53 protein-coding genes and 1 riboswitch (1 of these 54 cut by a window edge) are annotated in these 57,010 nt (G+C 50.2%); of the genes, 36 read left to right on the top strand and 17 right to left on the bottom strand.

Annotated elements, in window-relative coordinates; translation table 11 throughout:
- The 14 genes from ACEN2G_RS07465 to ACEN2G_RS07400 form a co-directional block, all read left to right on the top strand.
- Positions 1-246 carry the 3' portion of a DUF2956 domain-containing protein gene (locus ACEN2G_RS07465; protein ID WP_442020852.1) on the top strand. The gene continues 102 nt to the left of window position 1, outside the view, so only the last 246 of its 348 coding nucleotides appear in the window; its start codon lies off the left edge, out of view; the stop codon is at positions 244-246.
- Between the two features lie 15 nt (positions 247-261).
- Positions 262-1,230, top strand: coding sequence for an amidoligase family protein (locus ACEN2G_RS07460; protein ID WP_442020851.1), 969 nt, complete (start codon positions 262-264; stop codon positions 1,228-1,230).
- A complete protein-coding gene (locus ACEN2G_RS07455) occupies positions 1,218-1,907 on the top strand; it encodes a gamma-glutamyl-gamma-aminobutyrate hydrolase family protein (RefSeq protein ID WP_442020850.1) in 690 nt (229 codons plus the stop codon). The genes ACEN2G_RS07460 and ACEN2G_RS07455 overlap by 13 nt, the downstream gene beginning before the upstream one ends.
- Positions 1,907-2,338 carry a YqaA family protein gene (locus tag ACEN2G_RS07450; RefSeq protein WP_442020849.1) on the top strand — a complete coding sequence of 144 codons (432 nt, stop codon included), beginning with the start codon at positions 1,907-1,909 and terminating at the stop codon, positions 2,336-2,338. Before ACEN2G_RS07455 ends, ACEN2G_RS07450 begins: the two co-directional genes overlap by 1 nt.
- Positions 2,339-2,724: 386 nt before the next feature.
- Complete coding sequence (gene acs / locus ACEN2G_RS07445) at positions 2,725-4,674, top strand: acetate--CoA ligase (RefSeq protein ID WP_442020848.1); 1,950 nt, start codon at positions 2,725-2,727, stop codon at positions 4,672-4,674.
- A gap of 596 nt (positions 4,675-5,270) precedes the next feature.
- Complete coding sequence (gene aroQ / locus ACEN2G_RS07440; protein WP_442020847.1) at positions 5,271-5,720, top strand: type II 3-dehydroquinate dehydratase; 450 nt, start codon at positions 5,271-5,273, stop codon at positions 5,718-5,720.
- A 36-nt stretch (positions 5,721-5,756) separates the two neighbouring features.
- Positions 5,757-6,218, top strand: coding sequence for an acetyl-CoA carboxylase biotin carboxyl carrier protein (gene accB, locus ACEN2G_RS07435; RefSeq protein WP_442020846.1), 462 nt, complete (start codon positions 5,757-5,759; stop codon positions 6,216-6,218).
- Between the two features lie 10 nt (positions 6,219-6,228).
- A complete protein-coding gene (gene accC, locus ACEN2G_RS07430; protein WP_442020845.1) occupies positions 6,229-7,569 on the top strand; it encodes an acetyl-CoA carboxylase biotin carboxylase subunit in 1,341 nt (446 codons plus the stop codon).
- A 423-nt stretch (positions 7,570-7,992) separates the two neighbouring features.
- Positions 7,993-8,373: a YhdT family protein gene (locus tag ACEN2G_RS07425; protein WP_442020844.1), complete on the top strand. Its 381-nt coding sequence runs from the start codon at positions 7,993-7,995 to the stop codon at positions 8,371-8,373.
- Between the two features lie 9 nt (positions 8,374-8,382).
- Entirely contained in the window at positions 8,383-9,894 is a 1,512-nt protein-coding gene (panF, locus tag ACEN2G_RS07420; RefSeq protein WP_442020843.1) for a sodium/pantothenate symporter, read from the top strand.
- 153 nt (positions 9,895-10,047) lie between these two features.
- The gene (prmA, locus tag ACEN2G_RS07415) at positions 10,048-10,923 is read left to right on the top strand and encodes a 50S ribosomal protein L11 methyltransferase (protein ID WP_442020842.1); all 876 of its coding nucleotides are present in this window, start codon (positions 10,048-10,050) and stop codon (positions 10,921-10,923) included.
- 307 nt (positions 10,924-11,230) lie between these two features.
- On the top strand, positions 11,231-12,196 hold the full coding sequence (gene dusB / locus ACEN2G_RS07410) for a tRNA dihydrouridine synthase DusB (RefSeq protein WP_442020841.1): 966 nt from the start codon (positions 11,231-11,233) through the stop codon (positions 12,194-12,196).
- Between the two features lie 25 nt (positions 12,197-12,221).
- Entirely contained in the window at positions 12,222-12,521 is a 300-nt protein-coding gene (fis, locus tag ACEN2G_RS07405) for a DNA-binding transcriptional regulator Fis (protein WP_442020840.1), read from the top strand.
- Between the two features lie 276 nt (positions 12,522-12,797).
- Positions 12,798-12,983 carry a helix-turn-helix transcriptional regulator gene (locus tag ACEN2G_RS07400; RefSeq protein WP_442020839.1) on the top strand — a complete coding sequence of 62 codons (186 nt, stop codon included), beginning with the start codon at positions 12,798-12,800 and terminating at the stop codon, positions 12,981-12,983.
- A gap of 774 nt (positions 12,984-13,757) precedes the next feature.
- Here ACEN2G_RS07400 and ACEN2G_RS07395 read toward each other — a convergent pair.
- Positions 13,758-14,852, bottom strand: coding sequence for a sensor domain-containing diguanylate cyclase (locus ACEN2G_RS07395; protein WP_442020838.1), 1,095 nt, complete (start codon positions 14,850-14,852; stop codon positions 13,758-13,760).
- Between the two features lie 812 nt (positions 14,853-15,664).
- Positions 15,665-16,561 carry a LysR family transcriptional regulator gene (locus ACEN2G_RS07390; protein ID WP_442020837.1) on the bottom strand — a complete coding sequence of 299 codons (897 nt, stop codon included), beginning with the start codon at positions 16,559-16,561 and terminating at the stop codon, positions 15,665-15,667.
- A 132-nt stretch (positions 16,562-16,693) separates the two neighbouring features.
- Here ACEN2G_RS07390 and ACEN2G_RS07385 point away from each other — a divergent pair, with 132 nt between their 5' ends.
- The 5 genes from ACEN2G_RS07385 (at position 16,694) to ACEN2G_RS07365 (ending at position 20,418) form a co-directional block, all read left to right on the top strand.
- Positions 16,694-17,140 (top strand): DoxX family protein, encoded by a 447-nt coding sequence (locus tag ACEN2G_RS07385; protein WP_442020836.1) that lies wholly within the window; start codon positions 16,694-16,696, stop codon positions 17,138-17,140.
- Positions 17,141-17,177: 37 nt separating this feature from the next.
- The gene (locus tag ACEN2G_RS07380; RefSeq protein ID WP_442020835.1) at positions 17,178-17,786 is read left to right on the top strand and encodes an FMN-dependent NADH-azoreductase; all 609 of its coding nucleotides are present in this window, start codon (positions 17,178-17,180) and stop codon (positions 17,784-17,786) included.
- Positions 17,786-18,754, top strand: coding sequence for a glutathione S-transferase family protein (locus ACEN2G_RS07375; RefSeq protein ID WP_442020834.1), 969 nt, complete (start codon positions 17,786-17,788; stop codon positions 18,752-18,754). Before ACEN2G_RS07380 ends, ACEN2G_RS07375 begins: the two co-directional genes overlap by 1 nt.
- Positions 18,751-19,611: a pirin family protein gene (locus tag ACEN2G_RS07370; RefSeq protein WP_442020833.1), complete on the top strand. Its 861-nt coding sequence runs from the start codon at positions 18,751-18,753 to the stop codon at positions 19,609-19,611. The genes ACEN2G_RS07375 and ACEN2G_RS07370 overlap by 4 nt, the downstream gene beginning before the upstream one ends.
- 72 nt (positions 19,612-19,683) lie before the next feature.
- Positions 19,684-19,822, top strand: a riboswitch (yybP-ykoY riboswitch).
- 38 nt (positions 19,823-19,860) lie between these two features.
- Entirely contained in the window at positions 19,861-20,418 is a 558-nt protein-coding gene (locus ACEN2G_RS07365) for a manganese efflux pump MntP (RefSeq protein WP_442020832.1), read from the top strand.
- Between the two features lie 581 nt (positions 20,419-20,999).
- Here the strand turns inward: ACEN2G_RS07365 and ACEN2G_RS07360 are convergent.
- Positions 21,000-21,677 (bottom strand): heavy metal response regulator transcription factor, encoded by a 678-nt coding sequence (locus ACEN2G_RS07360; protein ID WP_442020831.1) that lies wholly within the window; start codon positions 21,675-21,677, stop codon positions 21,000-21,002.
- A 219-nt stretch (positions 21,678-21,896) separates the two neighbouring features.
- Between ACEN2G_RS07360 and ACEN2G_RS07355 the strand changes: the two genes are divergently transcribed.
- From ACEN2G_RS07355 to ACEN2G_RS07340, 4 genes are all read left to right on the top strand, one after another.
- The gene (locus tag ACEN2G_RS07355; RefSeq protein ID WP_442020830.1) at positions 21,897-23,795 is read left to right on the top strand and encodes a copper resistance system multicopper oxidase; all 1,899 of its coding nucleotides are present in this window, start codon (positions 21,897-21,899) and stop codon (positions 23,793-23,795) included.
- A 26-nt stretch (positions 23,796-23,821) separates the two neighbouring features.
- Positions 23,822-24,829, top strand: coding sequence for a copper resistance protein B (locus ACEN2G_RS07350; protein ID WP_442020829.1), 1,008 nt, complete (start codon positions 23,822-23,824; stop codon positions 24,827-24,829).
- A gap of 53 nt (positions 24,830-24,882) precedes the next feature.
- Positions 24,883-25,368 (top strand): cupredoxin domain-containing protein, encoded by a 486-nt coding sequence (locus tag ACEN2G_RS07345; protein WP_442020828.1) that lies wholly within the window; start codon positions 24,883-24,885, stop codon positions 25,366-25,368.
- Between the two features lie 132 nt (positions 25,369-25,500).
- Positions 25,501-25,905, top strand: a complete 405-nt coding sequence (locus ACEN2G_RS07340) for a c-type cytochrome (RefSeq protein ID WP_442020827.1) — start codon at positions 25,501-25,503, stop codon at positions 25,903-25,905.
- Positions 25,906-25,921: 16 nt separating this feature from the next.
- Here ACEN2G_RS07340 and ACEN2G_RS07335 read toward each other — a convergent pair whose 3' ends face one another.
- Complete coding sequence (locus ACEN2G_RS07335; protein ID WP_442020826.1) at positions 25,922-27,340, bottom strand: heavy metal sensor histidine kinase; 1,419 nt, start codon at positions 27,338-27,340, stop codon at positions 25,922-25,924.
- A 449-nt stretch (positions 27,341-27,789) separates the two neighbouring features.
- Here ACEN2G_RS07335 and ACEN2G_RS07330 point away from each other — a divergent pair, with 449 nt between their 5' ends.
- The 4 genes from ACEN2G_RS07330 to ACEN2G_RS07315 all read left to right on the top strand — a co-directional run bounded on the left by ACEN2G_RS07330 (position 27,790) and on the right by ACEN2G_RS07315 (position 32,404).
- Positions 27,790-28,674 carry a LysR family transcriptional regulator gene (locus ACEN2G_RS07330; protein ID WP_442020825.1) on the top strand — a complete coding sequence of 295 codons (885 nt, stop codon included), beginning with the start codon at positions 27,790-27,792 and terminating at the stop codon, positions 28,672-28,674.
- 353 nt (positions 28,675-29,027) lie between these two features.
- Positions 29,028-30,005 carry a DUF1852 domain-containing protein gene (locus ACEN2G_RS07325; RefSeq protein WP_442020824.1) on the top strand — a complete coding sequence of 326 codons (978 nt, stop codon included), beginning with the start codon at positions 29,028-29,030 and terminating at the stop codon, positions 30,003-30,005.
- A gap of 41 nt (positions 30,006-30,046) precedes the next feature.
- Positions 30,047-31,075: a methionine synthase gene (locus ACEN2G_RS07320; protein WP_442020823.1), complete on the top strand. Its 1,029-nt coding sequence runs from the start codon at positions 30,047-30,049 to the stop codon at positions 31,073-31,075.
- A 666-nt stretch (positions 31,076-31,741) separates the two neighbouring features.
- Complete coding sequence (locus ACEN2G_RS07315) at positions 31,742-32,404, top strand: ankyrin repeat domain-containing protein (RefSeq protein WP_442020822.1); 663 nt, start codon at positions 31,742-31,744, stop codon at positions 32,402-32,404.
- A gap of 228 nt (positions 32,405-32,632) precedes the next feature.
- Here the strand turns inward: ACEN2G_RS07315 and ACEN2G_RS07310 are convergent, their stop codons facing one another.
- Entirely contained in the window at positions 32,633-33,595 is a 963-nt protein-coding gene (locus tag ACEN2G_RS07310) for a sensor domain-containing diguanylate cyclase (RefSeq protein WP_442020821.1), read from the bottom strand.
- On the bottom strand, positions 33,585-34,412 hold the full coding sequence (locus ACEN2G_RS07305; RefSeq protein WP_442020820.1) for an alpha/beta fold hydrolase: 828 nt from the start codon (positions 34,410-34,412) through the stop codon (positions 33,585-33,587). Before ACEN2G_RS07305 ends, ACEN2G_RS07310 begins: the two co-directional genes overlap by 11 nt.
- Positions 34,413-34,934: 522 nt before the next feature.
- On the opposite strand from ACEN2G_RS07305, the gene ACEN2G_RS07300 reads away from it, so the two are divergent.
- Both ACEN2G_RS07300 and ACEN2G_RS07295 read left to right on the top strand, forming a co-directional pair.
- Positions 34,935-35,429, top strand: a complete 495-nt coding sequence (locus ACEN2G_RS07300) for a DUF6933 domain-containing protein (RefSeq protein WP_442020819.1) — start codon at positions 34,935-34,937, stop codon at positions 35,427-35,429.
- Positions 35,430-35,505: 76 nt separating this feature from the next.
- Positions 35,506-36,225: a hypothetical protein gene (locus ACEN2G_RS07295; protein ID WP_442020818.1), complete on the top strand. Its 720-nt coding sequence runs from the start codon at positions 35,506-35,508 to the stop codon at positions 36,223-36,225.
- Positions 36,226-36,317: 92 nt separating this feature from the next.
- On the opposite strand, the gene ACEN2G_RS07290 is transcribed toward ACEN2G_RS07295, so the two are convergent.
- Positions 36,318-36,383: a DUF4113 domain-containing protein gene (locus tag ACEN2G_RS07290; RefSeq protein WP_442020904.1), complete on the bottom strand. Its 66-nt coding sequence runs from the start codon at positions 36,381-36,383 to the stop codon at positions 36,318-36,320.
- Positions 36,384-36,417: 34 nt separating this feature from the next.
- On the opposite strand from ACEN2G_RS07290, the gene ACEN2G_RS07285 reads away from it, so the two are divergent.
- Positions 36,418-36,567, top strand: coding sequence for a DUF2256 domain-containing protein (locus ACEN2G_RS07285; RefSeq protein WP_442020817.1), 150 nt, complete (start codon positions 36,418-36,420; stop codon positions 36,565-36,567).
- Between the two features lie 190 nt (positions 36,568-36,757).
- On the opposite strand, the gene ACEN2G_RS07280 is transcribed toward ACEN2G_RS07285, so the two are convergent.
- The 3 genes from ACEN2G_RS07280 to ACEN2G_RS07270 all read right to left on the bottom strand — a co-directional run bounded on the left by ACEN2G_RS07280 (position 36,758) and on the right by ACEN2G_RS07270 (position 39,258).
- Positions 36,758-37,348, bottom strand: coding sequence for a histidine phosphatase family protein (locus tag ACEN2G_RS07280; RefSeq protein ID WP_442020816.1), 591 nt, complete (start codon positions 37,346-37,348; stop codon positions 36,758-36,760).
- Between the two features lie 98 nt (positions 37,349-37,446).
- Positions 37,447-38,622, bottom strand: coding sequence for a formate-dependent phosphoribosylglycinamide formyltransferase (purT, locus tag ACEN2G_RS07275; RefSeq protein WP_442020903.1), 1,176 nt, complete (start codon positions 38,620-38,622; stop codon positions 37,447-37,449).
- A gap of 84 nt (positions 38,623-38,706) precedes the next feature.
- Positions 38,707-39,258: a glycine betaine ABC transporter substrate-binding protein gene (locus tag ACEN2G_RS07270; protein WP_442020815.1), complete on the bottom strand. Its 552-nt coding sequence runs from the start codon at positions 39,256-39,258 to the stop codon at positions 38,707-38,709.
- Between the two features lie 373 nt (positions 39,259-39,631).
- On the opposite strand from ACEN2G_RS07270, the gene ACEN2G_RS07265 reads away from it, so the two are divergent.
- Positions 39,632-40,429, top strand: coding sequence for a hypothetical protein (locus ACEN2G_RS07265; protein WP_442020814.1), 798 nt, complete (start codon positions 39,632-39,634; stop codon positions 40,427-40,429).
- 126 nt (positions 40,430-40,555) lie between these two features.
- On the opposite strand, the gene ACEN2G_RS07260 is transcribed toward ACEN2G_RS07265, so the two are convergent.
- The 4 genes from ACEN2G_RS07260 to yfbV form a co-directional block, all read right to left on the bottom strand.
- The gene (locus ACEN2G_RS07260; protein WP_442020813.1) at positions 40,556-42,667 is read right to left on the bottom strand and encodes a BCCT family transporter; all 2,112 of its coding nucleotides are present in this window, start codon (positions 42,665-42,667) and stop codon (positions 40,556-40,558) included.
- 612 nt (positions 42,668-43,279) lie between these two features.
- On the bottom strand, positions 43,280-44,740 hold the full coding sequence (locus ACEN2G_RS07255) for an NAD-dependent succinate-semialdehyde dehydrogenase (RefSeq protein WP_442020812.1): 1,461 nt from the start codon (positions 44,738-44,740) through the stop codon (positions 43,280-43,282).
- A gap of 190 nt (positions 44,741-44,930) precedes the next feature.
- Positions 44,931-45,704: a M15 family metallopeptidase gene (locus ACEN2G_RS07250; RefSeq protein ID WP_442020811.1), complete on the bottom strand. Its 774-nt coding sequence runs from the start codon at positions 45,702-45,704 to the stop codon at positions 44,931-44,933.
- Positions 45,705-45,789: 85 nt separating this feature from the next.
- Positions 45,790-46,230 carry a terminus macrodomain insulation protein YfbV gene (gene yfbV / locus ACEN2G_RS07245; RefSeq protein WP_442020810.1) on the bottom strand — a complete coding sequence of 147 codons (441 nt, stop codon included), beginning with the start codon at positions 46,228-46,230 and terminating at the stop codon, positions 45,790-45,792.
- Positions 46,231-46,458: 228 nt separating this feature from the next.
- Here yfbV and ACEN2G_RS07240 point away from each other — a divergent pair, with 228 nt between their 5' ends.
- The 4 genes from ACEN2G_RS07240 to ACEN2G_RS07225 all read left to right on the top strand — a co-directional run bounded on the left by ACEN2G_RS07240 (position 46,459) and on the right by ACEN2G_RS07225 (position 52,107).
- On the top strand, positions 46,459-47,661 hold the full coding sequence (locus ACEN2G_RS07240; RefSeq protein WP_442020809.1) for an acetate kinase: 1,203 nt from the start codon (positions 46,459-46,461) through the stop codon (positions 47,659-47,661).
- A 40-nt stretch (positions 47,662-47,701) separates the two neighbouring features.
- Complete coding sequence (gene pta, locus ACEN2G_RS07235; protein WP_442020808.1) at positions 47,702-49,876, top strand: phosphate acetyltransferase; 2,175 nt, start codon at positions 47,702-47,704, stop codon at positions 49,874-49,876.
- 405 nt (positions 49,877-50,281) lie between these two features.
- Positions 50,282-50,782, top strand: coding sequence for a thiol peroxidase (gene tpx / locus ACEN2G_RS07230; protein WP_442020807.1), 501 nt, complete (start codon positions 50,282-50,284; stop codon positions 50,780-50,782).
- Between the two features lie 428 nt (positions 50,783-51,210).
- Positions 51,211-52,107 (top strand): TIGR01777 family oxidoreductase, encoded by an 897-nt coding sequence (locus tag ACEN2G_RS07225; RefSeq protein ID WP_442020806.1) that lies wholly within the window; start codon positions 51,211-51,213, stop codon positions 52,105-52,107.
- Positions 52,108-52,158: 51 nt separating this feature from the next.
- Here ACEN2G_RS07225 and ACEN2G_RS07220 read toward each other — a convergent pair whose 3' ends face one another.
- Together ACEN2G_RS07220 and ACEN2G_RS07215 are read right to left on the bottom strand one after the other, a co-directional pair.
- Positions 52,159-54,606, bottom strand: coding sequence for an ABC transporter permease (locus tag ACEN2G_RS07220; protein WP_442020805.1), 2,448 nt, complete (start codon positions 54,604-54,606; stop codon positions 52,159-52,161).
- Positions 54,599-55,297 (bottom strand): ABC transporter ATP-binding protein, encoded by a 699-nt coding sequence (locus ACEN2G_RS07215; protein ID WP_442020804.1) that lies wholly within the window; start codon positions 55,295-55,297, stop codon positions 54,599-54,601. The genes ACEN2G_RS07220 and ACEN2G_RS07215 overlap by 8 nt, the downstream gene beginning before the upstream one ends.
- Between ACEN2G_RS07215 and ACEN2G_RS07210 the strand changes: the two genes are divergently transcribed.
- Positions 55,296-55,910 carry an arylesterase gene (locus ACEN2G_RS07210; RefSeq protein ID WP_442020803.1) on the top strand — a complete coding sequence of 205 codons (615 nt, stop codon included), beginning with the start codon at positions 55,296-55,298 and terminating at the stop codon, positions 55,908-55,910. The genes ACEN2G_RS07215 and ACEN2G_RS07210 overlap by 2 nt on opposite strands.
- Before the next feature lie 75 nt (positions 55,911-55,985).
- Here the strand turns inward: ACEN2G_RS07210 and ACEN2G_RS07205 are convergent, their stop codons facing one another.
- Positions 55,986-56,657, bottom strand: coding sequence for a DNA-3-methyladenine glycosylase I (locus ACEN2G_RS07205; RefSeq protein WP_442020802.1), 672 nt, complete (start codon positions 56,655-56,657; stop codon positions 55,986-55,988).
- Positions 56,658-57,010 lie beyond the last annotated feature (353 nt).

Here is a 57,010-nt window from a genome sequence, read left to right as displayed (position 1 = left end):
CAAACCCGCTTAATTGCCCAAGGCGTGCAAAAAGGCATAGACGAATATAAGAAGCAGCAAAAAGCTAAAGCGCGCGCCGCCGACAAGGCAAAAAAACAGCGCAGCCGCGAACAGCTCCAGCCCCAGGCTGACGAGCAGAACACTCAGGCACAGCCCCCAGCGGCGGGCAAGTCTTGGCTGCCCTGGGCGCTATTGGCATTAAGCTGGATTGGCTTTATGGTTTACTGGTGGCAACAACCCAGATAATCAACAGGAGTGTGCATGGCCCTTAGCTTACCCGAACACTGTCTTACTGCCGCGGGCGTTGAGCGACGTCTTGGCGTTGAACTTGAGCTAAACGGCCTGCCTCTGCCCTACTTGGCCGAGCTGGTAGCCGATCAACTTGACGGTACCTTGCACCGACGGTCTGAATACGAAATAGATATAAATACGTCACTGGGCACCTTTCGCGCCGAGCTGGACTTCGATTATCTGAAGCGACTGGCGCGAGAACAACTCAAGCAACCGCCCGGCGAGCTTGAGCAGGCAGCCACCGAACTGTTGGGCACTCTGGCCTTTCAGCTGGTGCCACTCGAATTGGTCACCCCTCCCTTGCCGCTGTCGCAACTGGTTTCTTTAATGCCCTTGTTTGAACGCCTGAGGCTGGCCGGCGCCAAAGGTACCCGCCATGCCCTGCACTATGCCTTTGGTCTGCACCTGAACCCCGAGCTGCCCAACACCGACAGCCATACTCTGTTGCGCTATTTCAAGGCCTATTTATGCCTACACGACTGGCTGGAAGAGCACGAAGACATAGTGGCAGCCCGTAAGATCTCTCCCTATATTCGCGCCTTTAGCAAAGAGTACAGCCGCCGAGTGATCGACGCTCATTACTGGCCCTCATTGCCCGCTTTTAGTGCCGACTATCTATTAGCCAACCCCAGCCGTAATCGCTCGCTCGACTTATTACCCATGCTGGCCTGGCATGACGAAGCTCTGGTACAAAAAGCCGTGCAGGACGACAAGGTCAACAAGCGGCCCACGCTGCACTATCGGCTGCCCAATTCGGATATCGATAACCCCCACTGGTCACTCGATCATGCCTGGCGTGGTTGGCTGCAGGTTGAAGCCCTGGCCAATGATGAACACCTACTGGCCCAAGTATGCCAACACTATGCCGAGCATCTCGACAATATCACGCCAGACTTTTTAAACCCCTGGAAGCATAAGGTCACGCAATGGCTCCGCTAATTGGCGTAACCGGCCCCGACAGCAAACTCCCCTGGGCTTGGTGGGCCACTCGACTGGCCATTCATCTGGCCGGTGGCCGCGCCTTGCACCTCACACCCAACACCTTTCGGCCTCATAAAAGAGACAAGCTGCAGGGGCTGATTATTGGTGGCGGAGACGACATAGATGCGGCTTTATATGGCGAAGACACCGGCCGCGCGCCTGCCGACCCCAAGCGAGATGCATTTGAAATAGAGCTTATTGAGCATGCTCTGCAAACACAGCTGCCGCTGTTGGGTATTTGCCGCGGCGCCCAGCTTATTAATGTAGTGCTGGGGGGCTCTTTGCATGCCGATATTCGCCCTCAGCGGCAACATACCTCCAATCGCCGCACCCTATTGCCCCGCAAAACCGCGGTGGGCACAGGCGCAGGCCGACTGCATCACATTATGGATAAGAAGAACTGGCGCATTAACAGCCTGCATCATCAGGCAGTTAAGCGACTGGGTGCTGGGCTTGACGTGACAGCACGAGATTTAGACGGTTTCGTGCAAGCCATAGAATATCAGGGTGATCACGCCATTCTGGGCGTGCAATGGCACCCAGAATACCTGCCCTACCTGTCGCACCAACGGGCTATTTTTCGTCATTTAATTGAGTTGGCCAAAACCACGCCTCCCGAGCGACTGTATCCGTGATGCTGGATTTCTTCATTGTGTTTGCCAGCAGCGTGCTGGCGGCCACCATAGCGCCTTTTTATTCGGAATTAGTGCTGGCCGCCGTGCTTACCCGCCAGCCAGACGCCGCCTTGTGGCTGTGGGCGCTGGCGAGCGTCGGCAACACTCTGGGCTCCATCGTCAACTGGTGGTTGGGTAAATACCTGCTGCATTATCGTCATAAGCGCTGGTTTCCCATCAAGGATAAACAGCTTGCCCGCGCGCAGGCCGGCTTTCAGCGCTTTGGCGTCTGGTCTTTATTATTGGCCTGGGCACCCGTGGGCGGCGATGCGCTGACCTTTATTGCCGGCATGATGAAGGTGCGCTTGTTGCCGTTTACGCTGTTGGTGTTTATCGGTAAGGCAACTCGCTACGCCGTCGTCATCTGGTTTACGGATGCATTGTTGCTGTAGCAGCATCAGCCGACAGAGTGAGCGATAACTGGACAGAGCAATAGACAAAACGATAAACAGAGCAATAAAAAACGGCGTCGGTGCCCACTTCCCCACCCTAACTGAATAAAAGCCAGACCAAAGCAGTCGAATATGCTAAAAATAAGCCACGCTTAGTCATTATCTCAGCACTGGCTAGCCAAAAGTCTAATTGAGTGATGCGCCAATCTGCGTCACCTTGTTCATATTGGTTACAAATAGGCTACATAATAGTTAATAGCGCCTATTAACCCAAATTTACTGTCCCGTGCTTTGCCCCCTATTTATTGAGCCGTGTTGATGAATTGGTATTGTTCAATTTAAGTCTTACCTTAGGGGTTACGGGTTTTACACCAAGGAGCGGAATAATGAGTGAAGTTAAGGTTCATCCGATTAAGGCAGACATTGCCGAGCACGCCCACATAGACAATGCGGGTTACCTGCGCATGTATAAAGAGTCTATTGAAAATCCTGATAAATTTTGGGGCGAGCAAGGTAAAAACCTCGATTGGATCAAGCCCTACACCAAGGTGAAACATACCTCCTATGATCCCGGCCACGTCAGCATTAAGTGGTTTGAAGACGGCACTCTTAACTTATCCGCCAACTGTATTGACCGCCATCTTGCCACCAAGGCCGATCAAGTGGCCATTATCTGGGAAGGCGACAGCCCTGATGACGATAAAAAAGTCACTTATCGTGAACTGCACGAGCAAGTGTGTCGTTTTGCCAACGTCTTAAAAGCCCAAGGTGTGAAAAAAGGCGACGTAGTCAGCTTATATATGCCGATGGTGGTCGAAGCCGCCGTGGCCATGCTGGCCTGTGCCCGCATTGGTGCCGTGCACTCTGTGGTATTTGGTGGTTTCTCACCGGATGCGGTGGCGAGCCGCATTATCGACTCCAACGCAAAATTGGTGATCACCGCCGATGAAGGACTGCGCGGCGGTCGTACCGTGCCATTAAAAGCTAACGTAGATGCGGCACTCACTAAACCCGGCGTCAGTAAAGACTGCAAGGTGATCGTCTATCAGCGCACCGGCGGCAATGTTGCCTGGGATAGCGATCGCAATATCTGGTGGCATGAAGCCGCAGCTCAAGTGGATGCAGTATGCGAGCCAGAAGAAATGAGCGCCGAAGACCCGCTGTTTATTCTCTATACCTCGGGCTCCACTGGCACGCCAAAAGGCGTATTGCACACCACAGGCGGCTACTTGGTGTATGCGGCCATGACCTTTAAGTACATCTTCGATTATCACGACGGCGATGTGCACTGGTGCACCGCAGACGTAGGCTGGGTCACCGGTCACTCTTATATTCTGTATGGCCCGCTGGCTAATGGTGCGACTACCTTAATGTTTGAAGGTATTCCTAACTACCCGAAAACCAGCCGCATGAGCGAAATTGTTGATAAGCATCAAGTCAATATTCTGTATACGGCACCCACCGCCATTCGCGCTTTTATGGCCAAAGGCAATGAAGCAGTAGAAGGCACTAGCCGTAAGAGCTTGCGCATTTTAGGCTCGGTCGGTGAGCCCATTAACCCAGAAGCCTGGGAATGGTATTACCGCGTGATTGGCGATAATCGCTGCCCGATTGTCGATACTTGGTGGCAAACCGAAACCGGCGGCATCTTAATTGCGCCGCTACCCGGTGCCACGGCATTAAAAGCCGGCTCCGCCACCCGTCCCTTCTTTGGTGTGCAGCCCGCCATAGTAGATGGCGAAGGTAATATTCTAGACGGCGCGGTAGAAGGAAACTTAGTTATTCTCGATTCTTGGCCCGGCCAAATGCGCACCATTTATGGGGATCACGACCGCTTCGAGCAAACCTACTTCTCTACTTTCCCCGGCACTTACTTTTGTGGTGACGGCGCTAAGCGTGACGAAGACGGTTACTACTGGATCACCGGTCGCGTAGACGATGTACTCAACGTATCAGGGCATCGCATGGGTACCGCCGAGATAGAATCCGCATTAGTGGCGCACCCTAAGATTGCCGAAGCGGCGATTGTGGGTGTGCCGCACGAGATCAAAGGTCAAGGCATTTATGCCTATATCACCTTGAACGAGGGTGAAGTGCCGAGCGCTGAGCTGCATAAAGAAGTGAAGGACTGGGTGCGCAAAGAAATTGGCCCCATCGCCACACCGGATATTATTCACTGGGCAGAAGGCTTACCGAAAACCCGCTCCGGTAAAATCATGCGTCGAATCTTGCGTAAAATTGCCACCGGCGAAACGGATACCTTGGGCGATACCTCGACACTTGCGGATCCGTCCGTAGTAGATCGTCTGATTGCCGAGCGTGGTCAAGTTTCTTAAAAGCTTGGGCTTAAATGAGTTAGCAAGCGCCAGAATTTGACTAAGCGTTCTGACCACGTGTTCTGATTAAAGAGTTCTGATTAAAGAGTTCTGATTAAAGAGTTCTGAGCCAACGCCGCCCTAGTCTAGGGTGGCGTTTTTTTATGGCTAACATTGCAATGAGCTATGCAGCGCGCTTTGTTGTTTAAAATCCAAAGCTCAGCGTGACCGCCTACGCCCTCTTTACCAAAGACGACCGGCTACAAGAGAAACATACTTGTTTAGCTCGGCGTCGCATGTGCCGTAAATCCCCTAAAATATCGACTAGATCACGGAATTTTCGCCGATATGAGGTTTACTGTCCGGCACACATTAGACAAACATGGGGTTAATACCGAACAAGCAGCCATCAGGTGCACTAAAAAACCAGCTAAGCTGGTGAAATTTGAGTTTATTTAGTGATTAGACCAGTAATTTGCTGCCAATTTCCACGAAATCACTATAATTGGCCGGTCTGAGCCAAACCGAACGATTTTATTTGCCAGCAATAGGCAAAAACGGATAGGCTCCTTACTTAACGCTGTGAACACCGCAAGATTGCCGAGGATTGCTACACGATGGCCGAACATTTCCGAATTCTGTTGCTTAACGGACCTAACCTCAATTTGTTAGGTCAGCGCGAACCCGGTATTTACGGTCAAAATAGCTTAACCGACATAGTGGCCGGCTTAACGCAGCAAGCCGCAGCGCAGAATATCGCGCTCAGTCATCTGCAATCCAATGCGGAACATCAACTGATTGATGCCATCCACCAAGCTTACGGCCAGCAGGATTTTATTATTATTAATCCTGCTGCTTTTACGCACACCAGTGTGGCCATTCGTGATGCCTTGTTAGGGGTGAATATCCCTTTCATTGAAGTGCATTTATCGAATGTGCATGCGCGTGAGCCGTTTCGCCACCACTCCTATTTGGCCGATAAGGCAGTAGGCGTGATTTGCGGCTTGGGCAGTGATGGCTACGAATTTGCCCTGGAAGCGGCGACCCGCTTTTTACGTCGCCGTTAATTTCCAACTCAGTAATAACATAACAAGAGAATGCTCATGGATATTCGTAAAATTAAAAAACTGATCGAACTGGTTGAAGAGTCTGGCATTGCCGAATTGGAAATCTCCGAAGGTGAAGAATCTGTTCGTATCAGCCGTTACGGTAATCCCGGCCAGAACGTGCAGCCACAATATCAGCAATACCAAGCGGCTCCAGCTCCAGCAGCCCCTATTGCAGCGGCCTTGTCTGCTGTTGCTGACGAGCCTGCAGCGCCTGTAGTAAGCGGCCATGTGATGCGCTCGCCAATGGTAGGCACCTTCTACCGCGCGTCTAGCCCAGGTGCAAAAAACTTCTCCGAAGTGGGCCAAACCGTGAACGTGGGCGACACCTTGTGTATCGTTGAAGCCATGAAGATGATGAACCAAATCGAAGCTGACAAAGCCGGTGTCATTAAAGCCATCTTAATTGACAATGGCGAGCCGGTTGAATTTGACGAGCCGCTGTTCATTATCGAATAAAGGAAGTCTCATGCTGGATAAAGTAGTCATCGCCAACCGCGGTGAAATTGCCTTACGGATCCTGCGCGCTTGTAAAGAGCTGGGGATCAAAACGGTTGCCGTGCATTCCACCGCCGACCGTGAACTTAAGCACGTACTGTTAGCAGACGAGTCCATCTGTATTGGTGGCAATCAGTCTAGCCAGTCGTATTTGAACATTCCGTCTATTATTGCCGCCGCCGAAGTCACTGATGCGGTCGCAATTCACCCCGGTTACGGCTTCTTGGCAGAAAACGCCGACTTTGCCGACCAGGTTGAAAAGTCAGGCTTCGTATTCATCGGCCCTAAAGGCGACACCATTCGCTTAATGGGCGATAAAGTGTCGGCCATTGCCGCCATGAAGAAAACCGGCGTACCTTGTGTACCCGGTTCAGACGGCCCGATCAGCGACGACGCTAAAAAGAACGCCGCCATTGCCAAGCGCATTGGTTATCCGGTGATCATCAAAGCCGCAGCTGGCGGTGGTGGTCGCGGCATGCGCGTAGTGCGCAATGAAGCCGAACTGGAAAGAGCCATTGCCATGACCAAAGCCGAAGCGGGCGCGGCCTTTGGTAGTGACGTGGTTTACATGGAGAAATACCTAGAAAACCCACGCCACATCGAAATCCAGATCTTGGCCGACGGTCAAGGCAAAGCCATCCACTTAGGTGAGCGCGATTGCTCTATGCAACGTCGCCATCAAAAAGTAGTGGAAGAAGCGCCAGCACCGGGCATTACCGAAGAAATGCGTAAGTTCATCGGTGAGCGTTGCTGCCGTGCTTGTGTCGACATCGGCTATCGCGGTGCCGGTACTTTCGAGTTCTTGTATGAAAACGGCGAGTTCTATTTCATTGAAATGAACACCCGTATTCAGGTTGAGCACCCCATCACCGAAATGATCACAGGTGTGGACTTAATCAAAGAACAGCTGCGCATCGCGGCCGGCATGCCATTGTCGATTACTCAAGAGCAAGTGACCATTCGTGGGCATGCGATTGAGTGTCGTATTAACGCCGAAGATCCGAAGAGCTTTATTCCAAGCCCGGGTGAAATCAAGTTGTTCCACTCTCCAGGTGGCTTAGGCGTACGTTGGGATTCGCATATTTATGCGGGCTACAAAGTACCTCCGTATTACGACTCCATGATCGGTAAGCTGATCTGCTACGGCGAAAACCGCGATATCGCGATCGCCCGCATGACGCACGCCCTGAACGAGCTGGTAATTGAAGGTATTAAAACCAACATTCCGCTGCATCAAGAAATCATGCGTGATGAAAACTTCCGCAACGGCGGCACCAACATTCACTACCTAGAGAAAAAACTGGGTCTGTAATATTGGTTGCTCGCCTTGTTTGTAGGCGAAAGTGCGAAAGCTAAACGGCGCCTCAGGGCGCCGTTTTTTTATGAGCGCATGACAGCTAACAGCGCAAAACCTAACAAAAGACACTGACCAAACCGTGGCGAATAAATTGCCACACTACAGAAGAACGGTTTTTGTAGCCGCCAACTTGTTCGGCGGGCCAGCGTAGCTGGATGATGTTAAATTAACGACGAACCGTGGCGAAGTCCTCTTCGTCGAAGATACGGCCACCTAAAAAAACGGCCCAATTTTTATCGCTTGCTGCTGGGTGCCCTGCACCCTGCACTCTCTTTTACTGCGAGTTTCAGCTCACATTTCTCCGCTACCTCACTCCTCACCGACAGTGTAAATATGTTATGGTGCGGATCTGCGATTTTTTAATGCGCCATCAAACACATGAACAAAATAGTGACTATTGCGCACCGTGAAGCGGCACTCAGTGTATCGCTAGCTTTGCTGTATATGCTCGGCTGGTGGCTGAGTGCCTACGCCGTACCGGCCACAACCATGTGGCACGGTTGGCCCTTGTGGTTTTTGTTGAGCTGCGTATTTAATCCGCTGCTGTTTATTGGCTTATGCGCGATTATGATAAAACGCTATTTTAAAAACCTGCCGCTCGACGCTGCGCTAACGGGTGCCGGCACTGATGAGGCTAACGTCACTGATGCCGGATTAACGACCAAAGCCACAGCACCTATCATTGAGGCCGCCTCCATGACTCAAGCTGATGCCACACACGCCGCTGTCGCGTTACGCACCCACTTACGCCCTCATTAAAGACTAAACATGAACCTTGCACTAATAGTTCCGTTAATCTGCTATTTACTGGCCATGTTGGGCTTGGGCTTTTACTTAAGCCGTCGTCCCACTGAGGGCAACTTTGTCGAAGATTACTTCTTAGGCAACCGTTCCATGGGCGGCTTTGTGTTGGCCATGACCATGGTGGCTACTTATGCCTCGGCCTCGTCTTTTATTGGCGGGCCGGGGGCGGCTTACAGCTTAGGGCTAGGCTGGGTGTTGCTGGCCATGATCCAAGTGCCTACCGTGTGGTTGACGCTCGGCGTCTTGGGCAAGCAGTTCGCGGTAATCGCGCGGCGCGTCAATGCGCTCACCATCAACGACATGCTCTATGCCCGTTATCAAAGCCCGTTAGTAGTGGTTTTGGCGGCACTGGGGTTATTAGCGGCTTTTATTGCCACTATGGTGGTGCAGTTTATCGGTGGCGCGCGCCTGCTAGAAACCGTGACCGGCCTGCCCTATCAAGGCGGCCTGATTATTTTTGCCACTACCGTGATGCTCTATACGCTAATTGGCGGCTTTAGGGCGGTCGTGGTCACGGATGCGGTGCAAGGCATCTTAATGCTGATTGGCACAGTCGTGCTGTTGGTGGGCGTGCTTTATGCGGGCGGTGGTGCCAGTGCCATGTTTAGTGCCTTGGCCGATATAGACTCAGGTTTAGTGTCGCCGCGCGGCCCCGATGACTTTTTAAGTAGCAGCTTTATGCTGTCGTTTTGGGTACTGGTCTGTTTTGGCGTGATTGGCCTGCCGCATTCGGCGGTGCGCTGCTTGGCGTATAAAGACAGCAAAGCCATGCACAAAGGCATTATTATTGGCACCCTAGTGGGCGCGCTCTTGATGTTTGGTATGCACTTTGCCGGCGCCTTGGGCCGAGTATTAATACCCGAGCTCACCGTGCCCGATAAAGTCATGCCCACTTTAATACTCACCGTATTGCCGCCGATAGTGGCAGGCTTATTTTTAGCCGGCCCCATGGCGGCCATTATGTCGACTATCGACTCCCAGTTGATCCAAGCCTCGGCCACCATAGTGAAAGACTTATATTTGAATTATGTCAGCCGCAAGTCTGGCCATACCCCGCCCTCACCGACCTTTATTAAGCGCGCCAGCCGTTTGGTAACGCTGGCCGTGGGCGTAATCGTCTTGTTCGCCGCCCTTAGCCCGCCGGACATGATCATCTGGCTAAACTTGTTAGCCTTTGGCGCCCTGCAAGCCATCTTCTTTTGGCCCTTAGTGTTGGGCTTATATTGGTGGCGCGGCACCGCCACAGGTGCGCTGGCCTCCATGCTAGTGGGCGCGCTCAGCTACGGCCTGCTCGCTACATTCGATATTAAATTGTTTGGCCTGCACGCCATAGTGCCCAGCCTAGCGCTGTCTGGCCTCGCCTACGTTATCGGTTCATTGCTCAGCCCAGCACCTTGTGCCAAAGTGAGGGCCTTGTTTGGGAAAAGCGGCGCCGAGCACCCAGAGCCCAGAGCCCAGCACGAGACCAATACTTAACAGCCCACCGCATAGCAATGGTTTTGTAGGGTCGAATTCATTCGACCGTTTTAGATTGCGCCACCCTTATTGGTCGAATGAATTCGACCCTACAAGTTCTGGCGCTATGTTTTTATGCTAGAATCGGCCTTTACCGTTTGATGAAGCCACGCCATGCCTTGGATACAAATTCGCATTAATGCCACCGAAAAAACCGCCGACAAGGTCAGTAATATGCTGCTCGGGCGCGGTGCTCAGGCGGTGACCTATATGGACGCCGAAGACAAGCCCGTGTATGAACCCCTGCCTGGCGAAACCCTATTGTGGGACGACACCATAGTAGTGGGTATGTTTGATGCCGCCACGGATCCAGATCCTATCATTACCTTCTTAAAGAAATTCTATCGCAAAGATCTCACCTATAAGGTGGAGCAACTAGAAGATAAAGACTGGGTACGCGAGTGGATGGACAGCTTTCATCCGATGCGCTTTGGCGATCGCTTGTGGATCTGCCCAAGCTGGCGCGATGTACCAGACCCTACGGCGGTGAATGTGATGCTGGATCCGGGTCTCGCCTTTGGTACCGGCACCCACCCGACAACTGCTTTGTGTTTAGAGTGGTTAGACGGCCAAGATCTCACCGATAAAACCGTGATCGATTTCGGTTGTGGCTCGGGCATTTTGGCATTGGCCGCTTTAAAGCTGGGTGCCAAACAAGTAATCGGCATCGATATCGACCCCCAAGCCCTGCAAGCAAGCCATGATAATGCCGAGCGCAATGGCGTGGCAGACCGCTTAAAAGTGTATCTGCCCAAAGATCAGCCCGATAATATGAAAGCCGATATAGTCGTGGCCAATATTCTAGCCGGCCCGCTGAAAGAGCTGTCGCCGCTTATTAGCAGTCTGGTTAAGCCCGGCGGTAAGCTCGCGCTGTCTGGTATTCTCGACCTGCAAGCCGAGGGTTTAAACGAGCTCTATGAGCAGTGGTTTACCATGGATGCACCTGAGCTGCGCGAAGAATGGGCTCGCCTCAGCGGACAAAAGCGCTAGGTGCTATGTCTAGGCACTGAACCTAAGGGGCAGCAGTAAGCCTTACGCTGTCAGCGATCAGTTAAAAAGCAAACACCAAATACCGGGCTAGCTCGGTATTTTTATTAGTCCTACTAAAACAAGATTTACAACAAAAACAACTCAAATGACTCTAAAAATAGCTAAATTAGCGACCGATGAAATAGCATAAAAAACACACCAGTCATCTTGACTTATTAAAATTTATCAATCGTTCAATTAATGACCTTTTCAGACTCATTAAAAATGCGTAAGATACGCGACCCTGAGCAAAGATAGCTGTTATCTCATGCAGATTGGTCCTTACAAACTGTCTAGCCCCATTTTGGTGGCTCCTATGGCTGGCGTAACCGACAGACCATTTCGTACTCTATGCTTGCGCATGGGTGCGGGTATGGCGGTGTCAGAAATGATGTCGTCCAACCCTAAGGTATGGCAGACCGAGAAGTCTTTACGGCGTATGGACCATGCAGGAGAAACCGGTATTCGTTCCGTCCAGATTGCCGGGGCCGATCCTGAGTTGATGGCTGAGGCCGCCCAGTTCAATGTGGACCAAGGCGCTCAAATCATCGACATCAACATGGGTTGCCCAGCAAAGAAAGTGAATAAAAAAATGGCAGGGTCCGCCCTGTTGCAATACCCGCAGCTGGTGCAAGAAATTGTCACCGCTGTGGTTAAGGCAGTTTCAGTGCCCGTTACCCTGAAAATTCGTACAGGTTGGGAGCCTGAACACCGTAATGGCGTGGACATTGCTCGTATCGCCGAAGATTGCGGTATTCAGGCCCTAGCCGTGCATGGCCGCACTCGTGCCTGCATGTACAAGGGTGACGCGGAATACGATACCATTAGAGCAATAAAACAAGCCGTCTCTATTCCCATTATTGCTAACGGGGACATCGACAGCCCAGAAAAGGCGCGTTTTGTCTTGGAAGACACAGGCGCCGACGCCATCATGATTGGCCGGGCTGCACAGGGACGGCCTTGGATTTTTAGAGAAATCCGCCACTATCTGGAACAAGGTACTCTACCCGAGCCGCTGCATAAGGACCTGGAGCGTGCCATGATACGGGAGCACGTTGAAGCACTGCACGCGTTTTACGGTGAAGTGTTAGGGGTGCGTATTGCCCGTAAGCATGTGGGTTGGTACCTGAAAGATAGTGATGCGGGCCGTGACTTTCGCAGTGATTTTAATGCCTTTGATGAGGCCGAGCAGCAGCTCGACTCCCTGGCGCATTATTTCGCGAATATAGCTTAACGAACAAAAGAAGAGCCGACTAAATATGTTCGAACAAACTACGACTTCTGATGCACTGGTTACTACCATTAAATCTGCCACCTCTGAGCAGCCTACTCAGCGCCCGTTGCGCAACTCGGTAGACCAAGCGCTGCGTAATTATCTGTCCCAGTTGAATGGTCAGGAAGTAACTGAGTTGTATGAGTTGGTCCTCGCCGAAGTCGAAGCCCCCATGCTGGACGTGATCATGCAATACACTCGCGGTAACCAAACCCGCGCTGCCAACATGATGGGCATCAACCGCGGTACACTGCGCAAGAAGCTCAAAAAGTACGGCATGAACTAAGAACATTTAGTTAACGTATTGAATACAAAAGCGTTATCTCGCAAGAGATAGCGCTTTTTTTGCTTTTGAACCCACAGTTGAACCCACACTTGGCAAAGCACTCAGCTGCAAATATATAACGATGATTAAGACTAAATTTTTCATTGCCCGCCCCTCTTCCCCCCTATTTTTTTAGTACTTTCACGAGTTAACGCAGTAAATCGTCGTTTACAGGAAACACTATCGAGCCTGGTCTCGTTAACCTTGAGCTTCCTTAAAATGAATGAGGTTCAATAGATGAAATACAATCATGACGGTTTAATTTCCATCGCACAGATGTGCAAACTGTTAAATCGCGACCGGCGCACCCTGTGGACCTGGGTTAAGAACGGTGACTTCCCTCAACCTGTACGCCACCAAGGCCGTACGCTCGGCTGGTTAGTCGAGTCATACCGCACGTGGCTAGCTGGGTTGTTAGGCTAGGTTATACAGACTTACACTAGTGTCGAAGACGGACACTGTAATACTAGATATCGGTGTTTGCTCTCGACGGTACTAACTCAGAGGCTGAAGGCTGCTAGATAACATCTACCCGCCCTTTTTTTGGTTGGGAATATCTAGGGTTCGTTCTCATTTGAAATATTTTGCCTCATTAGTCACCTTAGTGCATTTGAGGTATCTGCATGATGAGGTATTACTCGCTACGAGATGACTAATAGGAGCATATCAAAGGTTTTCTACCCAGCAAGAGGAGTAACGGCACGTGATAATCGGCTGTTTGTCGAGGCTGTGCTCTGGATTGAACGTACCGATTCACTTTAGCGGGATTTACCCGATTTCAATGGCCATTAAACATGAAGTTTGTAATTTCTCTGAGCACCGAGGGAAACATTTTGGGGCTATGTTCAGTCTGTTGGCTCTCAAATCAAAATCGAGCGTCTCGGCGTAACTGATGATAGTGAATCAATATCCGATATAACAGTGTATGGATCGCACGCCCCCTAACGGAGGAACTGTTATGGTTGGCCGGTATACAGAAGCTGAAGTCTATCGGTACTAGCAAGAATTTGATCACGCACCAAAAATTCACAAAAAAACGAAATTGGGCGCAGTTCTAGATTCAAGTCAGCTCGCCACTATAATCATTGTGGCCGATATTTTATTGGACGACCAAGTCCACGCGCCCCGAACAGGGATGAGCAACCTCAAAGAGCTTTTAAAAAGAGCAAACTGGTAATGATGCTTAAGATCCACCATTCAAAGAGTGTCTGTTAGCGATGACTCACATACGGTGCAGTTTCGGCCATTTTCCTTAGCCATATATAAGAGTTTGTCTACAATACGCAGACTCTCGTGTGACTCACGGTCTGGCGTTAGGCTACAGATGCCGACGCTAATAGTAATAAATACCGGCTGCTGGTCGACATAGACAATGGGAGCATTCTTTAGCGATTGATGTAATCGTTCCACAGTTTGTAAGGCGTCAGCTTTTGAGGTCATAGGCATCAGTACCATAAACTCTTCTCCTCCCCAGCGGCTGATGACATCAGATTGGCGAAAAATACGGCGGAAAAGCTGCGCAAAGCGCTGGATCACTTCGTCACCGATATCATGGCCAAAATCGTCATTGATGCGTTTAAAATGGTCAAAGTCTATCATCACTAAGGTGGCCTGAGCCTCGCTGCGCTTTATAAGTGCTAGCTCGCGGTCCAGATAGGGTTCGAACGCCCGACGATTAAGCAGCCCAGAGAGCGGATCGGTAGAGGCGAGTTGCAGTAATTCTGCGTGAGCAGTTTTTAACTCTGCGTGCGCCGTTTGTAAATCTTGGATCAGTACCACTTGTTTTTTGTGATGACGTAGCAATTCCAACTGTGTCATCACCTGATTAGCTAATGTACTTAAAGCAAAGCGCTGTTTTTCGCTAATATCTCTGGGATGGTCATCAAGTACACATAGCGTACCCAGTGGATAACCGTCATCATTTTTTAATACGGCGCCAGCATAAAACCGTACATTAGGCTCTCCGGTTACCAGCGGATTATTAACAAAGCGGGGGTCTAGCTTAGTATCCGGCACCACAAATAAACCTTGCTGCAGGATCACATGCTTACAAATAGAGATATCCAGCGGCGTTTCACGCACGTTAAGCCCCAACACTGACTTAAACCATTGCCTGTCTCGGTCAATAAAGTTGATCACCACACTCGGTACATCACAGATGAAAGCGGCAATTTTTGCAATGTCATCAAAAGCGACGTCTGGAGGAGTATCAAGAATATCGTAGTCTGCCAGTGCAGCCAGACGCAGCTCTTCATACTGGGCTGAATGTGTATTGAGTGCTGAATGCGTCATGGGTTGGTTCCAATATAATGATGAAAGCTAGCCAGCTGGCACTATGGTGGCAATGCCATAACGCTGCCAACGATACAGGCTTAGATAAATGAAAGCCTTGTAGCAGATCACAATCGCGCCCTATCAGTAAGAGCCTGCCATGCATAGTCACTCGTCATTTTTGAATTCGTCCTTGTCAGTGTTTTTCCGTGGATTCCGTGGCGAAGAAATCTTATATCGTTAAGAGCATACTACGGCAAATTAGTCGCGCTGAGCCGTAATCACATCTAATTCTGCGACCTCAGTAATAATGACAAATAAAATTATCTGAGAATTCATATGATCAGTGCAACACTCATGGTTTGAGATGAAGCTCTCACTTAATACGGTAAACAATACATAGATACTTAGGGTCTGTTGACCTTTCGCGGTTAAATTTTGTTCGAGTTAAACGCGTTTTTATCGCGGCGAGTGGGGTGTAGCCTAGTCGTTCTAAGCAAACTCCCACTCAACAAAGAGAAAAACGCGTTTAGCCGAACCCGAAGGGCAGCATTTGTGGCGCCTTTCTACGGCGTTATCGCTTATTGATGGAGAATGACTCCATGGCACAAGCGATGCCTTGTATAAAGACTCCACAAACTGCTGCAAAAATCATCTCGAAAGGTCAACAGACCCTAGCCAATACCAACAATTTCATCGGTACGCATGCCAGTAAAAAGCGTACCGTGTAATAATGCCTAAAATCTAGCCGCACTTTGCGAGCAAAAAAACTGTGCTGGGAACTTTTTAAATTGTGAACGCTGATGCATCACCCTGATCCTAGGTAATCAGACCTAACCAAATACGACAGACAATTTTTGAGTTAGCAATTGCAGCCCTTTGCCTTTGTGACTAATTTTCCAAGCCAGATAATGTTCGAAAATAGGGCACTCATTTAACGCCAGCTCGACAAGCTCGCCATTATTGAGTTGATTTTGAATACGCTGTCGCGGTAGGTGGCCTACGCCTATGCCTGCCATTATCGCCTCCACTTTCTGATCGATGTTTTGCACGTAGAAATGTTTACCGTCACTGCTTAAACCCGCGTTTCGGGTAATATCAACGATGGAGGTATCGTGTGTAATAACCCTCCGAACTTCAGGCAGGGAATCTTGTAACGCATCGGGGTTAGTCGCTATGCTTGCCAGTTCATGACCAGACGCAACAACCGGCACCAGATCGGGACGCGCCAATAGCAGTGCCCGGTAACCTTTTTGCAGTGGCACGGGTCCGGGTGAGCCGACGATCAAATCTACCCGGTCTAGCTCAAGCGCCTCCCACCCGCCGTTCAGCACGGCTTCACACACATCGATTTCAACCGTGGGATGTGCCTTGAGAAATTCACCAAGCACGCCAAAAAAATCAGGGTAAGACTGCATTGACTCTACGGCGATGCGAATACGAGGCTCCCACCCCGTGGCCACTTCCTTTGCCTTATTCGCCAGTCGCGCTGTGGTGTGAAGTATGTCTCTCCCTTCAACCAATATCAGTCGCCCGGCTGACGTTAACACCGAACGGCGCCCCTGCCGCTGAAACAGAGTAATATCAAGCTGCTCTTCCAGTTTTTGCACCGCATAGGACACGGCCGAGGTGGCTTTGTTCAGCTCTTCAGCCGCTTTCGCGAAACTTCCCCGTCGCTCGATGGCATCCAGTGTTTCCAGCACCTCTATTGTTATTGGGTTCTTTGCCATTCTGCCTCCAAAAACATTGTTCTAATATTTAGAACATTCTGAACAGATATTAACGCTTATTGCGCTTTCCTCAATCCTTATAATGGTTCCATCATTTAAACAAACCGACAGCTTCCGTTTTGGAGAAATACAATGAAAGCATTCATTAATGCGTTAACCGCTAGCGCTGCGGGTGTGGATACCCTCCCCCTTCGCCTCGGAGCCGGCGTAATATTTGCCGCCCACGGAGGTCAAAAATTATTTGGCTGGTTTGGTGGCTATGGCTTGGAAGGCACAGCAGGTTGGATGACGTCTATTGGCCTCGAGCCTGGGATGCTGATGGCAGCCATGGCCGGTGGTGCCGAATTTTTTGGTGGCTTGTTGCTGATCGCGGGCTTAATGACTCGCCCGGCAGCGTTAATGCTGGCCATCACTATGCTCGTCGCCATCGCCACGGTTCATCTGTCAAATGGGCTGTTTATGTCAAATAACGGTTACGAATTCGGCCTCGCCTTGCTAGTGATCAGTATTGCTCTGGTATTCAGGGGTGCTGGCAGCCTCAGTGTGGATCGTTTACTGCACACGCGACTGGATCAGTAAATAGACCTTTATCAATCAGCATGACGGGAGTCATCATATGACGGTTTTACATATCAATAGCAGTGCACGATTAAGCAACTCCAATACTCGTATCATCGGGCAATATCTGGTGGACGCGTTAGCGGAGCCGACTATTAGCCGGGACTTGGCACAACAGCCCTTGCCGACCATTAATGCCGAGGATCTCATGGCGGTTCACAGTTCATCCGCGAGTGATAGCGCCAGCTTAAAAGCTCAATTAAGCTTGTCGGAGCAATTGATTGATGAGTTGAGAAACGCCGACACCCTGATACTGGCAGCACCTATGTACAACTTTGGGATCCCGGCCACATTAAAACAATGGATCGATAGCATCTGTCGTGCAGGTGTCAGTTTTAAATACACAGAGCAGGGACCGGTGGGTTTACTGGGTATAAAACGGGCTTTCATTATCACCGCCTCCGGTGGCACCCCTGTCGGTAGTGAAATGGACTTTGCCAGTCGCTACCTGGAGCATATTTGCAAATTTATTGGTATCGGCGAGGTGTTCCATATCGATGCCAGCGGATCTAAAGGCACGCCAGAGCAAGTCATTGCACAAGGTAAACGCCAAGTGGATGTTCTGGTGTCTACACTCTTGACCAATGCGTTTACAGGAGAGGCATAATGGGCTTATTACAACAAGGGAAATGGGTTGATCAGTGGTACGACACCGGCAATAGCGGTGGTGAGTTTCGCCGTCAGGAGAGTCGCTTCAGACATTGGCTGACACCCGATGGCAAAGCAGGGCCAAACGGGGAGCCCGGCTTTAAAGCTGAGAAAGGCCGCTACCATTTGTATGTGTCTCTGGCCTGCCCATGGGCACACCGCACGCTGATTTTTCGTGAAATAAAGCAGCTGCAAGCGTATATCGATGTCACCGTGGTCGAGCCGGTGATGCTGAAAAATGGCTGGGAGATGAATGACCCACTTTATGGTTTTGACTTTCTTTATCAACTGTACTTAAAAGCGGATGCCAGCTACGAAGGCCGCGTTACGGTGCCGGTGTTGTGGGACACGCAAACTCAGACCATTGTCAGCAATGAATCATCAGAGATTATCCGTATGTTTAATACTGCGTTTAATCATCTAACAGGCAACATGACAGACTACTACCCAGAGACGTTACACAAGCAGATTAACGCTCTGAATGATCGTATCTACGACACCATCAATAACGGGGTCTATCGCGCCGGCTTTGCCACCACCCAAGAGTCCTATGAAAAGGCTTACCATAGCTTGTTCGATTCGCTGGATTGGATCGAAGGTTTGCTCGCGCAGCAGCGCTACCTAACGGGAGATCAGCTGACGGAAGCCGATTGGCGCTTGTTTACCACCTTGATCCGTTTCGATGCCGTGTATTTTGGTCACTTTAAAACCAATCGCCAGTTGCTGGCAGATTATCCGGCGATGAGTGGTTATGTACGCGAGTTGTACCAAATATCTGGTGTGGCTGACACCGTCAGCTTTGAGCATATCAAGACCCACTATTATGCGAGCCACTTGATGATCAATCCCACCGGCATCATTCCCGTAGGACCAGTTCAGGATTTTACCGCCGCCCATGGTCGAGAACAGCAGGGAGAAAATCGATGAGAGAGTTAATTCAAGTGATACCTGCTCGCCCTACTCAGGATGGTGACGGCGTCAAGATCCATCGCCTAGCAGGACAGCGTCTGCATCCGGTACTCAATCCTTTTTTGATGATTGATGAAATCAACTCCGACGATGCGGCCGATTATATTGGCGGCTTTCCCGAACATCCTCATCGAGGCTTTGAAACCATTACCTATATGAAGGCTGGGCGTATGCGCCACCGCGACCACATGGGTAATGAAGGCGTTATCAGCGCCGGTGATGTGCAATGGATGACCGCGGGCGCAGGCGTGCTGCACTCGGAAATGCCCGAGCAGGAGCACGGCCTGCTGCACGGCTTTCAAATCTGGCTGAATTTGCCTGCCGCTGAAAAAATGAAGCCTGCAGCCTATCAGGAGATGGTGAGTGCTGATATATCCGAGCAGCGGCTATCAAGCGGTGGCATGGTTCGCGTTATCGCCGGTAACGTGACCATCAATCAGCATACACTACAAGGTCCGTTACCTGAGATTTCGACGCAACCTGTTTTTATCGATGTGCAATTGACGGGTAATGAAACCGTTGAGCTGTCTTTCAATGCCGATAACGCTGTACTGGTGTATGTCTATAAAGGTGCAACAGATTTGATCGGGTCGCGGCAGCTGGGCATTTACGCTAAAGGCAACACATTACAACTGCAAGCTAGCCCCTCAGGTGCGGAGATATTAGTGCTTAGCGGCCGCGCGATTGAAGAGCCTGTGGTGCAATACGGCCCTTTTGTGATGAATACACCCGATGAAATTGAACAGGCAATACATGACTTTAGCAATCCGCAGTTTCTAAACCAGTTAACGTCCGGTAGAAAAACAGGGCCTTAACAAGACTTAGTGGGAAACCCTGTCTTTTTGGCATAATGCCGTACTTTGTGGGTTTAGGAGTTTATGCTAATCTGAACGCTCTTTGGGGAGTAGCCTGCTTTCGTTCTGCGAAAGAGTTCGTGTCAACATACTTGGCCATATGCCATGGTGCGAACACCTCTCGGTTGGCGAGACCATCGATATATCTATACTGCACGTCGGGGGTATGGGTATGTCGTGGACTCGATACCCGACCTGAGAAAATAAAAAGTGAACCCTATCGCCCTGCTGTTACTTGCTCTTTCTATGTCTACTGATGCCTTCTCTGTGGCTATTAGTAAAGGAGCAAGCCTTAAAAATCCCCGTTTTACCGAAGCGTTAAGAATGGGCCTCATTTTTGGCACCATTGAGGCGATCACCCCCGTAATAGGTTGGTTTATTGGTCAATCCGCTGCACCTTATGTAGAAGCATGGGATCATTGGATAGCGTTTACCATACTTGTCGCTCTCGGCGTACATATGCTGTATGAAGGCCTGAAACCTGAGAGTCAAAAGAAAGAAACCCCATCGAGACATTCTTTTTCCAGACTCGCTTTAACCGCATTCGGCACCAGTATAGATGCGATGGCCATAGGCATTAGCTTAGCGTTTGTGGACGTTAACATTCTCCTAGCAGCAAGCCTCATTGGTCTGGCGACAACAATCATGGTCACGTTAGGCGTTATGCTGGGGAAAGTATTGGGTTCGTTATTTGGCCATCGAATTGAAATCTTTGGTGGCCTAATGCTGATTGCTATCGGCGCGTGGATTCTGGTAAGTCATCTTTAGTTACGAGCAGGTTCAATATACTGTCTGTTACCGCCCGCATTTTCCGGCCGGAAAATGGCAGCCTTTGACGATGAGAGCAACAGCGCACACTGCATTGCACCACAAACTGCCACTAAGCCCTACTTTGTCACGTCAAAGATACTAGGGCCTGTTGACCTTTCGCGGTTAAATTTTGTTCGAGTTAAACGCGCTTTTATCATAGTGTTGATAAGCAAAACTAGGTAAAAATGCAGCGTACGCTAAGGCATGAACCGCTATAAGATCGCAGGCTGTCACTTAGTCACAAGTTTCTGTCGATTTTAATAATGTACCCTGAACAGTCGGGTTGTACGTTTCACACGCTGTTGGGTGTGTAGAAGCAGAGCTTGTAGCCGCCCGTCTCTTTGGTAAAGAGGACTTCGGCGGTCCGCGTCAGCGGATGGTTTAAACAACACCCAAAACCGTGGCGAAGTCCTCTTCACCGAAGAGACGGCCACCTACAAGGGAGATATACCTATTTACAGTAGAAAGTCTGTCCACTTCACGCTTGCTTATAAGGCAAGAAAAAGATGTGACTAAGTGACAGGATCGCAGGCTCAAGCTTACCGAGTAATATCTATGGTGTAGCCCATGCCTCTGATGGTTTGGATGAGTTTAAGACTGAAGCCATCATCTATTTTGACGCGCAAGCGGCGAATAGCCACGTCGATAACATTAGTATCGCTGTCGAAATTCATGTCCCATACCAGAGAGGCGATCAGCGAGCGCGGTAGCACCTCACCTTGGCGGCGCACCAGCAACTCCAGCAGCGCAAACTCTTTATTGGTTAAGTGGATGTGCTCTCCGGCACGCATCGCATGGCGACGAGGTAGATTGAGCGTGAGATCGGCCACTTCCAGTTGATTGCTAAGTCCTTGGGGGCTACCTCGGCGCAGTAAGGTTCGTACTCTGGCCAGCAATTCAGCAAAAGCAAAGGGCTTGACGAGGTAATCGTCGGCCCCTAATTCCAATCCCCGTACCTTATCCTCTACGCTATCTTTGGCAGTTAAAAATAACAGCGGCATCTGTCGCCCTTGATCGCGCAGCGCTTCAACAATCCGCCAGCCATTCAGATCTGGCAGCATGACATCGAGAATGATCAAATCATAAGGCTCAGTAACCGCCAGATGCAGGCCATCTAAACCGTTGCGGGCAAGATCCACCACAAACCCTGCCTCATTGAGTCCTTTTTGCAGATAATCCCCGGTTTTTTGTTCATCTTCGATGATCAAAATTTTCATGTTAGTCCTTTATACCGTCATTGATGCCCCATGATGGCGGCCATGCTCGGCTGCTGCCAGCGTTATGTTTATAGCATGAAGCTTACTTGCTGCCAGTCACATGACCGCAACATGACAATTTTGTAATCTGGCGGTCATGTTGACGACAGGCTGACCTTCTATTCTTTCCTTATATAAATATTCCTAATGAGCAAAATGCCAACAAGGAGAGGAGTTGCGATGAAAGTAATCGAGAACAGTCCCAATCTACCCCGACGTAGATTTGTACAAGGACTCGCTGCAGGTGGCGTGGTGTTAGGCATGGCGCCCATGTTGAGACCCGCGCAGGCTGCAAGTGTGGGCACAGTCACCGGCGATGTACCTGTGCTGACCGGCAACGAGTTCGACCTTATTATCGATGAAACGCCCGTTAACTTTACGGGCAAAATGCGCATGGCCACCACCATTAACGGCTCCATTCCTGGCCCAACACTGCGCATGCGTGAAGGAGATGAGGTAACGATTCGGGTGACCAATCGGCTGAAGGAACCAACCTCCATTCACTGGCACGGTATTATTTTGCCTTATCAGATGGACGGCGTGCCGGGCATTAGTTTTGCGGGTATCGCCCCCGGCGAAACCTTTACTTATCAGTACAAGTTGGAGCAAAGCGGCACCTATTGGTATCACTCTCATTCGGGCATGCAGGAACTTACCGGTATGTACGGGGGATTAATCATCGACCCCGCCGAAGGCGATAGCATTAACGCCGACCGTGAACATCTGGTGTTGCTCTCAGACTGGACCGATGAAAATCCAATGCGAGTATTAGGTAAGCTCAAGAATCAGGGCGATCTCTATAATTTCAATCAACCTACGGTATTCGACTTCTTTCGTGATGTGTCCAGTGATGGCTTAACGTCAGCACTAAACAAACGGCAAATGTGGAACGAAATGCGCATGAGCCCCACCGACTTGGCAGATCTGTCCTCGGAGACGCTGACCTATCTCATGAACGGCACCGCTCCTGCGGGCAACTGGACTGCCCTGTTCAAACAAGGTGAACGAGTGCGGTTGCGCTTTATTAATGGCGCCGGCAATACCTTTTATGATGTTCGTATCCCTGGGCTAAAAATGACGGTGGTTCAAGCCGACGGTCTAAATGTAGAGCCAGTGACAGTGGATGAATTCCGGTTCGGCCCTGGCGAAACTTATGATGTGCTGGTGGAGCCCCAAGCCGAGGCTTATACCCTGTTTGCCCAAGCGATGGACAGAACCGGTTATGCCCGCGGCACCTTAGGTACGCGAGCAGGACTGAGTGCTGCCGTGCCCGAGTTAGACCCCGCTGAATGGCTAACCATGGCCGATATGATGGGCGATATGGGCGGCATGGATCACGGCAGCATGGATATGAGTGGTATGAACATGAATGCCATGAGCAGCATGAACCACAGCGCCATGAATATGAACGCCATGGCAGACATGGACCATAGCAGCATGAATATGGCTGGCATGAACGGTATGGATCACAGCACCATGAACATGGCTGGCATGAGTGGTATGGATCACAGCAATATGAATATGGGCGCTATGGCTGGAGGATTAACTAAGGCGAGCAGCGAGGTGAATCATGCCCGTAGTGAGTATGGCCCTAGCGTGGATATGCGAGTAGATACGCCGCGCACCAACTTGGACGATCCCGGCATTGGCTTACGCAATAACGGCCGTCGAGTACTGACCTTGGCCGATTTGCGTACCCCAGGCGGCCCTATGGATCCAAGACCGGCGGAGCGGGAAATAGAACTACACCTGACCGGCAATATGGAACGCTATACCTGGTCGTTCGATGGCGTTGAATTTGGTAGCTCCACCCCAGTGCACTTTAACTATGGCGAGCGAGTACGGATCATTCTGCACAACGACACCATGATGACTCACCCCATGCATCTACACGGCATGTGGAGCGAACTGGAAAATCCGGACGGGAGTTTTCAGGTACGCCGCCACACCATACAGGTGCAACCGGCGCAACGAGTCAGCTTTTTGGTCACTGCAGACGCGCTTGGACGTTGGGCTTGGCACTGTCACCTCATGTTCCATATGGACGGGGGTATGTTCCGCGAAGTGGTGGTGTCATGAGCGGGATCAACGGAAGGAAAGCGACCATGAAATCCGGATTGAACAGTATATTACTGGCCTTAACAGTGCTGCCAGCTGGTGCTGCATTGGCTCAAGACGTTCATGCCAAGCACGGCTCAGCACCGGCAAACAGCCAAATGAAAACTATGGATCATAGTCAAATGAAAGACATGGACCACAGTCAGATGAAGGACATGGACCACAGTCAGATGAGGGACATGGATCACAGTCAGATGAAGGACATGGATCATAGCCAGATGCAGGGTATGGATCACGGTAGCATGCAGATGCAGGGAGGCTCAGCGCCCGCCGACGCCAGAGATGCCGACGCCTATTCCGGTGGCTTTACTTTGGAAGACGGTCCCTATGTGTTGCCCGGCCCTCGTCAGCTAAGACTGGCTGACGAGCATACTTTCTACGGTGTGCTGGTTGATAGATTAGAGCGGGTGGATAAGGGTGCAAGCCATACCTTAGCTTTTGACACCCGCGCTTGGCTGGGTCGTGATTACAACCGAGCCGTACTCAAAGCTGAAGGCGACATAGAGCAAGGCAAGCTGGCAGAAGCCAGTACTGAGCTGTTATGGAGCCATGCACTAAGCACCTTCTGGAACAGTGAATTGGGTGTGCGTTATGACACGGGGCACGGGCCAGATCAGGGCTGGTTAGCCTTAGGTGTGGCGGGCTTGGCCCCTTATTGGTTTGAACTCGATGCCACAACCTATTTGGGTGACGATGGACAAACGGCGTTAGCCGTAGAAGCGGAATATGAACTCTTATTAACCCAGCGACTGGTATTGCAACCCAGTGTGGAGTTAACCGCTTATGGTAAGGATGATGCCGAACGCGGCCAAGGCCAAGGTTTATCTGAGCTGGTGGCCGGTGCTCGACTGCGCTATGAAATCGATCGCCAGTTTGCCCCCTATTTAGGCTGGGAATGGGCGACCGCGCTGGGAAATAGCGCCGATCTACGGCGAATAGAAGACGAAGCAACCCAGGAAACTCGCTGGTTGGCTGGGGTTAAGTTCTGGTTTTAAACCGTGATGATATTCAACAAATACGCTAAACAAACACCTTAAAGGAAACACTCATGCAAAAAACACTATCCGTACTCATGCTGTATTTATTACCCGGCTTGGCAATGGCTGCCGGCGAGCACGGTGACCATCAAGGCCATGATATGGCGGCGATGCAGCAGCATATGCAGGGGGTAGGCATGCCTGGCAAGGCGGCCGACGTGAGTCGTACCATAGAAGTAGTGATGATGGATAACATGCGTTTTTCACCGGAACAAATCGAAGTAAAGGCCGGTGAAACCGTGCGGTTATTTATTAAAAACGCAGGTAAAGCGGCTCATGAGCTCGTTCTTGGCGATATGGCATCCTTAAAAGAACATGCCGACATGATGCGCCAAATGCCGGATATGAAACACGCCGAGCCCAATATGATCACCCTGCAGCCAGGCCAGAAAGGTGGCTTGGTCTGGAAGTTTGATCAGGCCGGCACCGTCGATTTTGCCTGTCTGATCCCCGGCCACATGGAAGCAGGCATGAAGGGCCAAGTACAGGTGAAATAGTACAGGTGAAATAGTACAGGTGAAATAGTACCGGTAATCTAGTCGCAAAAATGTATTAAACAAGATGTAACACTAATGGCATGGGCCTTGGCCCTGCCATTTTTCCGTTAATTGAGTAGAGGATGTAATAGCGTGAAAAAAACATCAGTAGCCATTCGTTGGCGGTTATGGGGCTTAGTGGTTGGTGCGCTGGTATTGGTTGTTATTATCGGCAGTCGATTTTTACCGAACGGTGAGTCGGGGCTGCAAAACCAGCAAGCACAGCTATCTCAGGGTAAACAGGCTTATAACGATAATTGCGCCAGCTGTCATGGTGCAGACTTGAAAGGCACTCGCCAAGGCCCACCCTTTATTCATCCTGTGTATGAGCCCTCTCATCATGGGGATGAAGCATTTTATCGTGCCGCCGCTAATGGCGTGCGTGCCCATCACTGGCGCTTTGGCGATATGCCGCCGGTATCGGGTGTTACCCAAGCTGAGGTGGGTGAGATAATTGGCTATATTCGCGAGCAGCAGCGGGCCAATGGCATCAAGTAAATACCCTACCCGCGCCTCAGCTTTTAAGGGCGGGGAACCAAACACTAAAACAGGTTTCTTGTGCATCAGAGTGCACAGCGATAGTGCCTTGATGCGCGGTAATAATCGCTTGAGTAATCGCGAGCCCAAGCCCAGTGCCCTCGGTTATGGGTTGGCGTGCATGGTCCACTCGGTAAAAGCGGTCAAACAGATGAGGCCATTCTTCGATTGGAATCGCCGGTCCCGGATTGGTGACTGTCACGGTTGTGCCCTGTTTATCACTGTTAATAGCCATGCGCACTTCACCCTGTGCTGGCGTATAGCGAATGGCATTCGTGAGTAGATTACTGAAAGCCCGTTGCAGCATGGCTTTGTCGCCCAGCAGCTGAGCTTGGCCTTGTCGGTGTAGGCGCACTTGTTGCTCACTGGCCAAGGGTTCAAAAAATTCAATCAATTCATCTAACTCATCACTCAAGGCCAGTGGCGTGGGCTGCATGGTTAACTGCCCTTGCTCTGATTTGGCAAGAAATAGCATTTCACCAATCATCCTTGCCAGCCGCTCGGCAGTTTCTAGATTCGCGTACAGCACTTCTTTGTACTCTTCGGCATTGCGCGGCTGTGCCAACGCCACTTGAGTTTGCATCATTAGGCTGTTAACTGGGGTGCGCAGCTCGTGAGCAATATCCGAAGAAAAAGCGGTTAGCCGCTGAAAAGAATTTTCCAGTCGATCCAACATGTCATTAAATGCTTGAATGGGCGCGTGCAGCTCCGAAGGTGCATTAGTTAAAGAGAGCCGATAGTCGAGTTTGTTGGCGGTGACCCGAGCAGAGAGCGAGGCTAGGCTGCGTAATGGCTTGAGGCCGGAGCGAGATGCCAGCCACCCTAATAGCACTGAGATTAAAGCAATGCCGCCCGTCAGCCAAGCAAGGCCAATTTTTATTTCATCAATAAAGTGCTGATGATAGCTGGTGTCTAATGCCACACGGACCAAGACCGTATTGGGAGTATTGCGTCCAGTTATCGCCGAGCCAACCGCAACCCGATCGGTAATACTGCGATAGCGAATACCACCTTCAATCCAGTTCTCTTGCAATGGCAATGAGTCATAGTCGGGCATGGCTTGATTCAAGCCGGGTTGCCGCTGTTCGGTAGGAGTGACGCTAACCAACTCTTTACCTTGTCGATCTCGAATCAGCAGGAAGTACCCACTGTGACCGGCGAGCATATTGTGCAAATCGGCTTCCAGTATCGACCAATCTTGGCCATGGCTCTGTTGCCGGCTGGCGATAAACTTCTTAGTTAATATTATTTTACTTTGAATATCACTTTCGTCTTGGCGCGCAAAGTGATGCTCTAACGACTGCATTAAGACGACACTCACTAAACCCCATATCGCCAACATGGCGATGCTAAACATCAGGCTGAGCCGAGTGGTTAAAGACAGATAACTGCTCATTATTAAGTGTTTTAACCTGTAATGATCCAACGAGGCCCAATATAGCATGCCACGAACAGGCACAAGTAAGATGACGGCAAGGTAATCGTGGTATCTGGTGCTCGTAGAGCTGCGGGCCACATTTTGGCTTTATATCCCTTGCTGTTTTAACAGAGACATAGCGGTAGCCACAAAAAACGGGGCCAAGATAGCCCCAGAATAGTCAGTATGTCATTTCAAGCAACCTTGCAGCTGCTGATGTCCATCATCAGTTGCATTTGAACCATCTAATTCTCCATAAACTGGCGACAATCCTCCGGCTCAATTACGGGGAGATTAAGGTAAGAAATAACTCAACCGCGGATCGCTTTAGACAGTGCCAGTGTGTTGGTTGAATGAATATAATGATGTATTCTCAATAATCCATGAATTATATTCATAAATTACATACTAAAGACAGGAGTTAAGTGATGTTGGAGCGGTTTCACCTTGAAGTACTGGCGGCAATAAAAGAGCAAGGCACCTTAACCCAAGCTGCCGAGTCGTTAAATTTATCCCAGTCTGCATTGAGTCACAGCATCAAAAAATTAGAAGGCCAGATAAAAACTGCTGTTTGGCAAAAAGAAGGCAGAAGCTTGCGCCTTACCCATGCTGGTGAACAAATCTTAACGCTGGCCAGTCGGGTATTACCGCAATTTAAACACACTGAGCTGCTATTGAGTCAGATAGTAAAAGGCGAAATGGGCTCACTGCGCATCGGCATGGAATGCCACCCTTGCTATCAATGGTTGTTAAGAGTGATTGAACCTTATCTTGAAAAATGGCCAAACGTGGACATTGACGTAAAGCAGGAATTTCAATTCGGTGGTTTGGGGGCGCTGCACAGCTATGAGATAGATATTCTGGTCACGCCTGATCCCTTATACAAACCTAATTTGACGTTTATACCGGTATTTGACTATGAACACAGGCTGGTGGTTGCATCATCTCACCCCTTGGCCATGCAAGACTCGATCATGCCTGAGCAACTCAGTGAAGAAGTGTTATTTAGCTATCCGGTAGAACCCGAGCGGTTAGATATTTACAGTCAGTTTTTAAATCCCGCCAAGTGCACGGTCAAAAAACACAAGACCATAGAAACCACGGAAATAATGTTGCAGATGGTAGCTGCGGGCAGAGGTGTGTGTGCCTTGCCGGGTTGGCTCGTGGATGAATTCGCTAAAACCATGGCCATTAAAAGCCTGCGGCTCGGTAAACAAGGCATTAAAAAACAGATCTTTGTAGGAATACGAAAAGGCGAAGAGCAGATTAATTACCTGAGTGATTTTATTGCTCAGGCGCAAACCGTCCGATAATGACCCAGTCTTTTCTTTAAACCCACACTTTTTCAAGAATACTGCTACATCTGCAAGCGAGTCCAAGCGGTGACTGTCACATGCCGCTTACCTAAGAGAGCATGGGATTAGCGTTACCCATGATTTTTACTCATGCATTGATGAAATAAGATCACTTTTGTTCATGTCAGCATCCCTGTATAAATATAGCTATTCGCAGCTCTAGACATCCAGACAGCTAAAAATACTAGAGTTGATTATTCATTAGCTATAAACCACAAAGACGGTGCAGCTAGGGGCTAGAGCAATCGGTAAGCCCAGCAACAGCCAGCACACCTTCAGGTTTTATTGCCGGAAAAGGGATACCAAACATCATGAGCAACGACTTTAGCTTCGCTATCAACAGCATTAATTTCGACGAAAATTATCGCCCCTCAGACAATACACGAGTGACGACCAACTTTGCGAACTTGGCCAGAGGTGAAAGCCGCCAACAAAATTTGCGCAACACCTTAAGTATGATCAACAATCGTTTCAACGCCTTAGCGCACTGGGACAACCCCAAAGCCGATCGTTACTCTGTTGAGCTGGAAATCATTTCCGTTGATATGAAGGTACAGGGTAATGAGATTGCCTTTCCTAGCATTGAAATCTTGCAGACTTATATTGTTGATCACATCACCAAGCAACGTATTGCAGGCATTGTAGGCAATAACTTTTCCTCTTATGTGCGAGATTATGACTTTAGCGTTTTGCTATTGGATCATAACAAAGGCCAAGCTAAATTTAGTGCGCCAGAGGATTTTGGTGATCTGCATGGCAAGCTCTTCCAATATTTTTTAAGCTCAAATACTTACCAGCAGAACTTTAAAAAACTCCCTGTGATCTGCCTGAGTGTGTCGGATAACAAGACCTATCGCCAGACTGAAAATCAGCATCCTATCTTAGGTGTTGAATATCAGCCTAACGAGTCATCGCTAACTGAAACCTACTTTAAGAAGATGGGCTTTGAGGTTCGCTACTTTATGCCCCCTCATTGTACTGCACCGCTGGCGTTCTATTTCTTTGGTGACTTGTTAAACGATTACAGTAATCTTGAGCTGATAGGCACCATCAGCACCATGGAATCGTTTCAACGAATTTATCGCCCAGAAATTTATAACGCTAACGCTACGGCCGGAAGAATATATAAGCCTAATTTAAAGAATTCAGATTATTCATTAACGCAAATTGTTTATGACAGAGAAGAGCGTAATCATTTAGCTGTTGCGCAAGGGAAATTTACTGAAGAAAACTTCATCAAACCCTATCAAGCCATTCTTGAAGAATGGTCAGCTAGCTACGCTTCTTAAATTCTGTCTTATCATTAACGAAAATATAAACGGTACTTATGATGAAAATATTATTACCTACTTCTACTGCAGGCAGTTTACCTAAACCTTCTTGGCTTGCAGAGCCGGAAAAAATTTGGTCACCTTGGCGATTAGAAGGTGAAGAATTAATTGCAGGTAAACAAGATGCGTTACGTGTGTGGTTGCAAGAGCAGCAACAAGCAGGTATTGATATTGTCAGTGATGGCGAGCAAACGCGCCAACATTTTGTGACTACCTTTATTGAGCACCTTGATGGTGTTGATTTTGAAAAACGCAAAACCGTTAAAATTCGTGACCGCTACGATGCCAGCGTCCCTACTGTGGTGGGTGCTGTGAGTCGGCAAAAGCCAGTGTTTGTGGAAGATGCTAAGTTTTTACGCCAGCAAACCAAGCAACCCATAAAATGGGCGCTGCCAGGCCCTATGACCATGATAGATACGCTTTATGATGCCCATTATAAAAGCCGTGAAGAGTTAGCCTGGGAATTCGCCGCCATACTCAATCAAGAAGCCAAAGAGTTAGAGGCTGCAGGTGTGGATATTATCCAATTTGATGAGCCTTCATTTAACGTGTTTTTTGATGAAGTAAATGATTGGGGAATTGCGGCTTTAGAAAGGGCCATGGAAGGTCTTAAATGTGAAACTGCGGTGCATATTTGCTATGGCTATGGCATTAAAGCGAACACGGATTGGAAAAAGACCTTGGGCTCTGAGTGGCGCCAATATGAAGAAGTCTTTCCTAAGCTGCAAAAGTCTAATATCGATATTATCTCATTAGAATGTCAAAACTCTCATGTGCCTATCGATCTGCTGGAACTGATCCGCGGTAAAAAGATAATGCTAGGGGCCATTGATGTGGCAACCAACGTGATTGAAACGCCAGAAGAAGTGGCCGCCACATTACGCCGCGCCCTGCAATTTGTAGATGCCGATAAGCTTTATCCTTCTACCAACTGCGGCATGGCACCTTTATCTCGTGCCGTCGCCCGTGGCAAGCTACACGCCTTAAGTGCCGGAGCTGCAATTCTGCGCAAAGAACTCACGGCCTAGGCCTGATTGCTTAAAGCCGCTACCTAGGTAGCGGCTTTTTTATTTGGTACCGGCACTCACTAAGTGCGAGTAATACCAATCTGTAAAATTAACTGATCAAAACCTTTTTGCCACACTTCTTTGTAACGAGAGGCACGGAAGAACAGGTCAAAATAGTGATCAGATCTGAAAAGACCACGGTATGGGTAAGAGCCAAACATCACAACCTGAACGAGAGGAGCTCTTACCATATACAGTATTGATCACTTGTCGCACGTGAACTTCGTCCGTGCCTTCTGTGTTCTTCCGTGGCAAAAATAGTCTTTGATCTTTAGTTTTTGCCTTAATGTAAACCGATCAAATACTTACTTAGATTGGTATAAGTTTAACTGATTACCAACAAAGCTCAGCCATGTTTCAGTGACTTCAGCATCAATAGATTCAATGGGTTACAACGTAGGTGGCAACTTGTTCGCCACGGTTTTATGTTTTTATTTAAAAATTGCCAGCAAAGCTGGCCTGCCGAACAAGTTGGCAGCTACAAAAACCTAAAACAACGCGCATCATGGCTGAAGTTCATACGTAATCAGGTAAGTTTAAAAGTATCGCCTTTCAAATGCATCCCGCGACATCTAGCATAGGTACGCAGCTCATTTCCCCGCGTAGCACTGAATTTGGAGAAACCATATGTGGATAAAACGCACATTTTTTGCCGCCCTCTTTGGCGGCATGTTTTTTACGTCAATGGTAGTGCAGGCTAAGGTGCAGCAGCTGCACGATGCCGCAGCCAAAGGCGACAGCCATCAAATTACGGCACTGCTTAATCAAGGTGCGAGCATAGACGCGCGCGACGGCCTTAAGCAGACGCCCTTGATGATAGCCACCCATGGCAACCATATTGCCGCCGCCAAGGTGCTGATTGACGCCGGTGCAGATGTAAATGCCAAAGACGCTATTCAAGACAGCCCCTATCTTTACGCCGGCGCGCGGGGGCACCTTGAGATCCTAAAGATGACACTTGAGCACGGGGCCAATCTAACGAGCACCAACCGCTATGGCGGCACCGCCCTTATTCCCGCCGCTGAGAGAGGGCATGTGGAGACAGTACGCACCCTGATCCAAGCCGGTACCGACCTCGACCATATCAACAAATTGGGTTGGACCGCCTTACTGGAAGCCATTCTTCTCGCCGATGGTGGGCCGCGCCATATTGAGATCGTCAGGCTGTTAGTAGACGCTGGCGCAGACGTTAATCTTGCAGACAGGGAAGGCGTTCGGCCGCTGCAACATGCTCGCCAGCGTGGATACTCAGCCATGGTCACTATTCTCGAACAAGCCGGTGCTAACTAAGCGACTATCAATGGCAGTACTAAGCTTGAGCGCTCGCCTTTAACACATAGAACAATACGCCCGTTACTTACCGTGCGGGCCCCGACGGTCGCCAAGCGTGGCAGATACAGTAAGGGCTAGCAGATGCATTAAGATCTAACGGATAACATCTGCTAGCCCTTTTTCGTGTGTGCGGCATGTGTGTGGCGTAGATGTCGCTGTGAATTCAACATTCACGAAAGCAAGAGGCTAACCAACACATACTTGGTTTTTTCCTGCTTTTTTCGCTTTGTACAGTGCTTGGTCTGCTCGCTCATACAGGGTTCGCTCAGTATCCTCACTTCGTACTTCAGCCACTCCAAAACTCAGCGTTACGGTGCCGTACTGCCCTACAAATTGTTCGATTTCTTTGCGTTTACGTTCTGCGACCAAAAAAGCGTGCTCGGCTGTGGTATTGGGTAAAATAAGCGCAAATTCTTCCCCACCAATACGCGCCAAGGTGTCCAATTCACGCTTATTTACGCTCAACTGCTGACTTATCTCTTTTAAAACTTGGTCGCCAGCATCATGGCCAAAACTATCATTTATCGTTTTGAAATAGTCGATATCACCCACTATCAAGGCGAAGGGATGTTTAGCTCGCTGAAACAAAGAGAACTGTACGGCCATCTCTCTGTCATAGACGCGCCTATTATCTAGTCCTGTCAGCGCATCTTGGGTCGCCAATTGTTCAAGTTGCTGATTCAATATTGCAAGCTCTTGATGCCCTAGCTCAAGCTCAGAGGTCAGCGCTTTCAGGTCTTGTAATGCCCTATCCTTCTCGGCTACCGCCTTTTCCGCATGCTTGCGAGCCTGCTGCAGCTGTTCTTCAATTAAGTTACGGCGCTGCATAGGTAGCAGCAGTAATTGGTAACCCTCACTGTTTGGTGAGCAAACACTGGCACTTAAGATAACGGGCAGCACTTCCCCATTAGCATTGGTCAAAGACAAAAAGACTTCTTCCGCATGACCATGCAAACGCAATGACGGCAGCACATGGCCAAGATAATACATACGCGATGCTGTGGTCATCCAGCGTTCAGGTGAGTGACCTTGCAAGTCGGCTTTTTCCCGCCCCAACCAGTCACACAAGGATTGATTAACCGCTGTCACTTTATTTGCGGTATCCAGCACTATCAGTCCACCGGGAATAAAATCCACATCAATGAGCAATTAACACGCCCTCAAGAATGGCTTGGGCAACGACGCTGGGGTCGCTCATATGTGGATAGTGACCGCTGGCATTCAGTTTTTTTACCGCACAATTTACTAGCGTGCGTTGTAGGTATGCGATGACGTCAGTCGGTACTATTACGTCTTCATCACAGTATAAAATCAGCGTCGGTACGGTAACCTTGGGCAGATCTTGGCGAATATCGCTCATAAAAGTCGCATAAGCGAAACGCCGAGACGTGGTGGGGTCGGCATTAAGGAAAGTTTGGCGAAGTTCATCGGCGAGCGCGGGTCTATCTCCTGCGCCCATCACTATGGGAGCCAAGTAGCCGGCCCATTCAAAGTGATTGCGCTCCATCAGATCCAGCATTTCCAAAACATCGTGTTCCTCAAAGCCGCCGACATAATCAGGGAGATCGTTGAGGTAACGCGGTGAAGGGCCAATGGCGATGATTTGGCTAAATAATTGCGGCGCCTTTAGCGAGGCTAGCCAACCAATGGCACCACTGACTGAGTGCCCAACAAAAATAGGCTGCTCTAGGCCCAGCGACTGCACCAGATTCACCAAATCGTCTGCGTAAGCAGACAAATCCGTGTAACGCTCGGCATCATAGGCTGAAATATCAGCGCGCCCGCATCCCATATGATCAAATAGTACTAACGAGTATTGCTCAGCGAGTATTTGGGCCACCGGAGCCCAAATTTGCTGATCGCAGCCAAAACCATGCCCCAAGATAAGCGTAGGACGAGCACTCTGCTCAAAACCCTTGCCTAAGTGGTGAACATAATGCTGCTTTGCGAGATCGCTACTTGCCATAGTGTTTCCGCTTCTTCTCTAAATGATATGTGACACGCCAATTTATTGGCACATCCTGCTGCATAGCATAGCTCAGAGCAATACAATGCTAAAAATTTCTTATGGCAGCTAGATGAAAAATCTGTACTAGGGCTCAATGTAGGCTGGTTTATAAAGCCTTACTCATGCACTCAACCCCATGTTTTTTAGAAAAATCCGATACTGCATACAAGAGTCTGTTGAGCTTAGAGAGGTTTTAACAGCAATTGGTGGTAATACATGACTTTTGTAGCCGCCGTCACGTATTGGATGTAGAAAGTTCGGCAGTCTTACGAAGCAGGGTTTGCATTAGTCGTCATGCTGACAAAGTCAGCATCTACAGCGCAAAGATAAATGGAATGAAGGCCTTTTAACGCCAATTGGCCGAATCAGGCTTTAAGCTTTACCATGCAGGCTCTCTACTGATACACAGGTAACGCCATGATCCAGCTGCACGCCACCCGAAAATTATTTGAAAAGCTGCCACTGCTGGATAACGGCTAGTTGGCTGTTACGCCGCGCAGCCAGTGGCTGTTTGAACGACCTATGCTGGATATCAATCCGCTCAGCGGCTGGCACGGTCATCTGGTTACCTTGCAAAGGCGCAACTGTATATTACTGGTGCAGAATGTCACCCGCTTCCCACTGGTGTTACCTGCGCTGACCAAACCTGATTTTGCCGAGCTTAACGATAGGTTTGTAGATGTATTAATGAATACTTTGCTTAAATGCGGTGCCAACGAGGCACAGATGAGCACAGCACAACTGTGCTTACGACCGTTGCAGCTAGACACTCAATGTCAACGTTCTGAACAAGCCACACTCACTCGAGTCAAGCTTGAATTTGAACAGGAGCTGCTCTACCACGGCAGCAACATCAGCGAGCTAACGGGTTATAGTTCGGGAGCTTGGATTGCCAATATGCCCCGCACCATAAAAAATCAGGGTACGATTTTTCCCGCAAAAGCCATGCTGAGCTTACTCTCGGGCCTTGCATAGACTGTGGCTGAGCAGGCTAAGTTTGATAAACTAACTTTCTATTACCGCTCTACACCTACCATTAAAAGAGACTGATATGGCGACCAACATGCCTGCTGAAAACAGCACAGACGAAAAATTTATTACCGGCATAGACACTCAGCTCAAGATCAATAAAGCCGATAGTCAGAACGAGAAGCTGCAGTCGTTGGGCTTCTTGAGCTTTTTAGAAGAAGTGCAAGATGAGTTAAATACGGCGGTGGCGGTGTTTATTAACGTCAATGGCCATGATGTAGAGCAGATCAAAAAAGATCAGGTGGATTTAAATAGCTTGTTTGCTGACCATTCTAATAGTGCTAACAGTGCGAATTATCAGGATTTTTTAGTCTTGTTTGCCCGCACTAAAGCCAATATTGAGCAACTTGTGGCGGCCACAGGTCCGGAGCAATTGGCGCATCAAGGCATAGTAGATGAAGTGGTCAACCTTAGGGCCTTTATAGAGGCGCGCTATGCAAACCCAACTACTGAGCTTGAGCCTAAATCTGGCAAACGCAAAATTGACCATTATTTAGGTGCCGGCATCGTTCTTTTACCGATTATTTTTGCTTGGCTGACGCTGCGTAAAGGCTACTCAAATTGGTTAAGAATAGGCGCATTTATTTGGTTAGGCGTCTTTTTATACTTCACCACTCCTAACCCTAAAGAAACAGTGGCGCCGGCGCCAGCCGCCACAGAAGCACGGCCTGCTAGTGAAGAGCAAGACAACATTCGTCATGAGAAGAACCAACAAGAATTGGAGCAAGAAGAAAAAGAGTAGCTGGGGTTTGATCCGCAAGATTTAGAGCCTCGCCTAGCGCTAATGCGCGGTTGAGTGGTCTTAGATAAATCGCCAATGCGGGCTAGGTGACTTTAAGTGACTTTGGGTAAGTCGCTAATGCGGGTGGTGTAAACCGGTGATAGATAAGCGCGCTTCACTCAGTTTATTGTTGTGCGTAATCAGGAAGGTGTCATGCACAAAAAATTAAACCTACCCACTAAGATTTGCCCCGTCTGTTTGCGGCCCTTTAGTTGGCGCAAGAAGTGGGAGAAAAACTGGGAGCAAGTAAAATATTGTTCAAAACGCTGTGCTGGTCAGGCTCATCAGGTCATTAAACGGTGAGCCACTCACGACTCGCCCGACAAGCTGAGTCGTTGCGTTTGGCTCAGCCCCAGTGAATCACGGGCTTGAATCTTAGACATCCCTTCGTTTTCATAACAGACAGCGACATGTTCGCGACATAATCTAAATATGTACTAACCTCTGGCTCTGCTAAGTACCTCATTGTCTCTAGGATGAGAGCCTTTTCTCATTACAGACAAGCAATACGCGCTATCTGGCCGTTATGCAGTTTAAAAAACGCATCTTGCGGAATTTCTTGCTGCCAAATAGCTTGCTCATTCAAGTTGGCATACACGCCCCGTAATAAAGCGCCCGATAAACCGTGGGCCACCACCAATACTTGCGCAGGCAGTGCTGGGTCTTGCAGCCAGCTAGATAAGCGCTGTTGGGCGTGGGCTAGGGTTTCGGCACCCGGTGCCTTGAGATACCAGCTTAAAACGTGCTGAGAAATATGTGGATATTGCAGCTTTAAGTCGGGCGCTCTTTGTTGCTCCCACTCCCCTAAGCCCACTTCCATTAACCGCTCATCCAGCTGAACGCCTGAGGGCGATAGTTGCAGCCGCTCGCGAATAATGTGCGCGGTTTGTTGGGCTCGCCCTAAAGGGCTGGAATACAGCGCCCAGTCTTGGGGTTTATCTAATAAGTTTGCCAAGGTGTTGGCCATGGCATTGGCTTGGGCTAAACCAAGCGGCGTGAGATCAGAATTACAGTGGCCTTGTAAGCGCAGCTCGGCATTAAACTGCGTTTGGCCATGACGTAATAAATAGATGGTGCGGGACATGTGACTGACCTTAATAAAAAAGCGCCCAGCCCCAAGTAAAACAAAGAACCGTGTTTTGTTTTAGCTGGGCTCTGGGCGCCGGGCGCTCGGCGCTATGTTTAAAACTCCACTTTCACTTGGGCGGCGCTGTGGCTGGCTTTGGCTTTGGCGGCATCTATGGTGTCGGCTAGCGCCAGGGCCACGCCCATGCGGCGGCGGCCATCTATCTCGGGCTTACCAAATAAGCGCAGCTCGGTATCGGGCTCGGCCAGCGCCAAATTAAGGTCGCTAAAGGTGGTTTGGTTAGACTTACCCGTCGGCAAGATCACCGCAGAGGCCGCTGGGCCATATTGGCGAATAAGCGGGATCGGTAGGCCTAAAATAGCGCGGGCATGCAGCGCAAATTCCGACAAGTTTTGCGAGATAAGTGTCACCAAGCCGGTATCGTGGGGGCGCGGCGACACTTCACTAAACAGCACTTCATCACCGCGAATAAACAGCTCAACGCCAAATACGCCTAAACCGCCCAGAGCACAGGTTACCTGCTCGGCCATTTTTTGTGACGCAGCAAGGGCGGCTGCACTCATGGCTTGGGGCTGCCACGAAGTGCGATAGTCGCCGTCTTCTTGCAGATGGCCGATAGGCTCACAAAAACTGGTGCCGTTGGCATGGCGCACCGTGAGTAAGGTGATTTCATAATCAAACTGCACAAAGCCTTCGATGATCACGCGGCCACCGCCGGCGCGACCGCCCTCTTGGGCATAAGCCCAAGCGGCCTCTATTTCGCTCTCGTTGCGTACCGTGCTTTGCCCTTTGCCAGATGAGCTCATAATAGGTTTCACCACACAGGGCATACCAATTTCGCTAATGGCGGCGGTAAACTCTGCCAAAGTACCGGCAAAGCGATAAGGCGAGGTGGCCAGCCCTAATTCTTCTGCGGCTAGGCTGCGAATACCTTCGCGATTCATGGTGAGCTGGGTGGCGCGCGCCGTGGGGATCACCGTATAACCTTCTTGCTCCAGCTCCACTAAGGTGGCGGTGGCGATGGCTTCAATTTCTGGCACGATAAAATGCGGTTTTTCTTGCTCAATCACGGCTCTAAGAGCCGCACCGTCCAGCATAGAAATCACATGACTACGATGGGCCACTTGCATGGCGGGCGAGTTGGCGTAGCGGTCCACCACTATCACTTCTACGCCTAAGCGCTGCAGCTCTATTACCACTTCTTTGCCCAACTCACCGCCGCCGCACATTAATACTCGTTTTGCCGTTTTTGACAGCGGTGTTCCTATCATGGTCATGTTTATATCCTGTTAAAGAGTGCCGCTTAACCCAGCAGCCATTGTAAATTGAGAGGAGTAAGGTGTGAGGCATCCTCTTCACTCCTTACGAACGTCGACCGAAGAGGACGCTTGCTCAGCCAGCCAAGTTTCTGCCGCCAGTGACCAGTCTTGGCTTAATTGCCAGCGCTGCATGATTTCTTCGATATCACTGGGCTGCCACTGTATATTTTTTAAGATGGCTACCGCTTGGGGGGACTCTTCAACCAAGGTGCGACGCACTATGGTATGAGGCTTATCGTGTAAGGGTACCAGCTCGACTACCTCACTTAAGCCCACATCATTAGCCCCTAAGTCATCAAGCCTATCAAAAAATCGCTCCACAAACGGCGCCGAGGCTTGGGGCAACCAAACGGTCACACTGGCATCGGCTCTACCGGCCCACAACCGTTGCCAAATCTGCCCCAACCTTGCCTCTTCTATGGAGACTTGAACGCCTTGCTGCTTAAGCATGGCCGCCGCTAAGTGGGTGCGCGCCAGCTCACTGGGGGCGGCACCGGTTAAGAGCGTCACTTCATGCGATGCGCCATCGCCACAGGCGCTGAGCAATAACGCCGCTAAAGACAATAAACCGGTTTTCAGTCGCCGCATACGTTGTTCTCTCCTGAATCTAATGGCCTTAAGAATGCCAGAAAGTGTCGCCAATATCATGTGATCCCTTACTTAGTGCAGGCTTTATTAATGGGCAAAACTGACAGCAAAAACCACGGGTTGCCGCTGGTTTTTCCACCTTAACCAAGTAGTTAAACCTAATTGCACGCCGGCATTACGGTGAATTAATCCGTCTGCCAGCCTTAAAAAGTCTCGTGCTAGTCTGGCTGCTTTTTCAGCCAATTGTGCTAATGTGCTGCACCTTTTAGATAATGCTATTGATGCAGTAATGAAGCACTTATTCATCAGACCTTCGTTATGCGTGCCTGCGTTATCAGACCCGTCTCATGAGACACAAAATATGGGATACAAAATGCGTTTATTACACTTATTTTCCTCATCACCCGTGAAAAAGACCAATGGCCTGCTGGTGCTGGCACTGTGCACTATGCTCAGCGGTTGTTTTGCGCCTATGTTAGCGATGGGCCCCAGCCAATTGATGTGGGCATTTATCAAACCTTTTGTGGGCTTAGACCCCAGCAGCTCTCAGCTATTTGAAAAGCCGATGATTAAAAACCGTATGACGGCGCTATTAGGCGAAGATTACGAAGAGACGCTGGCACTGCTGCGCACTGCACCTGCGCTAAAGCAAGAAGGTACCTTGTTTTATCTGGCCTCCCCCACCGAAGACGGCGAAGCACAAGCGGCCGGTTTAGTGTGGAACGCGCAAACCAATAAAATGTCGGCTATCGTCAACGACGGTCAAGAGACCAAGCTATTTAATGAGCCCAATAGCACTGTGCCTGTGGTGTGGCCGAAAACCTTACAAACACTGGTGGCCCCGACCAAACAGGGCCTAGCTAAAGCCTCGTTTAGCGGCCAAAACACCGCAGTGGCTGAGCTTACTGACACAGAGCAACAGCTAAAAGCGGCACAAGCGCAGTTAAAAGCACTGCAAGACCAAGCTGAATTGCAGTCGGTGCAAGCGCAAATTAAGGCGTTGCAAAGCAAGGCTACACTTGAAGCCAGCAATAAAACTGCGGTTAAAGCCGATGTGAAAGCTAAGGTGAAAGCCGATGTGCAAACCAAGGCGCAGCTAGAAAACAAAGCCGGTTTTAACATTGAAAGCACCACAGAAACCAAGAAGCTGCAGGCTAAATCCGCTCAGTAAGCGTTTGACCCACGGTTTAAATGGTTGTTCGTGCCGAATAAAAAGCAAAAAAATGGCGTGGTTATCCACGCCATTTTCATTTCTAACCGTTAGCAAGTAGCCACAAATAAGTCATCTGGCCTGCCGCTATATGGGTTTATCACTCAGTTCTGTGGCTGCGGGCAGCTCATTACTGTGATTATTTAAGTCGTCATCGTGCTCTTCCATCTTCCACGGCAAGATGCCGGGCGAAATATGCAAAATGTGCAGATACTTCTCAAACTGATCCAGAATATCGCTGATGATATCTTGCTGATCATAGCCGTACACATCATATGCTTGGCCACCACGGCGTAAGAACACTTCGGCGCGATAGTAATGATCGTCGCCGTCTACATCGCGATCCGACTCAGGGAAGGCGAAGTCCGGCATGGCATAGCCACGTAAACGAATCTCATAGATAAACTCGAGTTTAGCCTCTTGAAACACCTGAAATTGCGCACGACAATTTTGTTCATCAAACACCACTTCCGCTTCCCAGCCTTGTTGCTCTAGCTCTTGCTCGACCTTATGCATGGCTTGAAAGCCGGTGGTGCGGATAAATTTTTCCACCTCTTCCCGCACCGGAAAATCCACCAAGTTGGCCAGGCGTTTTTTCCAAAATCCAGGTCCAGCCTTAGCACCGCTCTTTGCCGATTGCATATGGTGTTGCAAGCTCACCTCATGGTGACCTTCAATGATCAAGGCGCGCCACATGCCGACCATGGCAATCAGCATAATAATGGCAAAGGGCAAGGCACTGACAATGGTCGCGGTTTGCAATGCGCTAAGTCCACCGGCTAATAACAGCGCGGCCGCCACTATGCCTTCGGTTGACGCCCAAAATACGCGCTGCCAGGCTGGCGTGTGCGCTATGCCACCCGAGGCCAGTGAGTCAATTACCAAGGAGCCGGAGTCAGACGAGGTAACAAAAAAGGTAATAATCAAAATAACGGCAATAAAAGACACAATTGACGTCAGAGGTAAATGCTCAAGCAACTTGAACAAGGCAATGGCTTGGTCGGCCTGTACGTCGTCGATTAAAGAGGTGTAACCATCCACCATAATCAGATGCAAGGCGGTATCGCCAAATACCGAAAACCATAAGAAGGTAAACACGGTAGGCACCACCATAACGCCAACCACAAATTGACGAATAGTGCGACCACGGCTGATCTTGGCAATAAACAGGCCGACAAAGGGTGCCCAGGCAATGGTCCAACCAAAAATAAACAGCGTCCAGTTACCAATCCAATCGCTGGAGGTATAGGCCTGTAGGTTAAAGGTGCGCTCTACTATGTTGCTTAAGTAGCTGCCGGTATTCTGCATAAAGGTATTGAGAATAAACACAGTAGGGCCAACGGCAAACACAAACACCATCAAAGAGATAGCCAGCGCCATATTTAACATCGACAAGCGCTTTACGCCTTTGTCCATGCCCGCCACTACCGACAAGATAGCTAATGCGCTAATCGCCACTATGGCAATAATTTGCACCGTAGTGTTCACCGGTATACTGGGCCACAAATAATTAAGGCCAGCGTTAATTTGCGCCACCGACAAACCCAGCGTGGTGGCAATACCAAACAAGGTACCCAAGATGGCAAACACATCCACCGTATGCCCCATAGGGCCGTAAATTTTATCGCCAATCAGCGGATAAAGCGTGGAGCGCATCGACAGCGGCAAACCGTGGCGAAAGGCAAAATAGGCCAGCGACAAGCCCACCAAGCCGTAAATAGCCCAAATATGAAAGCCCCAGTGGAAAAAGGCGATTTGCATGGCTTGCTTAGCCGCATCCACGGTTAACGCAGGTCCCGAAGGTGGCGACGCGTAATGCAGCACAGGTTCGGCCACACCAAAGAACAATAAGGCGATACCGTAACCGGCAGAAAATAACATGGCAAACCAAGCCACAAAGCTATATTCCGGCTGTGCATGATCCGGACCCAGTTTAATATTGCCCCATTTACTAAAAGCGACCGAGACAATAAACACCAAGAAGATGGCCACGGCCAGCATATAAAACCAGCCGAAGGTCTTGGTGAAATAAGACAAAATGTCGGCAAACACCTCACCTGCCAGTTCAGGATTGCTCATGGTGCCGACCACCATTAATACGATAATAACAACGGCCGGTAAAAACACCGGCACTAATATGGTCGAATTAGAAGTCGAGGGAGGAGAAGATTTTTCTGGGCTCATTTTTTCTGCAGCCATAATAAAATTCCTGTTTTTAGCGCGCCCTAGTTCACAGGCAACAGTTAACTGAACAGCAGTTAACAAAATAAGGGTTAGCGCGGGTGTTAGTCACATTGCTGTTGGCAATAATTGTTAGCAATAAGCGCTATTCCCAAGGGTGAACTCTATAGAACTCTAACTTAAAAACAGTGACATTTTTAAAAAAGATGCCTCTAGGCTAACAAATACAGATTTTATAAGGCAATGAAAATTTACCAAATATTGAGACAACTAGCACTCTTCAGAATCAAAACCATCAAATAAACATGCCTAAAACCATCCAGCGCAACCGAAATTGCTATGGCTAAGCTTAAACATATAAATTCGTCATCTAAGCATTTAATCAAACCGTAACGACGCCCTCTCGACCTACTTCAGGCTCAGCTTTATTAGGAAATAGCATGGGTATTTACTTTTCGGCTAGCCTCATTAACTGGCTAGCCACATTTTATATGTGCCGCAGCGAGCAGATAAGCGTGGCAGGGTTGCGCTGCAGTTATCATCGCCAATTACATCAAGTAGCGACTATTTTCTCAGCGCCTAAACCTTGCAGCACTCACTAAACAAGGCCAAGGCGCTTCAATCGTTAGCTTAATGCTGAGCATCCTCATTATTTAAGCCTAAGTTCACAGACTTGGTTTCCAAATATTCTTCTAAACCAGCGCGTGCGCCCTCTCGGCCTAAACCGGATTCTTTTACGCCGCCAAAGGGCGCCACTTCATTGGAAATAATGCCCGCATTTACGCCCACCATGCCGGACTCTAAGGCTTCCGATACTCGATACACGCGATTAAGATTTTGCGTATAAAAGTAGGCTGCTAAACCAAAGGGCGTGTTATTGGCGCGAGTGATGACCTCGGCTTCGTCTTTAAAGCGAAAACAGGCCGCTACTGGGCCAAAAGTTTCTTCATGAGCAAGCAACATATCGTCGGAGGCTTCAGCCAAAACAGTCGGCTGAAAGAAGGTGCCGCCCAATTCATGAGGCTGGCCGCCACAGATAAGCTTAGCGCCTTTATTGAGCGCGTCCGCTATATGTTGTTGTACTTTTTTAAGACCCTCTTCGTTGATCAGCGGCCCTTGCTGCACGCCCTCTTGCAGGCCATCGCCCACCTTAAGAGCGCTGGCGGCTGCGGCCAGTTTTTGCACGAAGCGGTCGTAAATGCCCTCTTGTACCAAGAAGCGATTCACACACACGCAGGTTTGGCCGGTATTACGGAACTTAGCCGCCATGGCGCCGGCTACTGCGGCGTCTAGGTCTGCATCGTCAAATACGATAAAAGGCGCGTTACCGCCCAGTTCCAGTGATAGCTTTTTCACCGTGTCGGCGGCCTTGGCCATTAACAGCTTGCCCACCTTGGTGGAGCCGGTGAACGACAGCTTCCGTATTACTGGGCTATTCATCAACGTATCGCTGATAGCCTGAGTATCGCCGGACACTAAATTGAGCACGCCTGCCGGCAGCCCGGCCTGTTCGGCCAACACCGCCAAGGCATTGGCGCACAGCGGCGTGGCACTGGCCGCCTTCACCACCACAGTACAACCGGCAGCCAGAGCAGGCCCTACCTTACGGGTGATCATGGCCAGCGGAAAATTCCACGGCGTAATGGCCGCCACCACACCCACCGGCTGTTTGATAACCCAAATGCGGTGACTCGCATCTGGGCTGGGAATAGTTTCGCCATAAGCACGTTTCGCTTCTTCGCCAAACCACGCTAAAAAACTGGCCGCATACGCCACTTCGCCTTTGGCCTCGGTTAACGGCTTGCCTTGCTCTAACACCATTAACTCAGCCAGTGCCTCTTTGTGCTCCAGCATTAACTCATACCAGCGGCGCAAAATTTTACTACGCTCCTTCGCCGTGGTTTGGCGCCAGCTCACTAAGGCCTGCTCTGCGGCATCGATGGCGGTTTGGGTTTCTTTGGCGCCGCACTTAGCAACCTTGGCTAATAGCTCGCCGCTAGCGGGATTAAACACCTCATAATGTTGGTCGCAAGTGTGCCAAAGGCCATTGCTGTACCAACCGGTTTGCCAAAGGAAATGAGACTTATCCATAATGAGCTCCTTTACCTAATTTGAACGTGTGAGGGGTGATGAGTGAAGGGAAAGTACAGCTCCGAGCGCCCAGCTAGAAGTACCGTCGCAAGCCACATATCAAAAACAGCATCTAAACCAAACCGAGATCCTGATGTTCATCAGGATCTCGGTATTAACACCGAACTCTGGTGCTTTGTTTAGCTGGGTGCTAGGCGCTGGGCGCTATTTCGTCCCCGTTAGCCAGATTTTTCTGCCAACGCTCGCTCAAGGATAGTCGCTCAATCGCACCAAATTGAGCTTGCGGCTGCTGAGTCGCCCACGCCCACGACTGATTGCCGTAATCAAAGTGCCACCACTCGCTGGGCAGATTGGTGAAGCCGGCTTGCAGCATAACGCTGTGTAACAGCCGACGATTCTCAATCACTTCGGACTCGCGGGCGTTGGGTTTCTCTATGCTCTCAAATGCGGCACTGGCAGACTTGGGGCTAATTTCATCAAACTCTGTACCCATGTCGAGCCACAGGCCTTCGCTGCCACACAAGGCGACGTCCACCGAGCCGCCGGTTAAATGCGGGCTGGGGGCGGCGGGATCTGTGCTGGGTGGTGCGACAAACTGCCGCAAGCGTGCCGCCAACTCTAACTCGGAGTATTCTGGATAATGAGCCTGCATGGCGCTGTGTAAGGTGTCGTATAAATATTGCTGCACCGCTAACGGGCGCCAGCCATCGAGCACCACCAATTCGATGCCAGCCGGCAATAGCCGAGCGGCTTTATAGAGGCGAAACAACACGCAACGGCGCAGGTAGCAGTCGCTGAGCGCGCCCGGTACGCCTTGGTGATAATAAGCTGGGTAAACGCGCAGCGGTAGATTAACTAAGCCCAGCGACACCAGCGGATCATCAAGTTCTACAATCGGTATGGCCTGAATTTCAGGCCAGTTGGGTTCGGGTTTGTGAGCCATGGTTTGAGAGAGAAAATTCATAGGCGGGCCTGTAAGTTACTGCGGAGTAGGGAAGATAAGACTCAGCCTCGCCAAAAATACCGGCCATTGCAACCGCCATTCGCGGTTACAGATCGCGAATAAAAGATTTATCCAATTGTTTAAAGGCCTGATTGAGCGCTTCGCCCAAATCAAAATAACGGGGCCGCGATACAGGCTCGCTTACCAATACGCCCGCCTCACTCATCTTCTGGTTAATTTGTTGATACCAAGTCACCAAGGCCGCCGGCAACGGCGTGGCGGCACGCTTGCCCAACCAAAATAAGCCCTGCAGCGGCAGGCTCGCTAAAAAGAGCACTGAGCTCACCACGCTCGACCAGTAACGTGGATCACCTAATTGAAACTGCACCAAAATGCTCAACACCATGAGTGCCGGTATGGTACGCAAAGCCAGCCGAGTGGCGGTGGTAATACGATATTCGGGAAATAAGGCAGCCAATTGGCGCTCTTTTGGCCAAATAGCTAAGTAAGCGCTGCCCTGTTGTAAGGTACCAGTTAATGTCGTCATACGACCTCCAAAACGGCGGGACTGAGGATGGCGTTTCCTGCATGACCAAGCCTTGATGATAAAACCACTCCAGCTTTATGTTATTTTACGCCACCATGCGGGTATTATCCCCTGTATTTATAATTTGCGCCTAGCCTAGCTGTACTCAAGCTGTATTCAGCCAACGGCCTAGCGGAATATTGCGCGTGACGCGATCTGCGTTAATTTTTCTGATAACAAGGTCTACCCATGACAAGCAAGCTAGTTCTCGTGCTTAACTGCGGCAGTTCGTCGCTGAAGTTTGCCATTATTGATGCCGAAACCGGCAACGAACAACTTTCTGGTCTGGCAGAATGCTTTTACCTGCCCGACACCCGCATTAGCTGGACCTTTGACGGTCAAAAAGGCAGCAGTGCGCTCGGTGACGGCGCCGCCCACCAGCAGGCTTTGGACTTTATTGTGCATAGCCTGCTGCTGCCCCACCCCGAGCTATTGAGCAACCTAGTGGCCGTTGGCCATAGGGTGGTGCATGGCGGTGAGCAGTTTACGCAGTCAGCATTAATCGATGACAAAGTCATCAGCATCATAGAAGAGTGCGCCAGTCTGGCGCCTTTGCATAATCCGGCACATTTGATTGGCATCAATTCGGCCCTGCATTCCTTCCCAGATTTAGTACAAGTAGCGGTGTTTGATACCGCATTTCACCAAACTATGCCCGAGTCGTCGTACTTATATGCCTTGCCCTATAAATTATATACAGAGCACCATATTCGTCGCTACGGCATGCACGGCACCAGCCATTACTTTATTGCCGAGCAGACGGCTAAGTTACTCGATAAGCCGCTGAGCGATCTAAATATTATCAGCTGCCATTTGGGCAATGGTGCTTCTGTGTGCGCCATCAAAGATGGCCAGTCGGTGGATACCTCAATGGGCTTGACGCCATTAGAGGGTTTAGTGATGGGTACGCGCAGCGGCGATATAGACCCCGCCATCATCTTCCATTTGCACGACAATCTAGGCTACAGCATTGAGCGTATTAACACCCTGCTCACCAAAGAGTCGGGCTTATTGGGCTTGTCGGAGCGCACCAGCGATTGCCGCTACATTGCCGAGCATTATGACGCCCAGCCCGAAGCCAAACGGGCGATGGATATTTTTTGTTATCGCTTGGCCAAATACATTGCCAGCTACACCTGTGCGTTGGATGGGCGCTTAGATGCGGTGGTGTTTACCGGCGGCATTGGCGAAAACTCGGTACTCGTGCGTGAGTTGACGCTGGCACGGTTAAGCCTATTGGGCTTTAAGCTAGACGCCAAGGCCAACCAGGATGCGCGCTTTGGTAAAACCGCCTGCATCACCACCCCCGACAGCACACCGGCGTGGGTAATACCGACCAATGAAGAATGGGTGATCGCCAAAGATGCACTGGCCATTGCCAGTGCGCTGTAAGCGCACTCTCATGTCTGTAACCAAGAACTAAGAGGATATTATGGCCAGAACGGTAATGTTGATCCCGGTAAGTGGCGGCGTGGGTGCCACCTCGGTGAGTTTAGGCATGGTGCGCGCCATGGAGCGCAATGGCGTAAACGTCACCTTCTTTAAGCCGGTATCGCAGCCGCGCACTCGCTCCACGGTACAAGATCATTCCACCGCCGTGGTGGCCAATGGCTCAAACTTAGTGCTGCCCGAGCCCTTTGCCCTCAGCTATGCAGAAAGCATGATCTCCAAAGGCAACTTAGATGTGCTGCTAGAAGAAATAGTGGCACGGGTGGAAAATCACGTAGCCGAAGTGGGCGCCGAGGTAATTGTGGTGGAAGGCTTGATCCCCACCGACAAACAGCCGTTTGCCAATCGCATTAACTACGACGTGGCCAAGGCGCTAGATGCAGACATGGTGCTAATAGCACAGCCCAGCAACGACTCCAGCCAAGAGCTAAAAGAGCGTATCGAGCTGGCCTGCTCGAGCTTTGGCGGCATGACCAATAAACGCATAGTGGGTTGCATCATCAACAAGGTGGGCGCACCCATGGACGATCAAGGCAACACTCGCCCCGATCTGTCTGAGATGTTTAATCCCAATCAAAAGATTGAAAAATACAGCCCCAATCTCGAAGTGCTGCAGGTGTTTGGCAAGATGCCGCTGCGTATTCTGGGCTGTGTGCCGTGGAATACCCAGATGGTAGCGCCCCGCGCCGTGGATCTGGCGCGCCACTTAAACGCCACTATTTTAAATGAAGGCAAGCTCAATACTCGTCGCCTAAAAAGCGTGACCTTTTGTGCCCGAGCCTTGCACAACATGGTGCAACATTTTCGCCCCGGCAGCCTATTGGTAGCCTCTGGCGACCGTTCGGACGTGATAGTGGCCGTGTGTTTGGCGGCCATGAACGGCGTGAAAATTGGTGCCTTGCTGCTTAACGGCAGCTATCATCCCGAGCCGCAAATTATGGCGCTCTGCCAACAAGCCACCGAAACCGGCTTGCCGATCTTGATGGTAGACACCAATACTTGGCAAACCGCGGTTAGCCTGCAGCACTTTAATCTGGAAATTCCCATCGATGACTTGCAGCGCATCGATTTAGTGCAAGATTATATGGCCAGCCACATCGACCAAAACTGGATTGAATCTTTGATGGCCGCGTCCACCCGCAGCCATCGTTTAAGCCCACCGGCGTTTAGGTATCAGCTCACCGAATTAGCCCGTCGCGCCGCCAAGCGTATCGTACTGCCCGAAGGCGAGGAGCCGCGCACCATAAAAGCGGCGTCCATCTGTGCCGAGCGCGGCATCGCTCGCCCTGTACTATTGGGTAATCGTGAAGAAATCTTACGGGTGGCCGCTCAGCAAGGCGTGAAGTTGGACGAAAGAGTCGAGATTATCGATCCTAAGCAAGTGCGCGAGCATTATGTGGAACGCTTAGTGGAGCTGAGAAAATCAAAAGGTTTAACCGAAATTATCGCCCGCGAGCAGCTGCAAGATAACGTAGTGCTTGGCACCATGATGCTGGAGCGCGATGAAGTAGACGGCTTGGTCTCTGGCGCCATTAACACCACAGCCAACACCATACGCCCACCGCTGCAAATCATTAAAACCGCCCCCGGCTGCTCGCTTGTGTCCTCCATTTTCTTTATGTTGCTGCCAGATCAGGTGCTGGTGTATGGCGACTGCGCCATTAACCCAGACCCTACCGCCGAGCAATTGGCGGAAATCGCCATTCAGTCTGCAGACTCTGCCACCGCCTTTGGCATAGAGCCAAGAGTGGCGATGATCTCTTATTCCACCGGTAGCTCAGGCACGGGGGCCGAGGTAGTGAAGGTGCGTGAAGCCACGCGCTTAGCCAAAGAAAAACGCCCAGATCTGATCATAGATGGGCCACTGCAATACGACGCCGCCATCATGGAAAACGTGGCCAAGTCGAAGGCACCAGACTCACCCGTGGCAGGCAAGGCGACGGTATTTATCTTCCCAGACTTAAACACCGGTAACACCACCTATAAAGCGGTGCAGCGTTCGGCGCAGTTAGTGTCCATTGGCCCCATGCTGCAAGGCATGCGCAAGCCGGTGAACGACTTATCTCGCGGCGCCTTGGTAGACGATATAGTGTACACAATCGCGCTGACCGCCATTCAAGGTGGGCAAATGGACGCGGCGAATAAAAGCAAAGAGTAAGGCGTGAGATAGCGCCCAGCTAAGCGCTGAACTAAATAAAGACTAAGGATTTTTGCCACGCAAGAACACAGCACACACGGAAAAATAAAGATAAGCACGACAAGTACCAAGACCGTAGGGGATAAGCTCTAGTCCATGACGTATTGTTGCTCTTGAGCTTACCCTATGCCCGCGTTGTTCTGTTATTCTCGCAACAAAGAGCCTTGGCAATATAGCAGTCAGGTCTTGGTGTTGCCGTTAACTGACCGCTTAGCGCTGTGTTTTTGGCTTTCAAGGCGTTAGGGAAAAAATAAAAACCTTTTCCTTATGCCTAAAACTGGTAAGTTAACCGCTGCAATATAATTTTTTAACATGGCTCGTAACACATAGGCCTTTAATACATAACCTCATATTAGGAACGTAAACATGTCTAGCATCACATTCCAAGGTAATCCTGTTGCCGTATCTGGCCAGTTTCCACAAGCAGGCCAAGCCGCTGCTGATTTCACCCTGACCAATGGCGAACTGAACGACATTAAATTGGCTGATTTCAAAGGTCAAAAAGTAATACTGAACATCTTCCCAAGCGTTGACACTGGCACCTGTGCAGCTAGCGTACGTGCGTTCAACGAAAAAGCGGCAGCGTTAAGCAACACCAAAGTGATCTGCGTGTCTATGGATCTGCCGTTCGCACTGGGTCGTTTTTGTGGTGCCGAAGGCATCGAAAACGTACAAACTGCATCTGCATTCCGTAACGCTGACTTCTTAAACGCCTACGGCGTAGCAATCAGCGACAGCGCTCTGCGTGGTCTTGCGGCTCGCGCCGTGGTTGCCATCGATGAGCAAGGCAAAGTAGTTTACAGCCAGCTGGTTGCTGAACTGACTGAAGAGCCTGCTTACGACGCCGCTATTGCTGCTCTGGCTTAAGCCTATTGCTTAATATGGCTGGATCTTGCTTGATCCCTGGTCAGTTACTTAATTGATGTAAGATCAACAAGCTAGCGTTAATACCCGAGGTCATCTACAGACTTATTCACAGAAAATGTGGATAACCTATGTGGATAACACACTTAGATAACCTCGGTTTTATACCCCGTTTCTCGCTTTATATTCCCAGCCCGCTCCCTCTGCTATTTTCTGCCTCAGCAATCCTTTCTCGATCCACAGAACAAAACCCGTGCCAGGTTAGCTTGCTACACCATTACCGCTTATAGATTACGGCTCCCCGAAGGAGCGTATTCTAACTCCTTGTTCTAACAGGGATCACAATGCTCAACTTATGATACTGCTAGAATAAGAAGCTAAACATGCATTTATATGTCGCCATTTGGCTGCAAAAATAGAGGAAGGCAATCATGAAGATATTAATAACCGGTGGTACCGGCTTTGTGGGCCGTCGCTTAGTGCCTCATTTGCGGCATCATCATGAGGTCACTGTGCTGAGCCGTACTCCCGCTAAGGTGTATCAGCAGTTAGGCCACGACGTTCAGGCCCTGTCTTCTTTGAATGAGCTGGAAAATTTGGATCAATTTGATGCGGTGATCAATCTGGCAGGTGAGCCCATCGCCGACAAGCGTTGGAGCTCAGCGCAAAAGCAGCGTATTTGTCAAAGCCGCTGGCAGCTAACCGAACAGTTAGTAGAAAAGCTGAACGCCGGCACTCAAGCACCCAAGGTGCTGATCAGTGGGTCAGCCGTCGGCTATTACGGCCGCCAAGGCGATGCTCTAGTAGACGAAGACTCAAGCCCACACCCAGAATTCAGTAATAAGGTGTGCGCCCAATGGGAGCAACTGGCCCAAGCCGCCGCCAGCGAGCAGACCCGCGTGTGCTGCATCCGCTTAGCCGTAGTGTTAGGCCCTGATGGCGGCGCCTTAAAGAAGATGCTGCCCAGTTACCGCTTAGGCTTAGGCGGCCCGATTGGCTCGGGCAAACAGTATATGTCGTGGATCCACATAGATGACGTGGTGAGCTTATTACTGTTTTTGCTGGAGCACGAAGAGTGCTCGGGCGCATTTAATGCCAGCGCCCCTGAGCCGGTAACCAATCAGCAATTCAGCAAAACCTTGGCGCAGGTGCTAAATAAGCCGCACTTTGCTCGCGTGCCCGCTTGGGTAATGCGCTTAGCCTTTGGCGAGATGGCCGACTTACTATTAACCGGCCAACGGGTGATGCCGGTGCGCCTACAATGCGCCGGTTTTCACTTTCGCTATCCCACGCTAGAAAAGGCATTAAAGGAAACCTTAAATCCGTGAGGCGTGAATGGTGAGGCGTAACATCCACAATTCACTCCTCACCGGACAGATTCACCACTGGCGCAAGCGGCTCATTAGGCTAGTACGAGTTATGCCTCCCAAACGACCGGTCAGCAGCAATAAAGCAGCGCCAAGTGCCGGCAGCGCTATCCACAACACCGGATGCGGCTGCCAAGGCAGACCCAACCAATAAGGCAAAAGAATAGCCACACACAGCTCCACTCCTAAGGCGGCGGCCAAACCTGCCGCCACACCTGCTGCCAACCATTCCCAACGCAATGACGCCTGTATTAAGTACTCGCTGGCCCCTAAGGTACGCAACAACACCAGCTCGCGACGCCGACTCTCGAGCGTGGTTTCTAGTTGCGCCAATAGCACTAAGATGCTGGCCACTATCACTAAGCCCATGATCACTAACAGCGCTTGGCTAACTTGCGCCAGCACTTGGCGTAATTGCTGCAATAGCGCTGCTACGTCCAAGATAGTCACGGTAGGAAAGGCGCGGATCAGCTCAATTTCTAAGGCTTGTTGTTCAGCCGGCAAGTAAAAACTGGCCAACCAAGTGGCCGAATACGGGTCCAACACGTCAGGGCTAAAGATCAAATAAAAGTTGGGTTTCATGCTGTCCCAATCTACTTCTCGAATATTTTTTACCTCGGCCGATACTTGCTCACCGGCTAAGTCCAGCGTGACACGGTCGCCTAGCTTTAACTGTAAGCGCTCGGCTAAGCCCGACTCCACCGACACGCTATCGGGCGCCTGCGTCCAGTCGCCACTTAAGATGCGATTGCCCTCGGGTAACTCTGGGCTGTAAGTCAGGTTGAGCTCACGGCCCACGCCGCCGTCGTTATTATCACTCGGAGCGCTGTCTACATCCGACGCCGTGGGCTTATCATTAATGGCCGTTAACCGGCCGCGCACTATGGGATAAAACACCGAACGCTCAAGCCCTGCCCCGTCCAGCTTTTGCTGCAGCGGCGCTAATTCATAGTCGGCAATGTTGATCACAAAACGGTTGGGCGCGTCAGCAGGTAACTTGGCTAAGAAGCCGTCCACTAATTCACCGCGCACCACCCATAATAAGCAGCCTAAGAATAACGCCAGCGCCACGCCGCCAAACTGCAACATGGTGGTTAAACGAGCTCGCTCCAAGCGGCTCAGCGCCAGACGAAAAGCTATGCTGCCGCCACTGCGCTTGGCCAGTATCAGCATTAAGCCACACACGCCGCCCAAGATAAGGATCAGTGTCAGCAGGCCGAGTAATAAGCCAGCCGCCAAGGCGAGATCGCCGGCAAATAACCAGCTCAACACAAAGGTAGCGCTGAATAAAATGCTCACACTCCACCATACGGGAATACGCGCCTCGGCTTCATTGCGCAGCACTCTTAATGGCGGCACCTTTAATAAGCGCAACATGGGCACCACAGACAGCATAAGCGTGGTTAACATGCCTAAGCCCAGCGCCAAGGCAAACGGCTGCCAAGACGGAGCCGGCAACGGCAGGTTCAAGGCCTCGCCTAGGCTAAGTAAAATCATTTTATGCAGGCCGTAACCGACTACGCCACCCAGCAAAGATCCCAGTATTAAGAGGCTTAACAGTAGTTTGGCAAGCCAGATCAGTAAGGCTTGGCGGCTCGCACCTAGGGTTTTTAACAAGGCAATACGGTCTTGCTCACGGCGAGAAAAATAACCCAAGGCGATGGCCATGGCCAAGATACCCAGCAACACACCAATGAGGGCCGCTAGGCGAAAAAACTGCTCGGCACGCGCTAGTGAGGTGGCCACAGGGGTGTCGGCGCTATCTGGCCCCAACCAGGTTTGCCCCACTTGTAATTGCGGCTTAGCCCAAGCCTCGAAACGGGCTAGTTGCTGGGTGCGGCCTTTAAATAAATAACGATAACTAACCCGACTGCCGGCCATTGCAATCCCGGTGGCCGCCACATCATCTAGGTGAATAAGCGCACGCGGTGCCAATAATGCTGGCGAAAACCCCTGATCCGGCTCAGATACCAGCTCACCCGCCACCCTTAACTGCAGATTACCCAGCTCGACTGTGCTGCCAACGTTAAGTTTGAGTAAGGTCAATAAGCGGGCCGATAGCCAAATATGACCGGGCGCAATGGTCTGCTGTGGAGATAGCTTGAGCTCGCCATAGAAAGGAAAGGCATTATCCACGGCCCGCACGCTGGCTAACTGCAGCTCGTCATCGGCAAAGAGCACACTTTGAAAAGATTGAGTACGCGACACGTCAAGCCCTCGCGCTTTAGCCTGTTCCAACCAAATATTATCGAGGGCGCGGGTACTGGATAACACCCTGTCGGCACCAATATAGTCACGGCCCGAGACTGACAACGCCTGATTGAGTCTATCCGCCACCAAAGTGACGCTCAAAATACTGGCCACACTTAAGGCCAAAGACAATAAAAACAGCCGCAAAGGACCGCGACCGATTTCTCGCCACACTAAACCTAAGCCTAGGCTCGAACTTAAGTTAGGCATTCTGTTCCTCCAAACGGCCGGCGGTCATCACCAAACGGCGATCACAACGTGCAGCCAAGGATTCATCGTGAGTCACCATCAACAGCGTAGTACCATGGGTTTTATTGAGTTCAAACAGCAGCGCTATAATCTGACTACCTGTGTGCGTGTCCAAATTTCCTGTGGGTTCGTCGGCCAATAAAATATCCGGCTGCGTCATAAAGGCACGAGCTATGGCCACCCGCTGCTGCTCGCCGCCCGATAACTGGCTAGGGAAATGGCGCAGTCGCTCGCTTAAGCCCACTTGAGCCAGTAATTCTCGCGCACGCTGCTCGCTATTTTTCTGACCTTGCAATTGTGCAGGCAGCATCACGTTTTCGAGGGCAGTTAAGGTGGGCAGCAGTAAAAACGACTGAAACACAAAGCCAATATGTTGACCACGCAGTTGCGCTCGCTGCTCTTCATTAAGCTGAGCCAATGACTGGCCATTAATGTAGATGTCGCCGTGACTGGCAGAGTCTAACCCTGCCAGCAAACCGAGCAAGGTGGACTTGCCTGAGCCAGAGGCGCCGACCAAAGCCACGCTTTCACCGGCCTTGACTTCAAAGTCTATCCCCTCAAGGATAGTGAGCGTCTGGGCATCGAGCGATCTACTTTCAAACTCTACTATTTGGCTAAGCCCAACCACTTTGATCACCGGAGAATTTGTCATGTCACGTGTCCTTCTACTACTGCTAATACTGGTTTCATCTGTAACCCATGCTAACACCATACTGATCTTAGGCGACAGCCTAAGCGCCGGTTATCGGATGAATGCGAGTCAAGCTTGGCCGCAACTGTTAGCTAAACGCTGGCAACAAGAAGGATTAGCGGTGGAATTGGTAAATGCCAGCGTCAGTGGCGACACTACCCAAGGTGGCTTGCAACGCCTACCCGCGTTACTAAAAAAGCACCAGCCAAGCTTAGTGTTACTGGAGCTGGGCGGCAACGATGGCTTGCGCGGCTTACCGCCGGCCTTGATTGAAAAAAACTTAAACCAGATGATTAATATGGCCCAAGACAGCGGCGCCAAGGTGATCTTGACCGACATTCAACTGCCGCCTAACTATGGTCGCCGTTATCTGCAAAAATTTGAGGCCATCTTTAGTGATTTAGCTAAAGCCCATAAAGTACCGCTGTTGCCTTTTTTTGTGGCGCCTTTAATTGGTCAAGACGGCATGTTAATGGACGACGGCATTCACCCCACGGCTCAGGCACAAGATGCCATCGTTAGCCAAGTACACGGTTTTTTAGTGCCTTACTTGACTGATAGCCGTAAGCTCTAAGCATGTCAGTCAAAGGTAAGCATCTTATGTACATAAACTGGGGATTTCTCTGACCGCTGAAAGCTTACCGTGGCTTTACCCTATCGAATGGGCAATGGTCTTGCTAATTTCAGCGTAGCTGAAGCCACTTTGCTGGTGCCACTCATTAAAGGCGGCTTGGGCTTGGCGCAATCCTTTTTGGCTGCTAAGACCGGCCTCAACCACCTGATGGTGGCGTAAATAGGCGCTCACATCGCCGGTAAACACGAAAGTGTCCACGCCTAAACGGCGAAGCGCATAAGGGCCAATATTGCCGCCTAGCAATTGGCCGTGTTTCTTGATCATTTGCCACAAACCTGTGATGTCGTCTTTTGGCCATTGCGCCACTAAGGCACCAAAACCGCCATAAGGCTTACCCAGCTCTAAGATCATGCGTGCATTAGCCGGCACTGTGGCAATTTTTCTGGCGTGGCGCACTATACTGGCGTCATTATTTAAACGCTCAAAGTGACTCCCATCCAACATCAGCATTTTTTCAGGATCGAAGCCAAAAAACGCCCGCTCAAACTCCGGCCATTTATTACGGATCACCTGAAACACGAACCCCGATTGAAACAAGCTCATGGTAAAGGAAGATAACCAACGATCGTCACTGATGGCCGCTAACAGCTCTGGCTTAGCAACCGGTGTGGCAATCAAGGCTTTTAGTTTGGCAGCTCCCCCGTGGCGTTCGCTGGCACGCTGAAAAATAGTATCAAAATGCTCCATAGCAGGGATCTCGGGTGAATGGTGAATGGTGAATGGTGAATGGTGAATGGTGAATGGTGAGATAGTACAGCGCCAAGCGTTGAGCACCAAGCGCCGAGCTAACCGATCAAATCTAAAGATCCACCGACCAAGACTAGAGAGAAGAGCTATTTTCGCCACGCAAGCCCCCTCTCTTTGTTTACGAGCGTCACGGGCGTAGTTCACGGGCGACAAGAGCCACAGATATTTAATGGTAAGGGCTTGCTTCGAGAGGGTTTAGTATCTGGCCCTTATCCATTCCTGATTACTTATGAACCTCAGCCAGTATGCTGCCTTATTTAGGTTTTTGTAGCTGCCAACTTGTTCGGCAGGCC

Source organism: Oceanisphaera sp. W20_SRM_FM3 (assembly GCF_052119705.1).
Lineage (GTDB): Bacteria > Pseudomonadota > Gammaproteobacteria > Enterobacterales > Aeromonadaceae > Oceanimonas.
Note: the sequence above shows the minus strand (reverse complement) of the source record. Positions and strands in the feature narration are given on the sequence as shown.

What these genes read in the sequence shown, in the direction of transcription:
- ACEN2G_RS07205 (WP_442020802.1), bottom strand. Translation starts at nt 56,657, where the DNA reads ATGGAGCATTTTGATACTATTTTTCAGCGTGCCAGCGAACGCCACGGG.
- ACEN2G_RS07350 (WP_442020829.1), top strand. Translation starts at nt 23,822, where the DNA reads ATGAAATCCGGATTGAACAGTATATTACTGGCCTTAACAGTGCTGCCA.
- ACEN2G_RS07280 (WP_442020816.1), bottom strand. Translation starts at nt 37,348, where the DNA reads ATGTCCCGCACCATCTATTTATTACGTCATGGCCAAACGCAGTTTAAT.
- acs (WP_442020848.1), top strand. Translation starts at nt 2,725, where the DNA reads ATGAGTGAAGTTAAGGTTCATCCGATTAAGGCAGACATTGCCGAGCAC.
- ACEN2G_RS07390 (WP_442020837.1), bottom strand. Translation starts at nt 16,561, where the DNA reads ATGGCAAAGAACCCAATAACAATAGAGGTGCTGGAAACACTGGATGCC.
- ACEN2G_RS07255 (WP_442020812.1), bottom strand. Translation starts at nt 44,740, where the DNA reads ATGGATAAGTCTCATTTCCTTTGGCAAACCGGTTGGTACAGCAATGGC.
- ACEN2G_RS07285 (WP_442020817.1), top strand. Translation starts at nt 36,418, where the DNA reads ATGCACAAAAAATTAAACCTACCCACTAAGATTTGCCCCGTCTGTTTG.
- ACEN2G_RS07455 (WP_442020850.1), top strand. Translation starts at nt 1,218, where the DNA reads ATGGCTCCGCTAATTGGCGTAACCGGCCCCGACAGCAAACTCCCCTGG.
- ACEN2G_RS07210 (WP_442020803.1), top strand. Translation starts at nt 55,296, where the DNA reads ATGTCACGTGTCCTTCTACTACTGCTAATACTGGTTTCATCTGTAACC.
- panF (WP_442020843.1), top strand. Translation starts at nt 8,383, where the DNA reads ATGAACCTTGCACTAATAGTTCCGTTAATCTGCTATTTACTGGCCATG.
- ACEN2G_RS07395 (WP_442020838.1), bottom strand. Translation starts at nt 14,852, where the DNA reads ATGACGCATTCAGCACTCAATACACATTCAGCCCAGTATGAAGAGCTG.
- ACEN2G_RS07380 (WP_442020835.1), top strand. Translation starts at nt 17,178, where the DNA reads ATGACGGTTTTACATATCAATAGCAGTGCACGATTAAGCAACTCCAAT.
- ACEN2G_RS07460 (WP_442020851.1), top strand. Translation starts at nt 262, where the DNA reads ATGGCCCTTAGCTTACCCGAACACTGTCTTACTGCCGCGGGCGTTGAG.
- ACEN2G_RS07305 (WP_442020820.1), bottom strand. Translation starts at nt 34,412, where the DNA reads ATGGCAAGTAGCGATCTCGCAAAGCAGCATTATGTTCACCACTTAGGC.
- ACEN2G_RS07270 (WP_442020815.1), bottom strand. Translation starts at nt 39,258, where the DNA reads ATGCGGCGACTGAAAACCGGTTTATTGTCTTTAGCGGCGTTATTGCTC.
- accB (WP_442020846.1), top strand. Translation starts at nt 5,757, where the DNA reads ATGGATATTCGTAAAATTAAAAAACTGATCGAACTGGTTGAAGAGTCT.
- ACEN2G_RS07345 (WP_442020828.1), top strand. Translation starts at nt 24,883, where the DNA reads ATGCAAAAAACACTATCCGTACTCATGCTGTATTTATTACCCGGCTTG.
- ACEN2G_RS07240 (WP_442020809.1), top strand. Translation starts at nt 46,459, where the DNA reads ATGACAAGCAAGCTAGTTCTCGTGCTTAACTGCGGCAGTTCGTCGCTG.
- prmA (WP_442020842.1), top strand. Translation starts at nt 10,048, where the DNA reads ATGCCTTGGATACAAATTCGCATTAATGCCACCGAAAAAACCGCCGAC.
- ACEN2G_RS07385 (WP_442020836.1), top strand. Translation starts at nt 16,694, where the DNA reads ATGAAAGCATTCATTAATGCGTTAACCGCTAGCGCTGCGGGTGTGGAT.
- ACEN2G_RS07450 (WP_442020849.1), top strand. Translation starts at nt 1,907, where the DNA reads ATGCTGGATTTCTTCATTGTGTTTGCCAGCAGCGTGCTGGCGGCCACC.
- ACEN2G_RS07335 (WP_442020826.1), bottom strand. Translation starts at nt 27,340, where the DNA reads ATGAGCAGTTATCTGTCTTTAACCACTCGGCTCAGCCTGATGTTTAGC.
- ACEN2G_RS07360 (WP_442020831.1), bottom strand. Translation starts at nt 21,677, where the DNA reads ATGAAAATTTTGATCATCGAAGATGAACAAAAAACCGGGGATTATCTG.
- ACEN2G_RS07265 (WP_442020814.1), top strand. Translation starts at nt 39,632, where the DNA reads ATGCGTTTATTACACTTATTTTCCTCATCACCCGTGAAAAAGACCAAT.
- accC (WP_442020845.1), top strand. Translation starts at nt 6,229, where the DNA reads ATGCTGGATAAAGTAGTCATCGCCAACCGCGGTGAAATTGCCTTACGG.
- ACEN2G_RS07295 (WP_442020818.1), top strand. Translation starts at nt 35,506, where the DNA reads ATGGCGACCAACATGCCTGCTGAAAACAGCACAGACGAAAAATTTATT.
- ACEN2G_RS07250 (WP_442020811.1), bottom strand. Translation starts at nt 45,704, where the DNA reads ATGAATTTTCTCTCTCAAACCATGGCTCACAAACCCGAACCCAACTGG.
- ACEN2G_RS07320 (WP_442020823.1), top strand. Translation starts at nt 30,047, where the DNA reads ATGAAAATATTATTACCTACTTCTACTGCAGGCAGTTTACCTAAACCT.
- ACEN2G_RS07400 (WP_442020839.1), top strand. Translation starts at nt 12,798, where the DNA reads ATGAAATACAATCATGACGGTTTAATTTCCATCGCACAGATGTGCAAA.
- ACEN2G_RS07225 (WP_442020806.1), top strand. Translation starts at nt 51,211, where the DNA reads ATGAAGATATTAATAACCGGTGGTACCGGCTTTGTGGGCCGTCGCTTA.
- ACEN2G_RS07315 (WP_442020822.1), top strand. Translation starts at nt 31,742, where the DNA reads ATGTGGATAAAACGCACATTTTTTGCCGCCCTCTTTGGCGGCATGTTT.
- ACEN2G_RS07375 (WP_442020834.1), top strand. Translation starts at nt 17,786, where the DNA reads ATGGGCTTATTACAACAAGGGAAATGGGTTGATCAGTGGTACGACACC.
- dusB (WP_442020841.1), top strand. Translation starts at nt 11,231, where the DNA reads ATGCAGATTGGTCCTTACAAACTGTCTAGCCCCATTTTGGTGGCTCCT.
- purT (WP_442020903.1), bottom strand. Translation starts at nt 38,622, where the DNA reads ATGATAGGAACACCGCTGTCAAAAACGGCAAAACGAGTATTAATGTGC.
- tpx (WP_442020807.1), top strand. Translation starts at nt 50,282, where the DNA reads ATGTCTAGCATCACATTCCAAGGTAATCCTGTTGCCGTATCTGGCCAG.
- ACEN2G_RS07330 (WP_442020825.1), top strand. Translation starts at nt 27,790, where the DNA reads ATGTTGGAGCGGTTTCACCTTGAAGTACTGGCGGCAATAAAAGAGCAA.
- ACEN2G_RS07355 (WP_442020830.1), top strand. Translation starts at nt 21,897, where the DNA reads ATGAAAGTAATCGAGAACAGTCCCAATCTACCCCGACGTAGATTTGTA.
- ACEN2G_RS07215 (WP_442020804.1), bottom strand. Translation starts at nt 55,297, where the DNA reads ATGACAAATTCTCCGGTGATCAAAGTGGTTGGGCTTAGCCAAATAGTA.
- pta (WP_442020808.1), top strand. Translation starts at nt 47,702, where the DNA reads ATGGCCAGAACGGTAATGTTGATCCCGGTAAGTGGCGGCGTGGGTGCC.
- ACEN2G_RS07260 (WP_442020813.1), bottom strand. Translation starts at nt 42,667, where the DNA reads ATGGCTGCAGAAAAAATGAGCCCAGAAAAATCTTCTCCTCCCTCGACT.
- aroQ (WP_442020847.1), top strand. Translation starts at nt 5,271, where the DNA reads ATGGCCGAACATTTCCGAATTCTGTTGCTTAACGGACCTAACCTCAAT.
- yfbV (WP_442020810.1), bottom strand. Translation starts at nt 46,230, where the DNA reads ATGACGACATTAACTGGTACCTTACAACAGGGCAGCGCTTACTTAGCT.
- ACEN2G_RS07220 (WP_442020805.1), bottom strand. Translation starts at nt 54,606, where the DNA reads ATGCCTAACTTAAGTTCGAGCCTAGGCTTAGGTTTAGTGTGGCGAGAA.
- fis (WP_442020840.1), top strand. Translation starts at nt 12,222, where the DNA reads ATGTTCGAACAAACTACGACTTCTGATGCACTGGTTACTACCATTAAA.
- ACEN2G_RS07425 (WP_442020844.1), top strand. Translation starts at nt 7,993, where the DNA reads ATGAACAAAATAGTGACTATTGCGCACCGTGAAGCGGCACTCAGTGTA.
- ACEN2G_RS07325 (WP_442020824.1), top strand. Translation starts at nt 29,028, where the DNA reads ATGAGCAACGACTTTAGCTTCGCTATCAACAGCATTAATTTCGACGAA.
- ACEN2G_RS07370 (WP_442020833.1), top strand. Translation starts at nt 18,751, where the DNA reads ATGAGAGAGTTAATTCAAGTGATACCTGCTCGCCCTACTCAGGATGGT.